General features: G+C 51.4%; 39 protein-coding genes. 31 read left to right on the top strand and 8 right to left on the bottom strand.

Annotated elements, in window-relative coordinates; all coding sequences use genetic code 11:
- Window positions 1-43: 43 nt before the first annotated feature.
- Window positions 44-1,561, top strand: coding sequence for an L-arabinose isomerase (locus tag EA408_07175; protein TVR72292.1), 1,518 nt, complete (start codon window positions 44-46; stop codon window positions 1,559-1,561).
- A 12-nt stretch (window positions 1,562-1,573) separates the two neighbouring features.
- Window positions 1,574-2,266: an L-ribulose-5-phosphate 4-epimerase AraD gene (gene araD / locus EA408_07170; protein ID TVR72291.1), complete on the top strand. Its 693-nt coding sequence runs from the start codon at window positions 1,574-1,576 to the stop codon at window positions 2,264-2,266.
- A 111-nt stretch (window positions 2,267-2,377) separates the two neighbouring features.
- Here the strand turns inward: araD and EA408_07165 are convergent, their stop codons facing one another.
- Window positions 2,378-5,431 carry an alpha-L-rhamnosidase gene (locus EA408_07165; protein ID TVR72290.1) on the bottom strand — a complete coding sequence of 1,018 codons (3,054 nt, stop codon included), beginning with the start codon at window positions 5,429-5,431 and terminating at the stop codon, window positions 2,378-2,380.
- Between the two features lie 231 nt (window positions 5,432-5,662).
- On the opposite strand from EA408_07165, the gene EA408_07160 reads away from it, so the two are divergent.
- On the top strand, window positions 5,663-8,071 hold the full coding sequence (locus EA408_07160; protein TVR72289.1) for a hypothetical protein: 2,409 nt from the start codon (window positions 5,663-5,665) through the stop codon (window positions 8,069-8,071).
- A gap of 25 nt (window positions 8,072-8,096) precedes the next feature.
- Here the strand turns inward: EA408_07160 and EA408_07155 are convergent, their stop codons facing one another.
- Complete coding sequence (locus tag EA408_07155; GenBank protein ID TVR72288.1) at window positions 8,097-10,124, bottom strand: 1,4-alpha-glucan-branching enzyme; 2,028 nt, start codon at window positions 10,122-10,124, stop codon at window positions 8,097-8,099.
- A 138-nt stretch (window positions 10,125-10,262) separates the two neighbouring features.
- Between EA408_07155 and EA408_07150 the strand changes: the two genes are divergently transcribed.
- The 5 genes from EA408_07150 (at window position 10,263) to EA408_07130 (ending at window position 15,848) form a co-directional block, all read left to right on the top strand.
- A complete protein-coding gene (locus EA408_07150) occupies window positions 10,263-11,939 on the top strand; it encodes a ribulokinase (GenBank protein TVR72287.1) in 1,677 nt (558 codons plus the stop codon).
- Window positions 11,779-12,936, top strand: a complete 1,158-nt coding sequence (gene ribF / locus EA408_07145) for a riboflavin biosynthesis protein RibF (GenBank protein ID TVR72286.1) — start codon at window positions 11,779-11,781, stop codon at window positions 12,934-12,936. The genes EA408_07150 and ribF overlap by 161 nt, the downstream gene beginning before the upstream one ends.
- Window positions 12,937-13,112: 176 nt before the next feature.
- Window positions 13,113-14,528, top strand: a complete 1,416-nt coding sequence (locus EA408_07140; GenBank protein ID TVR72285.1) for an adenosylhomocysteinase — start codon at window positions 13,113-13,115, stop codon at window positions 14,526-14,528.
- A 16-nt stretch (window positions 14,529-14,544) separates the two neighbouring features.
- Window positions 14,545-15,459 (top strand): LD-carboxypeptidase, encoded by a 915-nt coding sequence (locus tag EA408_07135; GenBank protein TVR72284.1) that lies wholly within the window; start codon window positions 14,545-14,547, stop codon window positions 15,457-15,459.
- Between the two features lie 26 nt (window positions 15,460-15,485).
- Complete coding sequence (locus EA408_07130; protein ID TVR72283.1) at window positions 15,486-15,848, top strand: endonuclease; 363 nt, start codon at window positions 15,486-15,488, stop codon at window positions 15,846-15,848.
- Window positions 15,849-16,015: 167 nt separating this feature from the next.
- On the opposite strand, the gene EA408_07125 is transcribed toward EA408_07130, so the two are convergent.
- Window positions 16,016-17,215, bottom strand: a complete 1,200-nt coding sequence (locus EA408_07125) for an acyl transferase (protein TVR72282.1) — start codon at window positions 17,213-17,215, stop codon at window positions 16,016-16,018.
- Window positions 17,216-17,303: 88 nt separating this feature from the next.
- Between EA408_07125 and EA408_07120 the strand changes: the two genes are divergently transcribed.
- Window positions 17,304-18,785 carry an HD domain-containing protein gene (locus EA408_07120; GenBank protein ID TVR72281.1) on the top strand — a complete coding sequence of 494 codons (1,482 nt, stop codon included), beginning with the start codon at window positions 17,304-17,306 and terminating at the stop codon, window positions 18,783-18,785.
- 125 nt (window positions 18,786-18,910) lie between these two features.
- Here the strand turns inward: EA408_07120 and EA408_07115 are convergent, their stop codons facing one another.
- Complete coding sequence (locus EA408_07115) at window positions 18,911-20,101, bottom strand: phosphoglycerate kinase (GenBank protein TVR72280.1); 1,191 nt, start codon at window positions 20,099-20,101, stop codon at window positions 18,911-18,913.
- A 218-nt stretch (window positions 20,102-20,319) separates the two neighbouring features.
- Here EA408_07115 and EA408_07110 point away from each other — a divergent pair, with 218 nt between their 5' ends.
- The 11 genes from EA408_07110 (at window position 20,320) to EA408_07060 (ending at window position 31,885) form a co-directional block, all read left to right on the top strand.
- Window positions 20,320-21,447: a DNA polymerase III subunit delta gene (locus EA408_07110; GenBank protein ID TVR72279.1), complete on the top strand. Its 1,128-nt coding sequence runs from the start codon at window positions 20,320-20,322 to the stop codon at window positions 21,445-21,447.
- Between the two features lie 42 nt (window positions 21,448-21,489).
- Window positions 21,490-22,641 (top strand): hypothetical protein, encoded by a 1,152-nt coding sequence (locus tag EA408_07105; protein TVR72278.1) that lies wholly within the window; start codon window positions 21,490-21,492, stop codon window positions 22,639-22,641.
- Window positions 22,634-23,140, top strand: coding sequence for a gliding motility lipoprotein GldH (gene gldH, locus EA408_07100; protein ID TVR72277.1), 507 nt, complete (start codon window positions 22,634-22,636; stop codon window positions 23,138-23,140). Before EA408_07105 ends, gldH begins: the two co-directional genes overlap by 8 nt.
- Before the next feature lie 20 nt (window positions 23,141-23,160).
- Window positions 23,161-23,856 (top strand): tRNA (guanosine(46)-N7)-methyltransferase TrmB, encoded by a 696-nt coding sequence (gene trmB / locus EA408_07095; GenBank protein ID TVR72276.1) that lies wholly within the window; start codon window positions 23,161-23,163, stop codon window positions 23,854-23,856.
- Complete coding sequence (locus EA408_07090) at window positions 23,846-24,181, top strand: MGMT family protein (protein ID TVR72275.1); 336 nt, start codon at window positions 23,846-23,848, stop codon at window positions 24,179-24,181. Before trmB ends, EA408_07090 begins: the two co-directional genes overlap by 11 nt.
- 129 nt (window positions 24,182-24,310) lie before the next feature.
- The gene (locus tag EA408_07085; GenBank protein TVR72274.1) at window positions 24,311-25,405 is read left to right on the top strand and encodes an MRP family ATP-binding protein; all 1,095 of its coding nucleotides are present in this window, start codon (window positions 24,311-24,313) and stop codon (window positions 25,403-25,405) included.
- Window positions 25,406-25,437: 32 nt separating this feature from the next.
- Entirely contained in the window at window positions 25,438-25,674 is a 237-nt protein-coding gene (locus tag EA408_07080) for a NifU family protein (protein TVR72273.1), read from the top strand.
- A 150-nt stretch (window positions 25,675-25,824) separates the two neighbouring features.
- Window positions 25,825-28,485, top strand: coding sequence for a hypothetical protein (locus EA408_07075; protein ID TVR72272.1), 2,661 nt, complete (start codon window positions 25,825-25,827; stop codon window positions 28,483-28,485).
- Between the two features lie 31 nt (window positions 28,486-28,516).
- Complete coding sequence (locus EA408_07070; protein TVR72271.1) at window positions 28,517-30,073, top strand: PglZ domain-containing protein; 1,557 nt, start codon at window positions 28,517-28,519, stop codon at window positions 30,071-30,073.
- A 5-nt stretch (window positions 30,074-30,078) separates the two neighbouring features.
- Window positions 30,079-30,525 carry a tRNA (adenosine(37)-N6)-threonylcarbamoyltransferase complex ATPase subunit type 1 TsaE gene (gene tsaE / locus EA408_07065; protein ID TVR72315.1) on the top strand — a complete coding sequence of 149 codons (447 nt, stop codon included), beginning with the start codon at window positions 30,079-30,081 and terminating at the stop codon, window positions 30,523-30,525.
- 136 nt (window positions 30,526-30,661) lie between these two features.
- On the top strand, window positions 30,662-31,885 hold the full coding sequence (locus tag EA408_07060; GenBank protein TVR72270.1) for an alanine dehydrogenase: 1,224 nt from the start codon (window positions 30,662-30,664) through the stop codon (window positions 31,883-31,885).
- 36 nt (window positions 31,886-31,921) lie between these two features.
- Here EA408_07060 and EA408_07055 read toward each other — a convergent pair whose 3' ends face one another.
- Entirely contained in the window at window positions 31,922-35,362 is a 3,441-nt protein-coding gene (locus EA408_07055) for a hypothetical protein (protein ID TVR72269.1), read from the bottom strand.
- A gap of 282 nt (window positions 35,363-35,644) precedes the next feature.
- On the opposite strand from EA408_07055, the gene EA408_07050 reads away from it, so the two are divergent.
- The gene (locus EA408_07050; protein TVR72268.1) at window positions 35,645-36,544 is read left to right on the top strand and encodes a phosphatase PAP2 family protein; all 900 of its coding nucleotides are present in this window, start codon (window positions 35,645-35,647) and stop codon (window positions 36,542-36,544) included.
- A 14-nt stretch (window positions 36,545-36,558) separates the two neighbouring features.
- Here EA408_07050 and EA408_07045 read toward each other — a convergent pair whose 3' ends face one another.
- Window positions 36,559-37,578 (bottom strand): capsular biosynthesis protein, encoded by a 1,020-nt coding sequence (locus tag EA408_07045; GenBank protein ID TVR72314.1) that lies wholly within the window; start codon window positions 37,576-37,578, stop codon window positions 36,559-36,561.
- Window positions 37,579-37,647: 69 nt separating this feature from the next.
- On the opposite strand from EA408_07045, the gene EA408_07040 reads away from it, so the two are divergent.
- The 5 genes from EA408_07040 (at window position 37,648) to EA408_07020 (ending at window position 48,716) form a co-directional block, all read left to right on the top strand.
- Window positions 37,648-38,496: a glycosyltransferase family 2 protein gene (locus tag EA408_07040; protein ID TVR72267.1), complete on the top strand. Its 849-nt coding sequence runs from the start codon at window positions 37,648-37,650 to the stop codon at window positions 38,494-38,496.
- 13 nt (window positions 38,497-38,509) lie between these two features.
- Window positions 38,510-40,195 (top strand): hypothetical protein, encoded by a 1,686-nt coding sequence (locus EA408_07035; GenBank protein TVR72266.1) that lies wholly within the window; start codon window positions 38,510-38,512, stop codon window positions 40,193-40,195.
- Between the two features lie 89 nt (window positions 40,196-40,284).
- Window positions 40,285-41,862, top strand: a complete 1,578-nt coding sequence (locus tag EA408_07030) for an O-antigen ligase family protein (GenBank protein TVR72265.1) — start codon at window positions 40,285-40,287, stop codon at window positions 41,860-41,862.
- Between the two features lie 269 nt (window positions 41,863-42,131).
- Window positions 42,132-45,440 (top strand): cell envelope biogenesis protein OmpA, encoded by a 3,309-nt coding sequence (locus EA408_07025; GenBank protein TVR72264.1) that lies wholly within the window; start codon window positions 42,132-42,134, stop codon window positions 45,438-45,440.
- Between the two features lie 684 nt (window positions 45,441-46,124).
- Window positions 46,125-48,716, top strand: a complete 2,592-nt coding sequence (locus tag EA408_07020) for an adenosylcobalamin-dependent ribonucleoside-diphosphate reductase (protein ID TVR72313.1) — start codon at window positions 46,125-46,127, stop codon at window positions 48,714-48,716.
- Between the two features lie 133 nt (window positions 48,717-48,849).
- On the opposite strand, the gene kbl is transcribed toward EA408_07020, so the two are convergent.
- The gene (kbl, locus tag EA408_07015) at window positions 48,850-50,040 is read right to left on the bottom strand and encodes a glycine C-acetyltransferase (GenBank protein ID TVR72263.1); all 1,191 of its coding nucleotides are present in this window, start codon (window positions 50,038-50,040) and stop codon (window positions 48,850-48,852) included.
- 297 nt (window positions 50,041-50,337) lie between these two features.
- Between kbl and EA408_07010 the strand changes: the two genes are divergently transcribed.
- From EA408_07010 to amrB, 4 genes are all read left to right on the top strand, one after another.
- The gene (locus tag EA408_07010; protein TVR72312.1) at window positions 50,338-51,300 is read left to right on the top strand and encodes an NAD-dependent epimerase/dehydratase family protein; all 963 of its coding nucleotides are present in this window, start codon (window positions 50,338-50,340) and stop codon (window positions 51,298-51,300) included.
- Between the two features lie 169 nt (window positions 51,301-51,469).
- Window positions 51,470-52,996 carry a glutamate--tRNA ligase gene (locus EA408_07005; GenBank protein ID TVR72311.1) on the top strand — a complete coding sequence of 509 codons (1,527 nt, stop codon included), beginning with the start codon at window positions 51,470-51,472 and terminating at the stop codon, window positions 52,994-52,996.
- 64 nt (window positions 52,997-53,060) lie between these two features.
- Complete coding sequence (gene amrS / locus EA408_07000; GenBank protein ID TVR72310.1) at window positions 53,061-54,071, top strand: AmmeMemoRadiSam system radical SAM enzyme; 1,011 nt, start codon at window positions 53,061-53,063, stop codon at window positions 54,069-54,071.
- 175 nt (window positions 54,072-54,246) lie between these two features.
- Complete coding sequence (gene amrB, locus EA408_06995; protein ID TVR72262.1) at window positions 54,247-55,239, top strand: AmmeMemoRadiSam system protein B; 993 nt, start codon at window positions 54,247-54,249, stop codon at window positions 55,237-55,239.
- Window positions 55,240-55,419: 180 nt separating this feature from the next.
- Here the strand turns inward: amrB and EA408_06990 are convergent, their stop codons facing one another.
- A complete protein-coding gene (locus tag EA408_06990; GenBank protein TVR72261.1) occupies window positions 55,420-57,135 on the bottom strand; it encodes a glutamine--tRNA ligase/YqeY domain fusion protein in 1,716 nt (571 codons plus the stop codon).
- Window positions 57,136-57,378: 243 nt separating this feature from the next.
- Between EA408_06990 and folB the strand changes: the two genes are divergently transcribed.
- The coding region (folB, locus tag EA408_06985; GenBank protein TVR72260.1) for a dihydroneopterin aldolase at window positions 57,379-57,671 on the top strand (293 nt) is incomplete at its 3' end.

Genomic DNA, 57,671 nt, shown 5'->3' with positions numbered 1-57,671 from the left:
AGATTATGAACCCCGGCTCCGGCCGGAATAAAAAATAGTTGTTATGCATAAAAAAGAAGCAAGAACTTTGTGGTTCCTTACCGGGAGCCAGCACCTGTACGGAGATGAGACCCTTAAAAAGGTTGACACGAATTCAATGGAGATCGCTTCGGCCGTGGGGAAGGGCATCGGGCAGCTTACCCCCGGGGAAACGCAACCCCTGGCACAGGTGTTGCCAAAGCCCGTTCTGACAACCTCCGAGGATATACTGGCGGCCTGCCGTGAGGCTAACAGCGATCCTGCATGTATTGGAGTGATATGCTGGATGCACACCTTCTCGCCTGCACAGATGTGGATCGCGGGCCTGCGGGAGCTGACGAAACCCATGCTGCACCTGCACACCCAGCACAACCGCGACATCCCGTGGAAAAACATCGATATGGACTTCATGAACCTGAACCAGTCCGCTCACGGCGACAGGGAGTTCGGGTTTATATGCAGCCGTATGCGTATTGACCGTCACGTGGTGACGGGCCACTGGCAGGACCCTGATGTAATGGATGATATTGGCCAGTGGACCAGGGCAGCGCTGGGCCGAGACGAGTCCCTCTCACTCAAAATAGCGCGTTTTGGCGACAATATGCGCGACGTGGCGGTTACCGAGGGCGACAAGGTAGCGGCCAGGATGCAGATGGGATGGTCAACCAGGGGTTACGGCGTCGGCGAACTTGCCGCAGCTGCCGGGGCTGTGTCCGATAGCGATGTGAAAGCACTTGTTGCCGAATATAAGGACACCTATTCCCTTTCGGGGAAGATAACGAACGATCAGGCTGCAGTACGGCGCCTGGAGGAATCTGCACGGATCGAACGGGGACTCCAGGGATTCCTGGAGGATGGTGGTTTCGGGGCCTTTACTACCACTTTCGAGGATCTTCACGGACTGAGTCAATTGCCTGGACTGGCGGTACAGAGACTGATGGAGAAAGGTTACGGTTTCGGAGCGGAGGGCGACTGGAAAACGGCGGCACTGGTAAGGTGCATGAAGATCATGAGCAGGGGAATGGGAGGAGGGACCTCGTTTATGGAGGACTATACCTACCATCTCGACCCCTCGGGCATGAAGGTGCTGGGTGCACATATGCTGGAGGTGTGTCCGTCGATAGCGTCGGCTAAGCCTTCCCTTGAGCTGCACCCCCTCTCCATTGGAGGCAAGGATGACCCGCCCAGGCTGGTTTTCCCCGTGACAACGGGCAAGGCGCTTAATGCCACTCTCCTTGACATGGGCGACCGTTTCAGGCTGGTGCTGAACACCGTTACCAGCGTCGAATCTCCCGACCTGCCCGAACTGCCGGTTGCCAGGGCGCTATGGGTGCCTGACCCCGACCTGAGGGTGGCGGCAACCGCCTGGATCCTGGCCGGTGGTGCGCATCACACCGGGTTCAGCCTGGCGCTCAGGCCTGTGCATATGGAACATTTTGCCTCGATGTGCGGCATTGAATACCTGCTTATAGATGCGGATACCAGCATAAGGGAGCTTAAAAACGAGCTGAGGTGGAACGAGCTGTACTATAAAATGAAGTGAAACTTTACTGATATGCTTGAAGAGCTGAAAAAAGAGGTTCTGGCAGTCAACTTAGCCTTAAGGGACAGGGGACTTGCAATTATGACCTGGGGCAACGCCAGCGGTATTGACCGTGCAGGGCAGCTTGTGGTCATAAAGCCCAGCGGAGTCCCGTATGATGAAATGGGGCCCGACGATATGGTGGTTGTTGATATGGAGGGCAGAACAGTTGAAGGGAAGTGGAAACCATCTTCCGATACCCTTACTCACCTTGAGCTTTACAGAAAATTTGAGGGTATCGGAGGGGTGGTACATACCCATGCTGAGTGGGCCACAAGCTGGGCACAGGCAGGACGGGGAATACCTGTTTACGGGACCACGCACGCCGACTACTTCTATGGCGAGGTGCCGTGCACACGCCCCCTTTCTGAAAAAGAGACAGCGTCTGATTATGAGCTGAACACGGGACGGGTCATTGTCGAAAGGTTTAAGGACCTAGATCCCCTTGAGATGCCGGGGGTACTGGTGCATGCGCATGCACCCTTTACCTGGGGCAGGGATGCCGGGCAGGCGCTTGAAAGTGCGCTTGTGCTGGAAGAGGTGGCCAAAATGGCCTTCCGCACCGAGGTTCTTGGAAACCGGTACTCCGTGGCCGGTCACCTGCTCGACATCCATTACCTGCGCAAGCATGGCAGCGGCGCCTACTACGGGCAGAAAAAGAAATAACAGGAAGGGAGCCCCCGGGTGGGGCCTGATGCGGGCAACTCCGGCCACCTTTCGCCGCGGTCAGCCCCGTTTGAAAGCCGATGCCTGCAATCGGGGGGCACCCGGCAACCTCTACCTTGAGGCCTGCTCCAGTTCCCTGCCGATCTGCCTGATAATTTCATTAGAGGGCCTCAGGTGAGGAGGCAGGGCCGATGCCGCCTGCTCCAGGGTAAAGCCCATCACCTGGCTGAGCCACGGCGAGCCGGTAAGCTCAGGCAGGTTCCTGTAAAGGATCTCGCGGGAGTATTTTACCGCCAGCAGTTCGCCTATCTTGTTTCCTGTCCGCACTATCGGCTGCATCTCCGGCTCCCGGCTTCCGGCCAGTTGTGCCAGTTCGTCCGATTCGTATGAAAAGGTGTACCGGCCTGATCCCAGCCTGACAATGACGTCGTTACCCGATTGGGACATGCCCAGGATACCGGGATTTGATTCCCCGGCGGCGCTGCCGCCGACATCTTCAAGCCTTGCCGCTGGCAGGGTGAGTGTGGCGCTGGTGTTTGGCGGCACCTCCACATCAATGCTGAACCTGTTGCCGTCAAGCTCCCATGCTGATTCCAGCTTGCCATACATCGTAACTATCATCGCCCTTGCATGGTCCATCCCCCCGCCCGGTATGGGACTGATCTGTGATGTTCTGTAACCTGAGCCGGGATCCGGGCTGATACCTGCGACAGTTTCAAAAAGCCATTCGCCGATCGCACCGTAGGCATAATGGTTAAAGGAGTTCATCCCCTCGCTCTGGAAGGAGCCGTCGGGTTGTATGCCATCCCACCTCTCCCATATGGTGGTGGCATCCATGGTTACAGGATAGAGCCAGGAGGGATAGCTCTCCCTGAGAAGCAGGTTGTATGCAACATCGTGGTGACCGTAACTGCTGAGCACCGGGTTGAGGTGAGGCGTGCCGAGGAAGCCTGTCGTGAGGTGACCCCTGCCCCTTACATCATCAACAAGACGGTTAACGGCCACCGGTATTTTATCTGCAGGCAGCAGGTTATGGGCCAGGGCAAGAAGGTACGAGGTCTGGGTATCTGACATCACCCTGCCTCCCGCGGTGACGTATTCATGAAGGAACGCCTCCCTTATCTTTTCAAACAGGGCGCCGTACTCTTCTGCATCATCATCTTTGCCGAGCACCATGGCCGATCGGCGAAGCAGGTCGGCCGAACGTGCAAAGAACATGGTGGCGATCATGTGGAAATCAGTGTAGGCGCCGGGGTAATGGGCATTGCTGTGGGTGCTGTAAGAGAGCCAGTCGCCGAAGGAGAAATCGACATCCCACAGGTATGGCCTGTCGTTGGTGGCGGCCCGCCTCCTCATGAACTCAACCCAGGCCTTCATGCTTTCATACTGTTTTTCCAGGATTCCCGTGTCGCCAAAGTAGTTGTAAAGTGACCATGGCACTATAAGGGCGGCATCACCCCATCCTGCTGAACCGTAGGCCCCGTCGCCGAGAACGTTGGGCACCACATGGGGAACACTGCCCTGCTCATTCTGGTCGGCTGCCAGGTCGCCCAGCCACTTGGTCAGGAAACCGGCAGTGTTCATGTTTATGTTGGAGGTTGGGGCGAACACCTGGATATCGCCTGTCCACCCCATCCTTTCATCCCTCTGTGGGCAGTCGGTCGGAACCTCGAGGAAATTACCCTTCTGCCCCCACACGATATTGTGCTGCAGCTGGTTGACAAGCGTGTGCGAACTCTGGAAATGGCCTGTCGGCTCCATATCAGAGTGAATAACCACTCCGGTCAGCGCTTCAGGTGTCAGCCGGCCGGGATAACCCTCTATGGCAACATACCTGAAGCCCTGGAAGGTAAAGCGGGGTTCCCATATCTCCTCCCCGCCCCCTTTAAGGACATACGTGTTGGTCTGGTCGGCCGATCTCAGGTTTTCAGTGTAGAAGTTACCTTCGCGGTCCAGTACCTCTGCATGCCTGAGTGTGACCCTGGTCCCTGCCGGGCCATCGACCCGCAGCTTTATCCATCCGATCATGTTCTGGCCCATGTCAGCCACCAGGTCGCCCTCGGGGGTGGTGAAGATATTGATGGGTTTCAGCTCCTGTATCTTTAGCACCGGCGGACCCTGCTGTGCAATGAGCTTCTCCTTGCCGTGGCCGGCAATCCTTACCCCATGCCAGTCCCCGTCATCATAACCGGGCATCGTCCACCCCTCTTTTTCAAGCCGGGCATCGTAGTATTCGCCGTTGTAGATATCCGACCAGAGGATAGGCCCGGTTGATGACCGCCACTCCTCGCCGGTGCCGTAGACCTGTGTTGAACCGTCTGCATAGGTTATCTCTATCCGGGCAAGGAGGGCAAGGGTCTCTCCGTAATAGTTGCGCTGGTCGCCCCACCCTATGAAGCCCCTGAACCATCCGTCGCCAAGGTATACACCCACGGCATTGCTTCCCTGTTGCAGGTGGCCTGTTATATCATAAGTCTGGTACTGCAGCCTGTTGTGGTAACTTGTCCATCCCGGTGAGAAAAGCTCATTTCCGACCCTGCGGCCGTTGATATGCATCTCGTAAACACCGTGTGCGGTGACGTAGGCCCTGGCAGAAACGATCCCGCTACCGGCATCAAATTCAGACCGCAGCATGGGGGCTGGCTGGGAGACTGAAAAGTCCTCTTCAATGTCCGGCTCTATCCAGGATGACTGCCAGTTTTGGGGACTGAGCAGGGCGGTCTCAAAAAAAGCCGTCTCGCTCCACGGCGATACCCTGCCATGGTTATCCCATACCCTTACCCTCCAGTAATAGCGGGTGGCCGGCTCCAGTCCGGGGCCTTTCCACCGGTTATGCACTGAGGTTCCTGCTTCGACCCTGTGGCTGTCCCATACAAGGTCTCCTTCTTCGAGCTTTTCAGGCGACAGGGCCGACTGGATTCGGAAGGCTGTCTGCAGGGTATTCTGCAGATCGCCTGAAATGATCCATGAAAATGCCGGCACGGGTGTGTCAATGCCAACAGGATTTGTGTAATAGTTGGTTTTGAGGTTCCCGGCACTAAGTGGTGCAAGGTCCTGTGCCCTGATAATGGCGGCGGAGGGCATTGCCATGCTGATGATAAGGATCAGGATCATTGCACGGTTGTTCATGGCAGTTTGCATCTTTTTGTGGTTTACGTTTAACAATGCCACACGGCAGTTCGGGTTGATAAAAACCTGCCGGTGGATGGGATACCAGACAAAGCTGATTTGATGATAAATATACCGGGCTGGAGGGATATTTCCAAAAAGAAGTGACTTTTACCTGTTTTTTTATTCCCCGGTAAAACATTTTGCCGTTTGTTCCTGTTCTATTAGAAGATATCAAAACCGGTAAAGCGCATAAATGCCAGTAACAGGTCTTGTGTTGCTTTGAAAATGTTCTCCGTTATGGGAGTCAAGATATTTTGGATGTTTTTCATTACCCTGGCATTTCTGTTCCAGCCTTCGCCGGCGGCAGATGATGATGACCACGGTTCGGTGCTGGCAGCCAACCTTCACTCATATACCGAACACCTGGCCGACCATAAGGTTTTTCTGCACCTTGATAAGTCGGGGTATCAGACGGGACAAACAATATGGTTCAGGGCTTACCTTGTCGATGCGGTAAGCCACCGGCCGGCTGCCGGCATGAACAACATTTTTGTCGAGCTCCTGGGTACCGACGGGAAACCGATGGCCATAAGGCTGCTGCTGGCAAGGGATGGTGTTGCCAAAGGAGATATCAGGCTCTCCAGAAACCTGCCTGAAGGTAATTATGTTCTCAGGGCCTATTCTGCATGGATGAGAAATTCGGGTGAGGATAATTTTTTCACCAGTAACCTCTATATCAGCAATCCGTCATGGGAGAACATGATCCCCCGGATAGATATATTCAGGAACCGGATATTCAACTGGCGACTGGGCCGGCAGGAGAGTTCATATGACGTTGCATTCTTCCCCGAGGGAGGCAACCTGGTGGCAGGAACTGTCAACAGGGTTGCGTTCAGGGCTTTTGATGGACTCGGGAGGGGACATGATGCCAAAGGAGAGATAACAGACGGGTCAGGAAATGTGGTCGCTGTGCTGGAAACCGGTGTGCAGGGGATCGGGGTTTTCAACCTCGAGCCGGTCGCCGGCGGGGAGTACCGGGCCAGGGTGTCGGTTAACGGCGATAGGGCAGATACTTATGAACTGCCACAGCTGCTGGAGGAGGGATATGTCCTGAGGGCAGATCAGGATGAAAAACGGATCAGGCTGCAGGTATTCGCCAATGTAACGGCACAGAACCCCCTTTACTCCCAAGAGCTCATTGTTGTAGGCCATACCAGGGGCAAACCCCGGTACGCGGGCAGCCACCTTCTATCTGAAGGAAGTTTTGAGGTGGAACTTGACAGGGAGCTGTTCCCTTCAGGCATTGCCCATTTTACCATTTTTACAGCAGATCACATTCCGGTTGCAGAAAGACTTCTGTTCGTTGACAGGGGTGACGCACTTCATATTGCTCCCGAGGTGGGCATCTCTTCAGATGGAGACGACAGGTTCATGGAGATGAGCCTGGCCGTGACAGATAAGAACGGTCACCCCGTTGAAGGAGAGTTTTCCCTTTCTGCTGTTTCCGGCAGATCCGGCACAAACGGCAGACAGGCAGGCATCGTTCCTTATCTCCTCTTCAGCTCCGATCTGGAAGGTATGAACGGTGACCCGCTCGTTTATCTTGAGCAGGCGGATGACAGGGCAGATGTAGCTGACATGCTTCTTATGACCTACGGATGGAGAAGGTTTAACTGGGATGATGTTGCCGCCGGTGTGCTGCCTGAGATAAGATATTCCGGGGATCCCGGAATCACTGTGGCAGGAAGGCTAAGGGACCCTTCAAAGGATGAGGTCATCAGCAATTATCCCGTGAGACTCAGGATAAGAAGCGGTCATGACAGCCTTTATGAAGCCGTTACCGACAGGAACGGTTATTTCCTGTTCTCCGGACTGTTCTATAAGGGAGAGGTTGCAGCTGAGCTTTCCAGCCGACGGCTGCCGGGCAACTATCCCCCGGAGTTCGAGCTTACGTTGCAGTCCGCCGGTAAATTCGAGTATCAATTGGGTGTTAATACCCGGAGGCACGAGGTGGTTGCACGGGGCGACAACTGGAGCCGTGACAGAAGCGCCGGGCGATCACCATATGCCCGGGCTCCCGTGAGGAGAACAGCGCCCAGGGTTTACGGGACACCCGACCAGACCATCTATATCGATTACGAAACATTTACTGAAAGGACCCTTTTCGAGGTTCTGAGAAACAGGGCTAGCGGACTCTATTTTGATGGTAACCAGATCATCATCCGCGGTCCGTCAAGCATACAAGGCTCCAATGAGGCAAGGTTCATGCTTGACGGTGCTTTTGTGCACCGGGACGCCTTTTTGAGTATGTACCCCCGCGAGGTTGAGCGTGTCGAGATCTTCAGGGGTACCAGTGCGGCTATCTTTGGTGTAAGGGGCGGTACCGGGGTCATCCTGGCATATACCAGGAGGCCCGGATACAGCGGCCTGGAAGATGTGATGGAGCTGTCAATGCTTGGGTACCACGAAGCCCGTGAATTCTACAGCGACAGAATAACCCTGCCCGGCGTACGCAGCGGCGATGATGTGGAAGCGACCGTCTACTGGGAACCTGAAATTGTAACGGGTGAAAAAGGCAGGGCCGGCCTGCGCCTGCCCTTCAGTGAGGGAGCAGACAGGCTGACATTCACCATTCAGGGTATAGGACGTAACGGATTGCCGGGCTATTCCACCTTTACCCTTGACATTGAATGATCATTATGCACTCCATCTGTCAGGATCAGGCCCGACCCCTGTCATAGATGCTTTTGGCCTTCTGTTTCTCAAAAACCACCGCAGTGCGGCTTGGAATATAGAGGTTCAGGAAGTGGGGCGAATTAACCTTGCCGTTCCATTCCGTTACATACTCAATGTTTTCATCAATGCGTCCGAAACCCCCGAATTCTGCTTTGTCTGTAGTGAGCTTCACCCTGTAGCGGCCCGGTGTCATCTTGATGCCGTATCCCGAAAACGAGGCTGAGGGGTTGAAATTAAACACAAAAAGCAATGACCCGCGGGTGAAGGCCATGACCTGGTCAACTTCATTGTTATGCACAAGATGCTGCTGATAGGTGTACCAGGCCGGATCGCTCCTGATCAGTGAGATCATTTCCCTGTCAAAATCGCCGAGCTGATGGTACCGCAGCCTTTTGTCGCCGGCCAGGCTCCATTGCCTCCTTGCATAGAAATATGACCAGTTATTGCCTTCCCTGGGAAAATCGATCCATTCGGGGTGACCGAACTCGTTACCCATGAAGTTCAGGTAGCCCCCGCCTGCAGTAGCTATGGTGGCAAGCCTGATCATCTTATGCAGGGCCATGCCCCTGTCTATTATAAGGGATTGGGAGGACTTGTCCATGTGATCGTACATCTCTTTGTCCATCAGCCTGAAGGCAATGGTCTTGTCGCCTACAAGCGCCTGATCATGCGATTCGGCGTATGAAACGGTCTTTTCCTCGACCCTTTTTTGCGTAAGCTCGTGCCATATCTCCCCCGTGTTCCATCTTTCATCGGGAAGCTCCTTTATTATCTTTATCCAGTAATCGGGAATTCCCATTGACAGCCGGTAGTCAAACCCTATGCCGCCATTTTCGGCAGGTGCTGCCAGTCCGGGCATTCCGCTCATCTCTTCCGCTATGCATAATGCCCCCGGCTTTACCTGGTGGATAAGCTTGCCGGCAAGGGTCAGGTAGGCAATGGCATCTTCGTCCTGGTTCCCGTCAAAATAGTCATCATAACCGGTAAATCTCCTTTCAAGTCCGTGATCCAGATAGAGCATGCTTGTAACCCCGTCAAAACGGTACCCGTCAAAACCGTACTCATCGATCCAGAACTTGCAGTTGGAAAGCAGGAAATGGGCCACCTCGGGTTTGCCGTAGTTGAAGCACAGTGAATCCCATGCCGCATGTTCCCTTCTTGCCCCTGAATGGAAATATTGCCAGCCGGTACCGTCAAGCTCTGCAAGACCCTCGTTCACATTCTTTACCGCATGGGAATGGACCAGGTCCATGATCACTGCCATTCCCATTCCGTGGGCATCATCGATGAGCCTTCTTAGCTCATCGGGTGTCCCGAAACGGGACGATGCGGCAAAAAAGTTGGATACGTGGTATCCGAAAGAACCGTAGTACGGATGCTCCTGTACGGCCATCAGCTGGATTGTGTTATATCCGGCACGGTGTATGTATGGCAGCACCTGTTCCCTGAACTCATTGAATGTACCGGTTCTCTGCTCCTCAGTCGCCATACCGGTATGGGCTTCATATATCAGCAGGGGGCCCGATGAAAGATCAGGAGCAGTATTAACGGGTTTATAGGGGTCGGGAGGATCCCAGTACTGGGCATTGAATATAAGTGTATCGGGGTCCTGTACAACCCTCCTTGCATATGCCGGTATGCGGCTCCCCCTGCCTCCCTTCCAGCTGACCGAAAGCCTGTAAAGTCCGGTGTGGTTTAAAATGCCGGACTCAAGGCTGAGCTCCCATACACCGTTGTCAGACCTTGAAAATGAATATTCATCGCTCTCACGCCAGTCTGAAAAGCTTCCTGTAAGGAATATCTTCTCAGCGTTTGGCGCCCACTCTCGAAACACCAGTTTGCCGCCTTCCCGGTGAACCCCGAAAAAAAGGTGCCCGTTGGCAAACTCCTTCAGCGGTATCCCGCCGGTAAGCTGCTCTTCCATTAAGGCGGCTTTCCTCTGCCTGGCAACAATCTTTTTTTCCCAGGGCTTAAGCCAGGGGTCTGTTTTTATGATGCCGGGTGTTTCCATTTGTCGCTCCGTTTAATGATCTATTAAGGTAAAAATAGTTAAAATCCGGGACCCCGGCAGAGAGAGTGATAATTTACTTAATGTTTTTTGAATAATAATATTTTGATTGTATATTGAAAACTTAAAAAATCTGAGATTATGGATAAGGAAAAATATGTTATCGGACTTGATTATGGCACCGATTCGGTCAGGGCGCTTGTTGTGAATGTAAATACCGGCGAAGAGGCCGGCACCGGGGTATGGGAATATTCCCGCTGGAAAAAGGGACGGTATTGTGATCCCGCCAGGAACATGTTCAGGCAGCATCCGCTTGATTATATCGAGGGACTTGAAAAATCGGTCAGTCAGGCGTTGTCAGGGTTACCCCGGGAAGTAAGGGATAATATAGCCGGGATAACGGCCGACACCACCGGCTCGACCCCGGTTGCAGTTGATGAGTTTGGCATCCCGCTGGCATTGAAGCCGGGGTATGAAGAGAACCCCAACGCCATGTTCATTTTGTGGAAGGACCATACTGCCGTAAAAGAGGCTGAAGAGATTAACAATCTGGCAAGAAGCTGGGGCGGTCCCGATTATACGAAATACGAAGGCGGTATATACTCCTCTGAGTGGTTCTGGGCCAAAATACTGCATGTGCTGAGACAAGACAGCGAAATAGGCAAAGGGGCATGGTCATGGATAGAGCATTGTGACTGGATACCTGCCCTGCTCACCGGAGTCAGCCAGGTTGCCGGAGTGAAAAGGAGCCGGTGTGCAGCCGGACATAAGGCCATGTGGCACCCTGACTGGGAAGGCCTTCCGGCGGAAGAATTCCTTCAGAAACTGGATCCCCTGCTTAGGGGGCTTCGTGAAAGGCTTTACACAGATACATATACCAGCGATGTGGCGGCAGGCATAATGACCGATGAATGGGCGGAGAGGCTGGGCCTGCCCCGGGGTGTTACGGTAGGGGTTGGCGCCTTTGATGCCCACCTCGGGGCGGTAGGCGGAGAGATCCGGCCCTATTATATGAGCAAGGTGATGGGGACTTCTACCTGTGATATGGTGACGGTGCCTGCCGACGAGTTTGGAGACAGGCTTGTTCCTGGTATTTGCGGCCAGGTTGATGGCTCCATAATACCAGGAATGATAGGGCTGGAGGCGGGACAGTCAGCTTTTGGCGATGTTTATGCCTGGTTCAGGGATCTTCTCATGTGGCCGCTTGAAAATCTGCCTGCGGGTGTTGGGGGACTGCAGGAAGAGGATCTTAAGAAGCTCAGGGAGGAAGTTGCCGCAAATCTTATTGGCCGGCTGGCTGAAGCTGCTGAAAAGGTTGATCCGGAGGAGAGCGGACTGATCGCTGTCGACTGGCTGAACGGCCGCCGCACGCCAGATGCCAGCCAGGTGCTTAAGGGGGCTGTCGGGGGACTCACCCTGGGCAGCGATGCCCCGGCGGTATTCAGGGCCCTTGTTGAAGCTACGGCATTTGGGGCAAGAGCCATTATCGAAAGGTTCGTGAGCGAGGGCGTGAGGATAGACGGAGTGGTGGCACTGGGGGGTGTAGCAAAGAAGTCACCCTTTGTCATGCAGATCGTGACCGATGTGCTTGATATGCCGGTGTCGGTGGTGCAAAGCAATGAGACCTGTGCACTGGGATCTGCCATGGCTGCATCGGTTGCTGCAGGCATGCACGGCTCATTCGTGGAGGCACAGAAGGTTATGGGCGGCGGATTCGAGAAGGAGTATACACCAAGGGCAGGCTTTGCAGAGGTTTATTCAAAATTATACAGGAAATATCTGGATTTCGCCCGAAAAATTGAGAAATTGCACCACTGAACCAAAGCAGAAAGACTTGAAGGTACATAAAGGCGAATTGCCCGGAAGGCTTAACAAACCTGTGATATCAATAGGCGTCTTTGATGGCGTCCACCGTGGGCACGCAGCCATCTTTTCATTACTGAAAAAGCGGGCTGTCGAAACGGGTGGAGAATCAGCAATTGTGACATTCGACCCTCACCCAAGAATAGTTACCGGGGGCAGGGGAGAGAATCCCGGATTTCTTACCACCCTGGATGAAAAGTCCGCCCTGATCGGCAAACACGGCATTGATCATCTGATCGTGATCAACTTCACCAGCGAGTTTTCCAGGATACCTCCGTGCCGTTTTATCAGGGAGTACATGGTGGAGCGGACCGGACTCGCTCACCTTGTTTTTGGGTTTGATCATCATTTCGGGCACAGGCGTGAGGGTAACTATCAGAGCCTGCAAAGCTGTGCCCGCCTGTATGGTTTTTCAGTTGAGCAACTGGGCTCTGTGACCGGGGGAGACCGGCCGGTCAGTTCATCCCTTATAAGGGAGATGCTCTCGGCAGGGAATGTAAGGGAAGCTGCAGGGATGCTTTCCAGGCACTACAGCCTCCGGGGCAGGGTAACAGGAGGCCTGCGGCTGGGAAGGTCGATAGGGTATCCCACCGCCAACATAACTCCGGAGGACCCCGGCAAGATTATACCGGCCGATGGCGTGTATGCTGTTTGTACTGAAATAGGGGGCACAAGCTACCCGGGCATGATGAACATCGGTTTCAGGCCCACACTTTCCCACTCATCCGGGGAGCGAACTCTTGAGGTTCACATCATAGGCTTTGAAGGTGATATATACGACAGCGTGATAGGGATAAGTTTCATCGAACGCCTGCGCGATGAGAAGCGTTTTGGTTCAATCGGACTTCTGACGAAGCAGCTTGAAAAGGACCGGGTAAATACACTCAGGGCAACGGCGAATTGCCGGGATCATGAGCCGGGCGAAAACAGGCAGCCTGATTTGCCACATTGACCGCCCGGGGCTGCCCTTGCCCGTCATGCTGCTCGAGCGCACCCTGCAAGCCGCAAAGTCCCCATAGCCCCTGCAAGCTGCCAAATCGCCTGACCTCCTGCCGCCCGGCAGGGACCGGCTGAGAGCGGATCACCGCCTTTTTTTTATTATCTTTGCAATAAAACAGCACTTAAGTTATGGAAACAATTACCGATGCCCTGCCATACAAGATCAGGGATATAGGCCTTGCAGAATGGGGCAGGAAAGAGATAGATATTGCAGAAAAGGAGATGCCCGGGCTGATGGCTGTCAGGGAGAGATATGCAGATGAAAAGCCGCTTAAGGGCGCCAGGATCACGGGGTCTCTCCATATGACCATCCAGACGGCAGTCCTTATCGAGACACTTGCAGAACTCGGTGCAGAGGTTCGCTGGGCAAGCTGCAACATTTTTTCCACACAGGACCATGCGGCGGCAGCAATGGCAGAGGCCGGCATACCGGTTTTTGCATGGAAGGGTGAGACGCTCCGTGAATACTGGTGGTGTACGGCACAGGCCCTTACCTTTCCGGGCGGCAAGGGGCCCAACATAATTGTTGATGACGGCGGCGATGCCACCCTGCTAATTCATAAGGGATATGAGGCAGAAGAGGATGCGGCTGTGCTTGACAAAGAACCCGAAAGCACTGAAGAGGCTGAGGTGCTCAGTATACTCGCGGAGTACCTGGAGGCTGACCACGGTAAGTGGCACCGGATGGCTAAAGGTATCAGGGGCGTTTCTGAAGAGACAACCACGGGAGTTAACAGGCTTTACAGGATGCATACGGAAGGAACACTCCTGTTCCCTGCCATTAATGTCAATGACTCTGTTACAAAGTCCAAGTTTGACAATCTTTACGGATGCCGTGAGTCGCTGGCCGACGGCATCAAACGTGCCACCGATGTGATGCTTGCCGGCAAGGTCGTTGTCGTGCTTGGATATGGCGATGTGGGCAAGGGCTCTGCAAGATCAATGAGGGCATACGGCGCCAGGGTGATAGTAACCGAAATTGACCCGATATGTGCATTGCAGGCTGCCATGGAGGGCTTTGAGGTTAAGACAGTCGAAGAGGCCCTGGATGAAGGGAATATCTTTGTTACCGCCACCGGCAACAAAGATGTGATCACTGTTGAGCACATGGCCAAGATGAAGGATCAGGCTATAGTCTGCAATATAGGCCACTTTGACAACGAGATACAGGTTGACAAGCTTGAAGCCTATCCGGATATTCAAAAGATAAATATCAAGCCACAGGTCGACAAGTACGTCTTCCCCTGGGGACATGCGATCATATTGCTGGCCGAGGGGCGCCTTGTCAACCTGGGCTGTGCAACCGGGCACCCGTCATTTGTTATGAGCAACTCCTTTACCAACCAGGTGCTTGCACAGATCGACCTCTGGAAGAACAAGTATAAAACAGGGGTGTACAGGCTATCCAAGGAACTTGATGAAGAGGTGGCAAGGCTACACCTGGAGCAGATTGGGGTAAAGCTCACAAAGCTGACAAAGGATCAGGCTGAATATATAGGCGTGCCGGTAGAGGGCCCATATAAATCCGATCATTACCGTTACTGAAAAATCTTTTTGTCCGATGATCACACCACCTGCGCTGAAGAAAGGAGACAGGATCGGCATTGTGACGCCAGCCGGCAGAATTCCCGGCGGCGCCCTGGATAATGCCGTGAAATGTTTCGGCGACTGGGGACTGGAGGTGGTGATGGCATCGGGGGTCTATTCTGTATTCAACCAGTTCGGCGGTTCCGACAAAGTCAGGGTTTCCGGCCTGCAGGCCATGCTCGATGATGAATCGGTCGGTGCGGTTATATGTTCCCGGGGGGGATACGGCTGTGTGAGAATTGTCGATGAGCTGGAGTTCGGCAGCTTCATGAATAAGCCCAAATGGCTTGTCGGATACAGCGATGTTACCGTACTTCACAGCCATATCAACAGAATATGCGGTGTTGAGACGATACACGGCCCCATGGCGGCTGAGCTGGCTCCTGGTAAAAAGAAGCCTGTTTCCGGGCGCTCTATGGAACTACTCAGGGAGGCGCTTTTCGGCACACTGCCTGCCTATTACCTGCCAAACCATAAACTTTCACGAACGGGCAGGGCTACGGGTGTTCTTGCCGGTGGCAATCTGTCTGTTCTCTGCAGCATCATGGGGTCAAATTCGGCTCCGGATACAAGGGGCTGCATTCTCTTTATCGAGGAGGTGGGTGAGTACCTCTACCACCTGGACCGTATGATGATGGCCCTGAAACGAAGCGGTGTTTTTGAATCGGTTGCGGGACTTGTTGTGGGGGGGATGACCGGTATGAACGACAACGAGGTCCCTTTCGGGGAAACAACCGCAGAGATAATTGCACGAACGGTGTCTGAGTATGATTTCCCGGTAATGTTCGGGTTCCCGGCAGGACACCAGCCGGACAACCACCCTCTTATTATGGGCCGCGAGGTCACATTGTCGGTGGAAGAGAGAACAGGCAGCATAACATTCAGGTAACGAACCGGCCGGGCCGGCAGACTGATATGGCTGAGCACAATGAACTGGGTATACGCGGAGAGGATATCGCTGCATCCCACCTTGCCGCCGGCTCTTACTCCATCCTGGAGAAGAACTGGAGGTCGGGCCATCTGGAGGTGGATATCATAGCGCGAAAGGGCAACCAGCTGATCATTGCAGAGGTGAAGACACGTACCCGGGGTTTTCTTGAAACACTTACAGGCACTGTGAACAAACGGAAGCAGAAATTGCTTATAAGGGCTGCCAATAGCTATATCCTGAAGAATGACCTCGATGTTGACGTTCGTTTTGATATCATAACGGTGATCTTTGAAGGTGACCAGTACAGGATCGAACATATGGAGAATGCATTTTCAGCAGTAGGGTGAAGATCCAGGCATCACTTCGTTGTACACGGATGTGGACCGGCAGGTAAAATCAGTATGGAGGGGGCCGGGACCAGCCTTGATGTAATATATAATATCGACTGCTGCCGTGACCGGAAGGTAGATGCCCCCCATGTGCTGACGCACACAAAATAACATGAAAGTCTCAACTATTCGGAAAGCAGGTTGCAACCGCGCAGATCGGCATTGTCAAACCTCCCCAGTATCTCGAACCCGCCCCCCGGATGCATCCTGCCAAGGTCGGCCGTCTCTATGAAAGCACATGAATCGATGTTGGCCAGGTCGATGATGTTAACTCCCCCGCTGCGGCCCTGTTCAAGGCAGGAGAATGGATCATAGGCGTCTCTTATCATGACCTTCATCCATGGAGGGGTGTGGAATATGCCGCCCGATCGTGACCATGCCTGGGAAAGCAGCTCGGTCATGCCGTATTCCGAATGTATATGCTGAAGTCCGCTTCCCCGCCTGATCAGGTCATGCAGCTCCTCCCGGGTGATCTCCTTCCTTTTGCCCTTCATCCCTCCTGTCTCTGCAACAATAGTGTTCCCGAGCCTGAAACCGTACCGGCCGAACAGGTCGAGCAGGGCGAAGCTTACCCCCAAAAGGAATGTTTTGATGCCCCTCTTTTCGTTGGACCGGATGACTGAGGCAAGTGAATCAAGGTCATCCAGGTAAAAGCCGCTTTCGGGCCTGCCGCTCTTCCTGATAAGTCCCCCGGCCATATAAACCAGCGATGAATCACCTCTTTCGAGGTAGGAGGGAAGCAGTGCGAGGAAGCAGTAACCGGCCGGGTCGCCGTAAAAGATCTCAAAGCATCTCAGGTAACTTTTTTCGTAAAGCGCGGTGTCGGCAACGTAATGGGCCGACCTGACAGCAGGAGCGGTACCGCTGCTCGCCACTCTGCTTCCGTCGCCGGTCCTGCTGTTCCCGGAGGTGTTGCCGCTTCCCGGGTTCGCTGAGCCTGTCCCGCTGCTTCCGGATGGAAAACCGGTTTCCGGGTTTGCCGCTCTGCTTCCGTCGCCGGTCCTGCTGTTCCCGGAGGTGTTGCCGCTTCCCGGGTTCGCCGCTCCGCTTCCCCTTCCTGTTCCGCTGCTCCTGAAAACCTTCTCGCCGGGAGCAGTCCCCGTGTAAACTGCATGGGTTTTGAAAAATGAAACAGGCAGGCAGGGGATCCGGCTGATGCGGTCAACCGATGAGGGATCTATGCCCAGGATATCCAGGTAAGTGCGGTACAGCTCGTTGTTACCGCACTGATATGAGAACACCCGCAGGGCCATATCCTCAAACTCACCCTGCGTTCTTATGGCGAAGATCCCTTTTATCAGCTCTTTCCGGATATCACTTTGCATTCAGGCAACCTTATAATGGCAGCAATTGCGCCCGGTTATTATTAACCGGCGCTTTAGACAAGCCGGTATTTTGACAGATCAACTTATAATGATTAATTTTGTGTGCATAAATTTTTCAGGATGCTGTCATCGTTACAAAGATAAACATTCTAACTCCATGGTTAAAGAGACGGAAAGACACCAGGACAAGGAACTGCTTAAAAGGATTGCCAGGCTGGTGAAGCAGAACAAGGATCTTCAAGAGCAGATCAGGCAGCTTGCCGAAAGCAATGACAAGCTCGCAGAGCTTGTTGATAAATATGAACGGAGGCTGGCAAGGCTGAAGGCAGGCGAGGGAGAAGGTGAAGATCCGGATGACCAGTCCGGTATCCTTAAATTCAAGATGGGTACTGTCCTGTTTGCCGATATCCAGGGTTTCGGGCGACTCACCGAGGAGATGGATACACAATCGATGATGGATGAGCTTGATGATCTGTTTTTTCATTTTGACTCGATAGTAAAAAAATATAAGCTGCAAAAGATAAAGACCATAGGTGACTCCTACATGTGTGCCGGGGGTGTGCCGGCCAAGAACAGCACCAACCCGATCGATGTGGTGATGGCAGCGCTGGAGATGACACTCTACCTGGATGAACTGAAGAACAGGTCTGACAAGAACAAGGTCTGGGATATACGTACCGGTGTGCATACCGGCTCTGTAACTGCCATTGCCACCGGCAAGAAAAAGGTGTCATGGGAGCTGAAGGGAGATACTGTCAATATTGCAAGCCGGCTCAGTTCATCATGCGATGTTGGAAAAATAAACATCTCTGCCAATACCTACGAGCTCGTTAAGGAGTTTTTCGCATGCGAGTATAACGGCAAGATCCCTGTAAAGTATCTTGGCGACCTTGAGATGTATTACGTGAGGGGCATAATTCCCGAGATGTCTGTCAATGGTAAGGGCCTTGAGCCGGATCACCGGTTCGACACCAAGTTTAAGCTGATCCAGTTTGTAGACCTGCAGGAGATCATTCTCGACAAGCTTGAAAAAGAGCTGCCGGCGTATCTCTATTACCACAATGTTAAGCACACGATCGACGTGGTTACCGAAGTTGAGCTGATAGGGTGGGCAGAAGGGGTATCAGAGGAGGAAGTGCTTATACTTAAGACGGCTGCCCTCTTTCACGACGCAGGCCACACGGTGGGATATGACAGGCATGAGGAGCTTGGATGCGAACTGGCCAGGCAGTACCTGCCAGGGTATAATTTTTCAGATGAGCAGATTGACAGGGTGTGCGAGCTGATAATGGCGACCCAGATGCCGCCCAGGCCGCGAAACCTTCTTGAAAAGATAATGTGCGATTCCGATCTCGACTATCTTGGGCGAAGTGATTTCATTCCGGTTTCGAATACCCTTTACAAGGAGCTCAGGGAACAGGAAAAGATCGGAACGCTGAATGACTGGAACAAACTGCAGATAAAGTTCATATCGGGTCACCAGTACTTTACCGAAACCGCCCGTAACCTCAGGGAGGTCAACAAGCAGAAACAGATAGAGAGAATTAAGAGCCTGATAGAGGAGGACTAGTTGCCCCGGCCAGGATATATCCTTACAGGGGACAATTGCCATTATCAGCGGGCTGCTCTATTGGTTAAGGCGCCAAAACGGGCCCCTTGTCCGATTATTTTGCGATGGTGGTCTCTGGCGCGGCCCTATCCACTGATGGCCTTGATACCCGGCAGCTCCTTGCCTTCCATGTATTCAAGCATTGCACCGCCACCGGTCGATACGTAACTAACCTTATCGCCCAGATCGTATTTGTTTATCGCTGCCACGGAGTCGCCACCCCCGATGAGGCTGAATGCCCCCCTTGATGTGGCTTCGGCTATTGCCAGGGCAACGCTCCTGGTCCCTGCCTCGAATTTCTCCATCTCGAAAACGCCCATGGGCCCGTTCCAGAGGATGGTCTTCGAATCCCTTATTATATCGGATATCATGTTTATTGATTCTTCGCCAATATCGAGGCCCATCCATCCGTCAGGTACGCTGTCAACGGCTGTCTTCCGGACCGACGCTTCGGCGTCGAACTTGTCAGCCACCACGTTGTCAACGGGCAGGACGAGATTAACATTCTTTTTCTTTGCCTTTTCAAACAGCTCCAGGGCCATGTCCAGCCTGTCCTCTTCAACGATTGACGATCCGATGCTGCCGCCCCGGGCCTTGATGAAGGTGTAGACCATGCCGCCGCCTATCACAAGGTTGTCTACCCTGTCAAGCAGGTTCTCGATTATCAGGATCTTGTCGGATACCTTTGCCCCTCCCATGATGGCTGTAAAGGGTTTCTGTGAATCCTTCAGCACCTTGTCCATGCTTTTCAGCTCATTTTCAATGAGGTATCCGAACATTTTGTTCTCCGGGAAGAATTTTGCAACAATGGCAGTTGATGCATGTGCCCTGTGAGCGGTACCGAATGCATCGTTCACATAGACGTCGGCCAGCGAAGCAAGTTCTGCGGCAAACTCTTCATTACCCTTTTCCTCTTCCTTGTGGAACCGCAGGTTTTCAAGCAGCAATATCTCTCCCGGCTTCAGGTTCTCAGCCAATTCATGCGGTTCATTGCCTATGCAGTCGCCCGCAAACTTCACATTTGCCCCTGACAGTTTCGAAATGTGCTTTACCAGGTGCTTGAGCGAAAACTTCTCCTCATAACCGGTCTTGGGCCTTCCCAGGTGCGACATGAGTATTACCGAGCCACCTGAGGCGAGTATTTTTTTTATCGTTGGTATTGCCGCCCTGATCCGGTTGTCATCGGTTATTTCAAAGTTGCTGTTAAGAGGAACATTGAAATCAACCCTGATAAGGGCTTTCTTCTTTTTAAAGTCAAATGTCTCAATTGTCGTCATTGCTGCTGTTTATTGTTAGTATTCCGGTTTTAACATCAGTAGGTAAAAGGTTTTATAAGCGCCCCGTGTTGATGCCGCCTCTTACGGCACTTTAATTATTTACCTGCCGTGGCGATGGCATGTGCAAAAGTAAAAAACTATTTTTTATTTTAACTTTGTGCAGGGATGTTATTGGAAAATATTTCCCGTAATTTTTTGATCAGATTACCAAAAGTGATATGCTTTTCAGAGATGTTGCCGGATGTCAGGAGCTGAAGGGCAATCTGCTGCAGATTGCCTCGGAGAACTGCGTTCCGCATGCGATCATATTTACGGGCAGGCCGGGAACCGGGAAACTGGGACTGGCGCTCGCGTTCGCCAGGTACCTCAACTGTGAGGCTCCCGGTGCTGATGATGCCTGTAATGAGTGTCGCTCCTGCAGGAAATATGCTAAATTACAGCATCCCGACCTCCATCTGGTCTTCCCCGTGGCGAAACTGAAAAACGGGGAAAAGGACCCGGTGAGCGACACCTATATTTCACGATGGCGTGAGGCGGTGCTGGAGAGCCACTATCTGAGCCTCTATATGTGGATGGAAAAGCTCGGTGTGGAGAACAGCCAGGGGTTTATAAGCATCAGGGAGAGCCAGCAGATAATGAAGAAACTTTCCCTGAAAAGCTTTGAGGCACGGTACAAGGTAATGATAATATGGATGGCCGAGAAGATGAACCCGGCGGCCAGTGGCAAGTTACTCAAGATTCTCGAGGAACCTCCGGCGGGAACGGTGTTCATTATGATTGCCGAGGATACGGGCCGGATACTTCCTACCATTCTTTCACGTACACAAATCTTCAGGGTGCCTCCGATAGATAAGGAGTCGATGGAGAGTCTGATCGGTGAGAAGGGGATCAGTGATCCTGGCATGGCCGGGCGGCTGGCAAGGCTCTCTGAAGGCAGTTACCTTAAACTGCAGGAACTGCTGGAAGAGGGAGATGAAAACAGTTACAATTTTTCAATGTTCGTGAAGTTCATGCGGCTCTGCTTTATACCCGACTTTGCCGGGATCATGCAATGGACCGAGGAGATGGGGGCAAGAGGCAGGGAGAGACAGAAACATTTTCTTGAAACGGCACTCCGGCTTATAAGGGGCAACCTGATGATGAATGTGAATGCCGGTGATATAGACCTTCTTCCTGATGAAGAAAAAGAGTGGTCGCTAAAGTTTTCAAAATTTATCCATCCCGGGAACGTTCATACATTGTACGACGAATTCGGCAGGGCATCACTGCACATCGAGCACAACGGCTACAGCCGCCTTGTTTTGTTCGACCTTGCCATCAAAACAGCCAGGTTGCTGAAAACCTAGTTTTTATTACTTTTGTTGCACAGGTTTAAACCAGTAGTTGTAATGACCGACAATACAATATATTGCAGGGGCTGCTCAGCCATTCTAACGGGACAGGAGACAGGTCAGTACGGCCATTTGTCATGCAAAAGCCTGGATGTGCATGACTGGCTCGACGATCTTCACGATACTCCGGGCGGTAATGATATTGTCGAGGTAAGGTTCAAGAATACAAGAAAGGGGTTTTTCAGGAACGTCAACAAGCTGAAGCTCTGCAAGGGAGATGTTATAGCTGTGGAATCATCGCCCGGCCATGATATAGGCATTGTATCGCTGAGGGGCGAGCTGGTGAGGGAACAGATGAAAAAATACCGTGTCGGGCCTGATGATGAGAGTCTTAAGAAGGTTTACCGTAAGGCCAAGCCAGCCGATATTGATAAGTGGAGAGAGGCTATCGCGCTTGAGATCCCTACCATGCTCAAGGCCCGTGAGATATCGGAGTCACTCAAACTGGATATGAAGATTGGCGATGTGGAGTACCAGGGTGACAAAACCAAGGCAATATTCTACTATATTGCAGAGGAGCGGGTTGATTTCAGGGAGCTTATCAAGGTGCTGGCCGGGGAGTTCAGGGTAAGGATCGAGATGCGGCAGGTGGGGGCGCGTCAGGAGGCCGGAAGGATTGGAGGATTAGGAGCCTGCGGCAGGCAGCTCTGCTGCAGCACATGGCTGACTAACTTCTCATCTGTTACCACCAATGCTGCAAGGGTGCAGGATATCTCTCTTAACCCCCAGAAGCTGGCCGGACAGTGCAGTAAACTGAAGTGCTGTATCAATTATGAAGTTGAGGTTTACAGTGATGCCAAAAAAGAGTTCCCTGACCTTAGCCGGGTCCTTGAGACAAATGAGGGCAGCTATTATTTCCAGAAGGCAGATATTTTTAAGAAGCTCATCTGGTACTCATCAGATCCCGATGCTCCGGTCAACATGGCGTCACTAAGCATAGAGAGGGTAAAGGAGATAATCGTGCTCAACAAAAGCGGTAAGAAACCGGTCAGGCTGATTGAGAATGCCGCAATGACTGAAGACCTGCCTGCCGTGGGAACAGAATATTTTTCAGACGACAGCCTGACGAGGTTTGAAGGTGCTGGCGGCCGCAAGAAAAAGAAGGGCCGCAGGAAAAAGAAAAAGATAAAAAGGCCGAAAAATGAATGACAGTTATACCGACTCCAATTACGGCAGGGTGCCTGCAGGCCTTTTTTTGCTATCAATTGCCTTCATGGTTTTTGCTGCCGGCTGTAACCCGGGCGTTGTTTACGAGGAGAACCGCCGCATTCCCGGCACCGTATGGGACAGGGACAATGTACCTGTGTTCGGGGTAAATATTGACGATACCCTGAGCCTGCACAACCTGCTCATTAATGTGCGGAATACCGGTGAATACCCCAGGAGCAACCTTTTTCTCTTTATCTCGGTTACATCGCCCGGCGGGTCGTCCACCCGCGACACCCTTGAGCTTGTACTGGCCGAGCCATCCGGGAAATGGAAAGGCAGTGGTTTTGGGAGCATCTGGCAGAACAGGTTCTATTACAGGCGGAACGTACGGTTCCCCGAAAGGGGTATTTATGTTTTTGAAATAGAACAGGCAATGAGAATCGCAGATTTGCCGGGAATAACCGATATCGGGCTCAGGGTCGAAAAGGCCGGTATATAAACCTGGATAATCATACTGTTGTGGGAAAGAAGAAGCTGCTGAGATTTGCCGAAATGCGGGATTTTGAGAATGTGGTGCAGGCCGGAGCGGATCAGGTGTACGGCGAAAGGCACCCGCTCTGCGGCAAGTGGGCTGAAGCTTTCTTCCGGCGTAGCGGCCCCCTGGTGCTGGAGCTTGGTTGCGGAAAAGGGGAGTACACTATTGAACTGGCAAAGATGATGCCGGAGAAGAATTTCCTGGGAGTGGACATAAAAGGGGCGAGGATATGGAAAGGGGCCAGGTATGCCCTTGACAACGGCCTTGAAAATGCTGGCTTTTTGAGGACACGTATAGAGATGATCTCCTCTTTTTTTGCACAGGATGAGGTTGATGAAATATGGCTGACCTTTCCTGATCCCCAGGTAAAAAAGGCAAGGAAGAGGCTTACCGCACCCCAGTTCCTTTGCAGATACAGGGGTTTCCTGAAGCCGGGGGGACTTGTACACCTGAAGACAGACAGTGCTGTGCTTTATGAATATACCCTGTCATTGCTGGAGGGTAACCGGCTGGAAATAGATGCTCATACTAACGATCTGTACGGTAACGGTACAGGCGACCCTGTACTTGACATACGCACTTTCTATGAAAAGAAGTTTCTGAAGCACGGCAAGCCTATATGCTATATCAGGTTCAGGATTGACGGAAACAAATCAATAAACGAGCCGGATGACCAGTGATAAAGAGAGCTTTTTTGAAAGGGTATACAGGGTGACATCCCGTATTCCCTTCGGAAGGGTTACCACCTACGGTGCGATAGCGCGCTGCCTGGGCTCGTCAGGTTCGGCGCGCATGGTGGGATGGGCGCTGAATAACTGTCACAGCCGGGAGGATTTCATTCCGGCTCACCGCGTGGTTAACCGCAACGGTTATTTGACAGGGAAATACCATTTCGGGACGCCCACTGCTATGCAGCAACTTCTGGAAAATGAGAACATAAAGGTTGCAGACGACAGGGTGGTCAGGTTCAGTGAACTTTTCTGGGATCCCTGCAACGGGCGCTGATGCAGTCTTTAAAGCGGGCCTTGAGCCGGTCCTGATGCGACAGCTCAGGTTCGCTGCCGTGACCGGTCGGTTTTTTTTTATACATTTGCAGTTGGTTATATTTAGTTTAAATATTGATAATTTTGTCTTATGGTACCGACAAAAGACAAAGTGGTTGAAATACTGAAAAAGATCAACCATCCTGGTGCAGGGAAGGATATTGTGACATTGTCAATGTTAAGGGACCTGTCGGTTGATGAAAAATTCATCAGTTTCAGCCTTGATACCGGCGGCCGGAGAGACCCTTTTGTGAGGGCGGTCAAGATGGCCTGTGAAAAGGCGCTGAGATCGGCTTTTGGTGAGGGACCCGGACTGGAAATAGGGATCATTATGGATGCGCCGAAACAGAAGACACCGCCACCACTGCTGTCGGGCGTCAAAAACGTAATTGCCGTGGCTTCGGGCAAGGGAGGTGTGGGCAAGAGCACCGTTGCTGTCAACCTGGCCGTGGCACTGGCCAAAAAGGGTTACAGGGTCGGGCTCCTGGATGCTGACATATTCGGGCCCTCGGTGCCGAAGATGATGGGAGCGGTGGATTCAAGGCCAAAGGTGAGGAAAGAGGGTGACAGGAGCCTCATTATTCCTGAGATGAAATACGGGGTAAAGTTTCTGTCGGTAGGGTTATTCGTGCCTGCCGATAATGCGCTGATCTGGCGTGGGCCTATGGCTACAGGTGCTTTGAAACAACTTATTGGTGATGCAGAGTGGGGGGATCTGGATTATATGATATTTGACCTTCCTCCCGGAACAAGCGATATTCATCTGACCCTGGTGCAGGAGTTGCCCGTAACAGGCGCGATAATGGTAAGTACGCCCCAGGATGTGGCGCTGGCAGATGTTACCAAGGGAGTGGCAATGTTCAGGAGCAAGGATATCTCGGTTCCGGTACTGGGGCTGGTTGAGAATATGGCATGGTTCACCCCTGCCGAGCTGCCCGGGAACAGGTACTACATATTCGGACGTGACGGTTGCAAAAAACTTGCCGAAAGGCTTGACCTGCCCGTGCTTGGGCAGATACCGATGGTACAGGGTATCTGTGAGGGAGGAGACAGTGGTACACCGGTGGCCCTTGAAAACAACGAGACTGCTGCAGCCTTTGAAAGACTTGCTGCAAAAGTTGTTGAAGTGGTGGATGAAAGAAACAGGACCATGGAACCCACAAAAAAAGTTGAAATAAAGAAGTAGCGATCATTAATAACAGATTTAATACCAATAATATGTCGAAAGAAGAATTGCTCAAGAGAGTAGCAGCCACACTTGATAAGGTGAGACCCTATCTGCAGGCTGACGGAGGTGATATTGAAGTGGTTGAACTAACTGACGATAATGTGCTTAAAGTCCGTCTTACAGGCGCATGCCATGGCTGTCCGTACAGCATGCAGACACTGAAAGCCGGTGTTGAACAGGCAATCAAAAGCGACATACCTGAAATTAAGGAAGTCGTTGCTGCCTGATCGGCCGTTTTTTTTGCCCCTGAAATAATATGCGGGGGTTTTAGCAGTTATTGTATTAGAAAGAAATCAGACAGGTTCGTTACCAGCGGGGAGGGTGCAGTGCAACCGTTCCCGTTTTTATGCGTCAGTTAAAACAAAATAGCTGCATTTATGCAACCAGTTGTGAGATATGCTGCACTCCTTTTTATCATTATGTTCGCGGCATCATGCTCCACGCAGAAGAACACCCTGCTAACGAGAACATATCACCAGGTTACTGCCAAATACAATGCTTTTTTCAATGGCAGGGAGAGTTACAGAACAGGGGTGCGGAACATGGAGCGTGACTTCCGCTATGACTACAACAAGGTTCTGCCGGTATTTCTCTATACGGATCCCGACCTGGCAAGGTCTGCTGCTCCCCATATGGACCGTGCCATCGATAAGGCGTCAAAGGTTATAAACAACAAGAGTATTACCGTCAGGCCCGAAGAGGGAAGGGGTTCTCTTTTTGGGAGAGACGAGGAGTTCTACCAGCTGAATGAATATAACAAATGGGTTAGGCAGAGTTACCTTCTTGCCGGGAAGGCGCATTTCCACAAGCACGATTTTGTGTCAGCCACCCAGGCATTCATGTATGTTATAAGGGAGTATGCCCTGAATGAGGAGCGTCATGAAGCGAGGGTCTGGCTTATGCGTACATATATTGAGAGCCAAAGGTTTAACGAAGCGAGACTGTTGCTCGAACAGATCATTGATGACCCTGAGTTTCCTGCAGACCTTGAAGGAGAACTATATGCAACGGTGGCCGACTACCACCTCAGGCTTGGACAGCCCGCCAGGGCCGCGGAAAATCTGGAAAGGGCCCTTAAGCAGACCCGGGGTAAGTCTACAAGGGTGAGGTACAACTACATTCTTGCACAGCTTTATGAGAGCATTGGGGATAATTCCAGGGCCTCCGACTATTACGCACGCGTTATAGGAATGAACCCCCCGTATGAAATGGTGTTTAACGCACGTCTGGGCCAGGCGGGGGTTGTTGAAACCGGCAGCGGTGAAACAGGGCAGATGATAAATACCCTCGAAAGGATGCTCCGCGATGAAAAGAACAGGGATTTCGAGGATCAGATATATTATGCCCTGGGGAACATCTACCTGAGGGATGGCGATGAGGAGAATGCCATCAGGCATTATAAGCTCGCAGCAACCGCAAGGGGGACCAACCCTTCTCAGAAATCAATCACCTATCTTTCCCTGGCCGACATCTATTTTGAGCACCCTGATTATGTCACAGCCGCAGAATATTACGACTCCGCCCTTATCAATATGGACCGGGACTTTCCCGACATGGAAGCCTTACAGGCGAAAAGCGCTGTTCTCAATGCGCTGGTTGACAACATACTGATCTACCGTCTGGAGGACAGCCTGCAGCTTCTTGCCTCAATGAGCGAGACAGAAAGGAACAGGAAGATTGACGATATCATCGCTATGGCAAGACAGGAGGAGGCTGATGCGCGTGAGCGTGAAAGGCTTGCACAGCAAACACCCCAGTACCGCACTGCCCGCACTGCCCAGTCGGCGCGTTACCAGGCCGAGCGTACAGGCGACGGCAGCTGGTATTTTTACAACCCCTCTGCCGTTACCTTCGGCCAGAATGAGTTTGAGTCGATCTGGGGCGAGCGGAGGCTGGAGGACAACTGGCGCAGGTCCAGCCGGCAGACCATCGCGCCGGCAATGATGGCAGATGCAGGGAGAGACCCTGTTGCTGATGCTGAGGAGGAAGATGAGGATGCACCCGAACAGGGAAGCAGGGAGTTTTACCTCAGAGATATCCCGCTTACGGAGGAGGCCATGATGAACTCGCATTACAGGCTGGAGGAGGCCCTTTACAATATGGGGCTGATCTTCAAGGATGAACTCCGTGATCTGGAAAGGTCAGAGGAAGCCTTTCTTGAGCTTGTACGCAGGTACCCTGAAGGTTACTATGCCCTTCCCGCACTGTATGACCTGTATAATATGAGCATGGATAACAATAATCTCAGTGCGGCCGGCAGGTATGAACAGATGATCGTTGACGGTTATCCCGGAAGCCCTTACGCGGCGATCCTCACAAATCCTGATTATTTCAGGGAGTATGAGGAGAAACTGCAGGCGGCAGAACGGTACTATGAAGAGACATTCTATCTTTTCAGGGACGGATATTTTGAAGAAGTTGCCGATAGAGCTCTTTATGCATCGGCCATGTGGCCCGGGAGTGATCTTATCCCAAGGTTTGAGTACCTGCGAACATTGTCGTACGGGTCAAGAGGTAACATACCTGTGTTCAGGGATATGCTGACCGAGTATATTTCCAGCTATCCCGGTACTGAAATGGCAGAAAACGCGATGCAGTTCATAGCCTATCTTGACGATGACTACGCTGAAGCTGTCCAGTTTGCCGAGGTTGTGACCGAAACCGATATTTACCTGGATGACAAGGAGGACGAACACTATTTTGTGGTTATTGTCGATAACAACCAGGATATCATTAACAGGATGGTGTTCAACATTGTGAATTTCAATGTCGACAACTTTCCAAGATTTGACCTTAACGTAAGCAGTGAGTCTTTTACGAGAAGCTACCATATTCTCAGGGTTGAGGGACTTCCGGATCTGCCGGTTTCGATGGATTATTTCAAGCGCTTCAGGGCATCGGAAGATGTTTATGCCGAAACGGGGCAGACAGATTTTCCGCAGTTTGTCATCTCTGACAATAATTACGGTATCTTCATGAAGGACCGGAATATAGCCTCTTACCTGAACTTCTTTGAAGAGGAGTACCTGGTGAGGTAAAACCCGTGTTTGCAGATAAAAAGACTCTTTAATGAAAAAAATCACGATACTCTGGGCCGATGACGAAATAGACCTGCTTAGGCCCAATATAATTTTTCTTGAGACAAAAGGTTACGAGGTGATCACAGCCACGAACGGCCATGATGCCGTGGAGATGGTAAAGACCCATAATCCCGACCTGGTGTTCCTGGATGAATATATGCCGGGTAAAAGCGGCCTGGAGGCACTCGAAGAGATAAAGGGGGCATTCCCCGCCCTTCCGGTGGTAATGATAACCAAGAGCGAGGAAGAGAATATAATGGAGGAGGCAATCGGGTCGAAGATTTCCGACTACCTCATCAAACCGGTGCATCCGAAGCAGATCCTGCTGGCCATCAAAAAGAATGTTGACACAAGGATGCTTGTTACAAAAAAGATAACCTCCTCCTACCAGTCTGAGTTCGGAAAATTGGGCATGTCAATAAACAGTGCATCTTCTTTCGGCGACTGGGTGGATATCTACCGCAGGATCGTTTACTGGGAGATGGAGCTGGAGGACTCAGCCGATCCCGGAATGAATGAAGTTGTCGCACTCCAGAAGCAGGAGGCCAATAATGAATTTGCCAGGTTCATCAAGTCTGAATACCCGGTGTGGTTTGAAGACGAAAAGAACGGGAGGCCGCTGATGTCACATACCCTGTTCTCTTCAAGGATCAACCCGCTTCTTGACAAGTCCCGCAAAGTTGCGGTGATAGTTATAGATAACCTGAGATACGATCAGTGGAAGGCAATAATGCCTGATATCAGGGAATACTTCCAGGTTGAAAATGAAGAGCTCTATTGCAGTATTTTGCCTACTGCCACCCAATTTGCCAGGAATGCTTTTTTCGGCGGACTTATGCCGTGGGATATAGAAAGGCTTTACCCGCAACTGTGGGTTAATGAGGAAGAGGAGGGCAGCAAGAATCTTCATGAGAAGGCCCTCCTGGGCAACCAGCTGAAAAGGCTGGGCAGGGAGACCGGGTTCTATTATGAAAAGGTGCTGAACAAGACAAGCGGCAAGAAGCTTTCTGAGAACATATCGTCACTTGCAAGCTATCCGCTTACTGTTCTTGTTTACAATTTCGTTGATATGCTGTCTCATGCCCGTACAGAGATGGAGGTTATCAAGGAGCTGGCCGATGATGATTCTGCATACAGGTCGCTCACCAGGTCATGGTTCAGACATTCCTATCTTCTCGACCTGCTCAGGGAGCTTAGCCGGCAGCGGGTAAAGGTTTTTCTGACCTCCGACCACGGTTCGGTGAAAGTGGAAAACCCGGTGAAGGTGGTAGGCGACCGTAATACCACGACCAATTTGCGTTACAAGCAGGGTAAAAATCTCGATTATGATCCCCGGCAGGTGCTCGAGGTACGTAACCCTTCGAAGATCCGTCTTCCACGCAATAATGTCAGTTCAGCCTATATCTTTGCCACAGGGCGGGATTTCTTTGTATATCCGAACAATTACAACTATTATGCGAATTACTACAGGAACACTTTCCAGCATGGGGGGATATCGCTCGAGGAGATGCTGGTGCCGTTTATTTCACTTGATCCGCGGGAATGAAGAAAATGGTTTTTTCAGTTGAATTTGACCTGAACAGTATTGACGAAGCCGCAGCCGGACTAAAGGAGGCTTTCCCGGGTGCCCGGATATTTGCATTCTATGGTGAGATGGGATCAGGGAAGACCACCTTCATAAAGGCTCTTTGCAGGATACTGGGCGTTGAGCAGACCGTTACCAGTCCAACTTTCGCACTTGTAAATGAATATCGCGACGGCAGCGGCAATGTCAGCTGCTACCACTTCGATTTTTACCGTATTGAAAACCTGGAGGAGGTGCTTGACATGGGTTATGAAGAATACTTTTTCGGGAACGATACCTGCCTGATAGAGTGGCCTGAAAAGATCGGGGGACTGTTGCCTCCGGGTACTGTCAGGCTTGAGCTGGAGGTGCTTGATGACGGAAGAAGAAGGCTGCGGGAGACTCTGTTTGCAGCCACCGGCAAAAAGATTTGAAACTGTCAGCCATTTTCCTTAACTTGCTTAACTCTTAAAATGGTTCAATGCCCCGACCCTTTGGGCCGGAAACAACAAATACCTTGCGATACTCCGGGGCATAGCCCCGGGGCAGGGTTTACTCAAAATACAACGAATGCAGCACCAGAAATTCTCCCACTCCTGGGCCCTTGGCAAGGGTAGCCTGATGCCCCAGGAAGAGGTCCTGGAAACAGGAAGAAAACGCAAACAGCTCGCAATAGGAATTCCAAAGGAGACACAGGAGGATGAGAGCCGGACGGCCCTTACGCCTGAAGCAGTTGAGATTCTTACCGGCAACGGCCACCAGGTGCTTATTGAGAAAGGCGCAGCTGCTGCCGCAAATTACTCCGATACCGATTACAGTGAACGGGGGGGATTTATCGTGGAAGAACGCGCAGGTATTTTCTCACGCTGTGATGTGATCCTGAAGGTTGCCCCTCCCGTTAATGATGAGATTGAGCAGATGAAAGGAGGCCAGGTTCTGATCTCATCACTCCGTCATATGATGCAGGAGAGGGATTACTTTCAAAGGCTCATGAAAAAAAAGGTTACCGCCATAGCTTTCGAGTATCTCCGCAACAACGACGACACCTTTCCGGTTATCCGTTCGATGAGCGAGATCGCAGGGGGAGCATCAATACTCATCGCTGCCGAATACCTTTCCAACCAGAACAAGGGGAAGGGGGTTATGCTTGGCGGAATAACCGGTATTACTCCGACCGAGGTGGTTATCCTGGGTGCGGGAACAGCTGCCGAATCAGCCGCCAGGGCTGCAACCGGACTTGGTGCCTTTGTGAAGGTGTTTGACCACTCGGTTGACAGGCTGCGCCGGTTGCAGGACATTCTCGGACAGAGGCTCTACACATCCATCTATCACCCCCGGGTTGTTGCAAAAGCCCTCAGAAGCGCCGATGTGGTGATCGGCGCCATACACCTTGGCACCGAGGGGCCGCGGTTTTTTATTACCGGTGAGATGGTGAGCGAGATGAAGAAGGGTGCGGTGATTGTCGACCTCAGCATTGACCAGGGCGGATGTATTGAGACCTCGGAGTGCAGGACACATAAATCGCCTGTATTTGTCAAGCACGGCGTTATACATTACTGTGTGCCCAATATACCCTCAAGGGTTGCCAGAACGGCCACCATAGCCCTGAGCAACATCTTTGCACCGCTGCTGCTTTCCATCGGGGAGTCGGGAGGCATAAAGCAATCACTGCTGGAGAGTCCCGGACTCAGGAAAGGGGTCTATATTTATAACGGACTGCTTACAAACTCACTGATAGGTAATTTGTTTGACATACCGAGCAAGGACATTGACCTGCTGATGGCCGCTTTCTGACCCGGGCTATATCTTCGCACCGGAACCTGCGGCATATCAGAAATAGGCCCTTACCTGCATACCCCCGGTATGGATGAAGTTGCTTCCTGAAGAGGTCCTTCCGTTGTATGTGAGGCTAAGCTGCATATTGCCGGCAATGGTCTGCTGCCACTGTACATTCAGCACAAGGTTGTTTCCCGGCCTTAGTCCCCCCAACATTTCCCATGCAAGTGGAGTGTTCACCCTGCCGTCGAATTCAATATAATAGTAATCAGCGCCTGCTGTGATGCTGCCCCTTGACGGCACGGTGTAGCTTAAGCCTGCACCCAGTTTTTTATGCTCCGCCGTTTCATTGCCAGGGCTGTTGTTCTGCTTCCGGTGTTCAATATTGAGCGAGGCCTGGAACAGGTGGCCGGGCTGTACCGATATGCCTGCCCTTGCCGATGTTGCTTCTATTTCGAAATCCCTTCCGGGGAAAAATTCGGAAACGTATATCCTGGTACCGGACTCAATCCTGCCCGTGTAAGTGACCATGGGAGAATGCTCGTAACGGCCGTGCAGGGCGTCTGACCGGTCGCTTCTTGACTCCAGTCCGTTCACCAGCAGGTTGCGCGACCTGTTATCCTGGTGAAGGTACTCGAGGGCAAACCTCCGGTCGCGCGACCGGAAAGAAAGGTTGTTCCTGAACGATGAGGATAGATTTAGCAGGTTGCTGTCGGCCAGTCCGGCATGAAAGGGGGAGGTACCAATGAGTCCGCTACCTGATGTTTTATAACCGGTCTGGTAGGCAGCATTGCTGGAAAACAGCGAAACAATTCTCCTGACCCCGTTTGCATCCTGCCATGACGGCGGGGCACCCAGGCGAAGTGTCTGGCTGAACTGGCCGCTTCGTATGCGCACAAAATCGTCGGTCGGCACCATAACCCTGATGTAATTTGCCTGGTCGGGAAAAGCGGCCGGTTCGAACTCGTCGAGCTCCTTTATGCCGTTCTCATTGTAGTCGGTCCATGTATGAGTGCCCTGGCCCCTTGCAACCTCTATGAACATGTAATCTTTCTTCATCTCCAGTCCCGATCCCGTTTCATAGAAGAGGTTACCCCTTATCGCACCTTCCAGTCCCGTCAGGTCTGCTTCGAGCCTGCCATTGAGCGAGTTTTCGGGCTTGCTTTTAACCGGGGTCGTTGGCGCAGGCAGGTCGTCACTGAATTTATCGCTGTCCACTTCAAGTGTGCGATAGTTTATTCCGGCCGACAACCTGTTGCCTGCAGCCGGCAGAGCCACAAAACCTGCCGACACCTCCCTCGCCAGTGAAAAGTGTTCCATCCGGCCATCTGCCGGCAGCCTGTCATCCCTTTCCCGGTAGGCTGTGCGGAAATGGAACGTTGCGGTATCGTGGTTCTTCAGGAAGACTTCACGCTGGTGAAAGTTAAAGCTTGACGGCAAGAGTGTGTCTTCGCCCTTCTCTTCTCTCCTGTTGTCCTCACCTTCGCTGCGGATACCAACTATAAGACGCCAGACGGGCCTGGCCAGCTCAGTCTCGTGCCTCATGAAGCCTGTCGCGTCGGCGGTTGTGGCCGTGTTGAGGTAGCTCAGCCTCATATTGCCTTCAAAACCGGCAGCCATGGCAAATGCATCAAGGGAATTGCGCCACCCGGCATAGAGTCCGGGCAGCGACAGGTGCTCTCCACGATAGCGCGCATAGCTGATGTTGCCCGAGTAATCTGCGTGCCAGCCCACCTTATGCTCGTCAGCCGCACCACGGAGGCCGATCAGGTTCCAGTCCCTTTCATATTCCGGGGGCTTGTATCTTTCAGTAGTACTGAAACTGCTTCCGGCAAATTCGTAGTCAATACCTCCTGCCAGGGAACGGCCCTCATCCCTGAGAGGCACGGCCCTGTCAATGGCGGTCCGGAAGGCCATCCCGGTATTGTCTTCATTGTCAAGCTGAGAAAAAGTGTTCATGTCGTTATTGCTCACGGCGAGTTCGAAGGATGCACCGGTATTGCCGGTCAGCCGGTGCGATCCTCCAATGCTGACCACCTGTTGTTTCATGGGAGCGACAAGCAGGGTTACCGGTTCGTGGGTACCCGAAGGAACACCGTTTACCGGGGCTGTCCATTCAAATACCCTGCCGTTGGCAGCGCTCCTGACCTGCCTGTAATTGCCCCTGTTCTCGCCTACACGGGAGAAGCCGGGCCTGTAAAATGCCCTCTCCGGGTCGACAGAGTGCCGGTAGATGGTGTACATTACCCCGTTTACAATTGTATCGGTCTTTTCGTAAAGGACCACATCGTTCCTGAACTCCACACTGTCGACCCTGGGGATCCATGCCCTGTGCAGGCTGTCGCCCACCGATGCAAGCAGCTTAGTCTCTTCTTCTGAAAGTTCCTGCAGCAGGGGCTGGTTCTTTGCATCATGCTCGGAGTAGATGTTGATGAAGTAATTCCCGTTTCCTGTTTGCAGGGCGGTACTGTTTGAAAGCATGTACCTGGAATAGTTCCTGTCGGAGTATTCGAACTCGACAATAATGCGCCTGTCTTTGGTTATGGGCATGTTCGAGGTAAATGTTATTTCTGCCAGGTTGTAGTCTATCACGTAGTGCCCGTCGATACCTCTTGTCAGCAGGCGGCCGTCAACAAACACCCTTTCGCTCCCTGCCAGTACGATGATGAAGAGTTCATTATTGTTGCCGGTAAGCTTGTAGGGGCCCTGGTTGCCTTCCGATCCGGTAAAACTGTTACGGGCATAACGTCCCCTGGCAATTGCCGCCGTGGCAGAGTTGCTTATCTCTGTAAAGGGTCCGCTACCCGGTTCAGTGACCGACGAGAACTGCAATCCCTGTGCTTTTCTCTCAAGCGGCAGGAAGATGCCCCCGCCCCCGCTAACCGCGAAATCACCTGCGGTAAGGGCCAGGTTGTCGTTGTAAAGCTGTATGAAGACCCTGTCAAATTCATGGATCTGCATTGAATAACCCTCCGGCTGCAGGGGAATGTTCTGGTCGGAGATGCTGGCGACTATGTTGAGGTTGTCGTCAAGTTTGCCGGATAGCTGCAGGTTGAGGTTCGAATTGACTATCACATCCTGGTTGTTGCCGAAACTGACTCCCCTGGAGATGCTGCCGCTGCGTGTCAGGCTCTCCTCCCTCCACAGATCAGCGGGGATGGATGGGGGACTGTAACGATGGAGGCGGGAGAACTCATCGTCGCGACCTGCAGGAATTATCATGGCGGTATCTTTTCTGCTTGCTGTCATGGCCGGGTCAAGTGTAAAAACACGGTACCTGGCCGCAAGGATTTTTCCCCGGTAAGGGAAGCCTTCATCAAAAACAAGCCTGGAGTTCAGGGGATCGGCAGTGTAGAGGGTGTCGCTGACCGGTTGTCCGTGCTCCGCAGCCAGCTCAATCGTGCCGGGGACGATCCTGGCCGTATCGAGTATGACAGTATCGCTGTCCGCTCTAAACACCCTCTCCCGCAGGCCCGACAGCTCCTGGGCGCACATACCTGCCGGCAGGAAGAGGATCAGTATTTTGATAAATAGATTTTTCAAAGAGGCGCAGCTTGGTATTCTGTTCGTGCACTATTTGACTGTATTAAACTTTTCGGCTCTGTATCACACGGCTTGTGGCAGTAGAAATAACGAAAATAATAACAAATAGGTACATGTTTTACCGGTCACCTTTGAATTATTGAATTTCGGGGACTAACTTTGCCCGGAGCCTGCAGCTTAACCTGGTGATGCAAATAATAGACGATCCCGGGAATTTGACAAAAGCACTGGTCTATGCGAAATTATCTGACAATTCTATTTTTTGGGCTCACTGTCACATTCTTTAACGCCTATGGGAAAGATCCAGGTGCCGGGGTACTATTGCGACAGATCAATATACCAGGGACTCTTCTGCATGACAGTATGATAATTGAAAGCGGACTGAGCCTCTTTGAAGAAGGCGCCGGAGAAATATCAACTGACAGTTTGCAGTTAAGAAGGTATTTTGCCAATTTTCTGTTAATTCCATACAATGCCGGACTGGAGATCATCAGATCAGACGAGGAGGGTTTGTCAAGAAACATTTTTGTTCTGTGTGTTCTGGCAACCACACTGGCTATGGACCAGTCCATCAGGGATCTTGTGCAGGAGAGAATATATGCCGGAGAACATTTTGCAATAAGTTTTCTCAATGACGCAGGCAACAGGAAGTACTTTTTCCCTGTATTTGCCGGAGTCTATGGAATAAGCATCGTTTCGGGGGACAGGTATTTTCATGACACCATGCTGCTTTCTTTCCAATCCCTGGTGGTAAGTCTTGGCTTTTCCGAACTTTCAAAAATCACTGTTTCAAGACGCCGTCCCTACAACAGTCCGCGTGATCCGTTCAGAAGGGATAAAGGGCACGAATCTTTCGTTTCGGGTCATGCGGTTGGTATATGGTCAGTTATGACTGTGTTTGCAGGCAGGTATCCCAAATTAAGTTACGGGGCCTATGGATTTGCAACTGCCGTCTCATTAGCCAGGTTATACAGGGATGCACACTGGACATCTGACATTGTAATGGGGTCTCTTATTGGTTACGGGATCGGGAGCCTGACTTTAAAGCTTGCGTATTCGCCTGATAATAATCTGACCTTAACACCCTTTACAAATGGTAAGGTGCAGGGAGCTTCCCTGAGAATGAATTTCTGACGGGCCGCAGCGAATTAAACCTTATTCAGTTGCAGGAGAGTCTCCATCCAGGAAAACAGTTTCTTTTGATCCTCTTTTCTGCACATCTCCAGGCTTTGAACACACAGAAATTTTATGCGGGGGTTATTTTCGCAAAATCTGATCTTTTTGTCAATATAGTTTTTTGGGCGATTAAGCGGCTGGAGGTAAGCCAGATCGGGACTGGTGATCTGCTCATTGCCATCAAGAAGCTCCAAATGACCGGACAATGCCGCAAAGATGAATTGTTTGTGATTTCGGAACCGGTATGCAATATTTTTCTCCAGCAATTCCTTTTTGCCGGAAAAAAATTTTTCAACCCTCCTGCGGTCGATCGCATGGGGTGTATGACTGTATACGAAATACCTGTACTTCATTCCGAGAATTGAAGCAGAAAGCCACTGGCCCAGATGAAAGGAAGGCCTGGGCTGATAATCCGGATTGTTCAGGAAGCACTTATTTACAGTCTTCCTGATAAAATCCCAGAAGAACCATGGTAAGGGTATTGGCAACCATTTTCCGCGCAAAACAGGCCTGTTATCGATGAACCAGTCTTCAGGCCGTATCTTCCTGACTAAAAAGGTGTCATCATTGAAATAGACAAAATTGTCGGAAAGGCCCGGAATCCTCCATAACATGCACTCTATCGACCTGGAGTTGAAAGTCGGCAAATATTCTTCAAAATCCCTGAATATTTCAGAATGGTCAACGATCCTGATGGAACCTCTCCTTTCGGGGAACCATGTCCTGATATCTTCATCGAGGTTGGGGTCCTGCCCGTCGGTGACGATAAAGATGTTTCTTACAAAAGGTGCGAAAGTAAGGATGGATAAGACACAATACCTGATTTCATTTACAGAGGCAAAGCGTGTGAGATTGGTGCCCGGATCATTCCGGTGGTCCTGCCCCTGTAAAAAAGGCTCCATTTTTTCAATTAGCCTGTGATCATTTCCATCAACCCAGGTAATAACAACATCAACAGGGAGGTTTTTTCCGGAACTGGCGCTTGCCGGCATTTTTTATTTTTAAAAGTATGGCTTTTTTTGCTTATTTTACCAATTTCGCCGTGAATTAATTTGCCACGTATGACAAGCTGCAACCAGAAAAAGATCGGAGTGATATCCATGGCACGGAACGATCGTTTTTTTGTCGATAAATGGATTGATTATTACGGACTGCAGTTTGGCCCGGAAAACCTGTTTTTGATACTGGACGGACATGATCAGCCTTTACCTGAACGGCATGGAAGCATAAATGTGCTGAGACTGCCCCACCGTAAATTCAGCAGGGCGCAGGGAGACCGTAACCGTGCAAGGCTGGTCTCACACCTTGCCAGGGCATTGTTTCACAGGTATGATATCATAATTGCCCATGATATTGATGAATTCCTGGTTGTTGACCCCAATCAGGATCAAACACTTGCTGCATACCTTCAGCGGCCGTTACGATCAGCCTCCCTCTCGGCCCTGGGGTTGGATGTGGGGCAGCATACCGGACTTGAACCGCCGATTGACCCTGAACGGCCTTTTCTGGAACAGAGAAGCTATGCACATGTATCGGCCAGGTACACCAAACCCGTTGTAGCTGCTATTCCGCTTACATGGGGCTCGGGATTTCACCGCGTCAAAGGGAGGAACTTCCATATCGATCCGAATTTGTTCCTGTTTCATTTTGGCATGGTTGATCATAATATCTCCATGAACAAAACCGGTGACCAGTCGCTTCTGAAAGCCGGCTGGTCAGGGCATCTTGACAGAAGGAACCAGCTCTTCGACCTGATCTCAAAAAAGACTGCCATTGATGGTGATGAGTTCTTCAGGACTGCGAGAAGGAGGCAGAGCCTTTTCCGGCCATTTTTTGCACTAAACAAACCGGGGATGTTAAGCGAAAAACCGGTCATTAAGATTCCTGAGAGGTTCAGGACAGTGCTGTAGTAATTTACCGTTTATGCCCCGGATGCATGCTGCGGCTTATGGCATACTGGCTGTTGCCCTTGTCAATGTTGCAGGAATGCCCGGATATGCCCTGTGTGTCGAAGAAAACTGTGAAGTATTTCACCGGCTTGAGATTATATTAAATGTTTTAGTAATTTTATCGTTCCTTATGATTCGTTTGCAGATAATTTCTTTAGTGGTTACAATTTTTGGTTGTTGCAGTCTCACTGCTCAAAGCCTGCGTGAAAGGATTAACAATGAGATCAGTGTTTTCTCAACTGTTGGCACTGAAAGGAATCAGGCTTTCTGGCTCACCCATAATCGTTTTGGGATGTTTGATGATGCCAGCGCCAATGCCCTGACAATGCTTTCCAGCGAACTGCGGGCCAGAGATGAAAAGATATTTGATATCGGAGGCGGCATTGATCTGGTGGCCAGGGCCTCGGAAGGATCGGCGATCTATCTGCACCAGGCATATGTTGAGGCCAAAGCCGGGTTTCTGTACTTCAGCGCCGGGCGGATGGTATCAACCCACGGCATCACTTTCGGTGAATTATCATCCGGCTCAATGGGAATAAGCCGTAACGCCATGCCTGTACCCAGGGTTTCGGCATACGTCCCCGATTTCCGGGAAGTGCCCTACTCTTTCGGGTGGCTGGAGTTCAAGGGGCACTTTGCCCATGGCTGGCTGGAGAAGGAAAGGTTTGCCAGTAACGCCTATTTCCATGACAAATCAGCTTATCTGCAAACCGGCGGCAATTCCGGGTTGAAATTGTATCTCGGACTTGTACATATGGCTATATGGGGAGGGGAATCGGAGAGACATGGCCCTCTTCCATCAGGTTTTTCTGATTTTATCAAGGTTGCTTTGGCAAAAGGTGGTGATGAAGATGCACCGACAGGTGACCAGTTAAACGCCCTGGGTTTTCATACCGGAGTATGGGACTGGGGTTTGAGGGCCGACATTGGCGAAACAGATCTGCATATCTACTACCAGCATATATTTACGGACCATTCGGGCCAGACCTATAAGAATAAGGCTGACGGGCTTTGGGGCCTGGGCATAAACAATCCGTTTTCCGGCAGTTATGTAACAGGCATTCTTTATGAGCTGTTATATACAAAACACCAGTCCGGTCCGGGCCTCCCGGACCCCGGTCCCCGCGACCACCCGCCATTCTGCGAAGAACCAAACTGTGGATTTCCCTACGGGGGGCGCGACAACTACTACAATAACGGTGTTTATCGCTCCGGGCACTCTTACCACGGGATGTCTTTCGGAACCCCGTTCTTTTTGACAGATTATCAGCTGAATAAGGCAGATCCCGGTGCCAGGACATACAGTTCGCAGTTTTTTGTCAGTAACAGGAATATTGCACACCATTTTGGCATTAACGGAAAAATTTCCGGGAATTTATCATACAGGCTGTTAACGTCGTATGTTCAGTATTTTGGCACCTATCAGGGATTAAACCTTGGTCAGACATGGGGTTATTACGATCCGGACAATGATCCTGAGGACTATTTTTTTAATCCTGCCCGGGAGCAATGGTATTTCATGCTCGAAACAAAGTGGGTGCCCGGGAGAACAGATAATCTGGAGTTTTCAGTTGCTTTAGCTGCCGATAAGGGAGACCTGTTCAATAGTATCGGTATTATGGCAGGAGCATCATGGAGCATCGGAGCAAGATGGTATTAAACCTGTACATTTACCGGTAGCAATATGCAGTATGTTGTCATATTACTCCTATACAGGCCTTGCGTAAATAATTCCCGGACTCAGGTCGTATGATTGAACGAGTTAACATATCAAGAAGATCAGTGCATTTTTGGATCTGCTATCTTGGCTTTTGCCTGCTTGTTATATCCCTGCCTGCTTCCCGCTTCATGTTAACCATCAGTCTGATGCTGCTTGCCGTGAACTGGCTGGCAGAGCCTGACTTAAGGGAGAGGATCAAGAAATACTTATCCAGTAAGCCCGCCATCGCTTTTACCCTGATATTTGGATTAAATGCTATTGGATTGCTGTGGTCGAAGGATCCCGGTTATGCAATTAACAATGATCTCCTGGTTAGATTGCCGTTACTTTTCATGCCCGCAATTATTGTGACATCACCAATGCCCGATATAAAACAAATCAGGTTACTCCTGATACTTTTTATTTCTTCGGTTGTAACTGTTTCATTTATCGGATTATCGGTAAGGATCTTTCAATCACCTGTTGATTTCCGGGATGCCTCTCCATTTGTGCCGGCCATATATTATAGCATGATGCTTCTTCTGGCCGCTTTTCAATTACCCTTGTTAATAAAACAGATCAGCGGCAACAGGATCTTGTATTTTATCTGCCTGGCCATTTCCGGCTGGTTGATCTTCTTCCTGTTTTATCTCAGGTCGTTGTCGGGGCTGGCATCTTTATCGGGTGTTTTATTATTCCTGCTGGTACTTATTATAAAGAGCCGCAGGAGTTTATTTCTGAAAATATCGGTTACATCTGTTGTTGTACTTCTTTCCGGTTTGGCACTATGGTTATCAGCAAGTATGTATAAACTGGCTCATCTTGAGGCTGAAAGAGATTTTCATGCATTACAGGAATACACTTTACAGGGGAACCGGTACTTCCATGATACTGCAAACATACTGAGAGAAAATGGTCATCTGGTCTATATCTACATAGCAGACGATGAGTTGGAAGATCTGTGGAATGAGAGAAGCGAACTGGAATATTACGGACATGATTTATCCAATAACTATTTGAGGCACACATTGTACAGATACATGTCGTCAAAAGGGCTCAGGAAAGACAAGCAGGGGTTCGTTAAACTTACAGACAGTGACATCCGGGCTGTTGAAAAAGGGACAACCAATCACCTGTACCTCAAATGGCCGGGAATGTTTATCAGGGTCCATCAAATGATGATGGGCGTCTATATTTATAAAAAGACCTCATATACAGACCCTGCCTGGAGCGTCCTGACCGAGAGGGTTGATCTCTGGAGGGCTTCGTGGCAGGCATTTCTTAAACACCCTTTACTGGGTTGGGGTACCGGAAGTGTATTGCACGCCGTGGAATATGGTCTGGAAAAAAATGATTCTGCGTTAACAGGGAAAAATATGAAACCCCATAATCAGTATATATACATTTTGCTCAACATGGGGTTGGCCGGGCTGGTCGTTACTATATTGTTGTATTCATTTATTATTAAAGAAACCGGAGTTTACAGAATATTTATATACAATGTGTTTTTAATAGTCTGTGTCATTAATTTCCTTGCCAACAACTCCCTGGAAAGCCAGGTCGGCCATAGTTTCTTTGTGTTTTTCACACTCTTTTACTGTTTTTATTATCCCCGTTATCATTGTTGATAAAATGATGATATCTTGAATAATGTTCAACTTCAGTTGTTCTTCAATATTTCTTTTCTTTGTAATGCCCGGCGGGATTATAGGCGGCTATACTGATAAGCGCCTGGGTATTATGGTTTAAGCAGCAGGGCGTCCCGGCATCAGACAGTTTAACAATTATTTAATATTATCCGGCACGGTATTTTGTCACCGTAGGTTAATTTTGTAATCTCTTTACAGAAATTCGTCAATATCCGTATAAATTATTTATTAACCCTTAAATCTTAACTATGAGAATAATGAGAAAACTGGCTGTTATGCTTGCATTTGCAGGTATTGCAGCCGCTTCCTTTTCGCAGGGTGTGACTACTGCGGCAATGAACGGCCGGGTTCTGGACGCCCAGGGGCAGCCGCTTCCCGGCGCCACAATAATGGCGGTTCATAACCCGACGGGTACAACCTACGGAACAACAACCAGGCTTGACGGCGGGTTTAACCTGGCCAACGTGCAGACAGGCGGTCCGTACACGCTGTCCGTAAGCTTTATCGGGTACCGGACCGAGGAGCTCACCGGCATCAGGCTCAGTCTTGGTGAGGACAGGAACTTTGCCTTCACACTTGTGGAAGATCATGTTGCACTTGAGGAGGTCCTTGTTACAGCAATGACCGACAGGACATTCAACTCGGGACGCTCGGGTACTGCCACCAACATCGATGCAGAAGCCATTGAGTCGGTGCCGACCATCTCAAGGAGCATCAACGACCTTACCCGCCTGACCCCGCAGAGCAGCGGTACCAGCTTTGCAGGCAGGGACAACAGGTTCAACAACTATACCATTGACGGTATAATATACAATAATAACTTCGGACTGGGTACGGCACAGTTTGCCGGCGCAAATCCCCTGAGCCTTGAGGCCATCGAAGAGGTCCAGGTCAACCTGGCTCCCTATGACGTTCGTCAGGGAGGCTTCTCGGGCGCAAACGTTAACGCCATTACCAGGAGGGGCGGTAACCAGTACAGGGGTTCTGTCTACACCTATTACAATGACGAAAGTTATCTTGGCACTCAGATCGGCGATATTGAACTGACAGCAGCCGAGGCATTTACCCGCATACTGGGTGCGTCGGTAAGCGGCCCGATCATAAGGGACAGGCTGTTTTTCTTTGTAAGCGTCGAGCAGGAGGCCGCTTCCAATCCCGGACTGCAGAAAGTGGCTGCTCGTCCCGGACTTGAGCCTGACGGACTCACCGTTTCAAGGGTCCCTGCCAGTGAGCTCGATTTTGTGCGTGAACAGATGAAGAACCTTTATGATTACAACACCGGCCCCTATGAAGGATATGATTTCGGTAACGAAGGCCTTCGTTTGAATGCCCGTATCGACTTCAACATTAACCGCAACAACAACCTGATGGTCAGGTTCAACCGCTATGAGGCTTTCAGGGACATTACCGTTAACGGAAACAGCCTCCGGTATAACCCCTCTGCACTCAGATACCGTAATACCAACAGATTTGGAATCGAGGCGATGAACTTCCGTAACAGCCACTACACGGTTGACAATAATGTTACCTCGATTGTAGGAGAGCTTAATACAATAATAAGCGCCAATATGGCAAACAACTTCAGGATAGGATTCAATATGGTTGAGGATCCCATCAGAAATGTCCCGGGAGGGCAGGTCTTCCCGTTCATAGAGGTGCTGGAGTTTGATGGCGATACACCGCTTTATTACATGACCATGGGTAATGAGCTGTTTACGGTTGGAAACCAGTTGGCAAACAATGTTTTCAATGTTACCAACAACTTTTCATATTACGCAGGAAGGCACAATTTCACCTTCGGGATGAATTTCGAGTACATGACCTTTGCTAATGCATTTAACCCCGTCCTGAACGGCCTTTACCGGTTTAACTCATATGAAAACTTTGTTGATGCTATAATCAACCAGGACCCCACTGTAAGGCCTGATCTTTTCCTGCAGGGGTATTCCTTCAAGGGGCCGGACGACATTCCTCTTGACGAGACCGCATTCGGACAGTTCGGCATCTATGCGCAGGACAGGTTTGAGGTCAACGACAGGCTTAACCTGACATTCGGCCTCAGGATCGATTTCCCGTTCTATCCGATCGACCTGCCCAGCAATCCCAACCTGGATGCCATGAACCTTACATTCACCAATCCAAGAACGGACGAGACGATAGTGCCTGACGTGAGCGTTCTGCCCCCGGCTCTTCCGCTGTGGTCGCCCCGTTTCGGGTTCAACTACGACGTGTTTGGCGACAGGAGCCTGCAGGTTCGCGGTGGCACAGGCATGTTCAGCGGTCGCGTACCGTTCGTTTGGATATCCAACCAGGTTAACAACAACGGGGTTACAAGAGGCGGATACGGGTTGACAGCCGACCAGTGGGGCGTTGGCGACAACCCCCAGTGGCAGGGTTTCCAGCCCGACGTGACCTACTACCGTCCCGATCCGGCCACCCTTGAAGCACAGGTCTCCAGGAACCTTGCCATCACCGACGAGAACTTCAAGCTTCCCCAGGTATGGCGTACAAACCTTGCGGCCGATATTGCCCTGCCGTATGAGCTGGTTGCAACAGTTGAGGGTATCTACTCACTTGACATAAACAGTCCACTTGCAGCCAATATTAACACAACTGCACCTACCGGCCGGTTGAACAATCCCTATCCCTACCCATACTGGGAAAGTTCAGATGCTTACTATGACAACAATGCGTTTACCGATGTTATACTTCTTACAAATATCAATGAAGGGTATTATGCATCGATAACCGGCGAGCTGTCGCGCAGTTTTGGTGAGTACGGCAATGCACGGGTAGCATACACCAGGAGTGTCTCCAAGGATTACGGACTGATTGGGGGCTCACAGGCGGCGTCACTATGGCCGGATGTTGTTGTGGATGACAGGAACAATCCTGAGATAGGGTTCTCCAGGTTTGACCAGCCAAACAGGCTTATCGCCCATTTTTCTCTGAATACCAGGGCCCTTGGCAACAGGCTCAACACCAATGTGTCGATCATCTATGACGGAGGCGAGAGGGGCCGCTACAGCTACACCTACTCGGGCAGGTTCAACGATGGTGCGGCACGCCTTATGTATATACCCAACTCGTTGCAGGACTCATACCTGGTCGACAGGGTTGAGGGCGGCGTGGTTACCCAGACCGCAGCACAGCAGTGGGCAATTCTTGATGAATTCATCAGCCAGGATCCCTACCTGAGCGCCAACCGGGGCAGCGTTGCAGAGCGTAACGGCGCCAAATTCCCCTGGCAGCACCGTTTCGACCTGCGCGTAGCCCAGGATTTCATGCTGCAGGCAGGCGCGAACAGGTATAAGCTCCAGGCATACCTCGACGTGCTGAACTTCGGCAACCTGATCAACTCCGAATGGGGTGTGGGAGAAACCAACGTGCAGAACAACCTGATGAACTTCCAGGGTGTTGATGCCAGCGGCAACGGTATTTTCACCATCAATACCATCCCTGGCACAGATGAATTCCCGACTACCACATACAGACCAATATATGCCCTGAGCCAGACATGGTCGGCTCAGATAGGATTGCGTCTTTCGTTCAACTAAAAGATAACGGACAGGTAAAAGTCCGTTACTCCAAAAGAGAGCCGGCTCCCCAGGGGGCCGGCTCTCTTTTGCAGGGTTGCCCACACCGACCGGCCCTGCAAATAAACACGTTCCCGATCCGTCATCCTGAAAGCTGCCTGGGTTATTTCCCCGGCCAGGTCCCTGGCCCGTCATCCGGCTCCCTCTGGTCAAGTCCCCTATCCTTGCCCCGGTTCCCCCTGGTCAAGTACCCGGACACCCCCCCTGGCCCGTCATCCGGCTCCCTCTGGCCAAGCTTCCGGCCAGATCCCTGTCCCGCCAACCTGTCGCCCACATGAGAATGGTTGTTATATTACCTGTTTTAGTCCCCTGTTCGCACCTTTTATCCATGAATTTCATTGGCAGTGACGGCATTTATTGAAATCCTTTTAAATAACAACAGGCGTTTATCATTGCCAGCGGTTGTTTTGTCCAACCCGCTCATACATTCATAAAAATAGTGTTACCCTGATGGCCCATGTATCATTTTTTTGACAACATGCCTCTGTTTCAGAGGCCAGCGAAATTCGTTAATAACCAGCAGGTATTTGTTAATAAATTGGAAAGGGGAATTGGCAATAAAGTAAGAGGCAATATTTAATTTTGGTAGCCCGTGCCAGTGTCATCTGGTTTTTTCAATATAATCACATTAAAATCTTCCAATATATGCAGGCCAAGGATACTTCAGTTCAGAAAAAGACCGGCGTTGCCCCGGCACCGGCAAAGGAAAAGGATGCTGTTCAGCCGGGCAGCTACACATATGATGAGGCTTTCAAACACTCACTTGAATATTTCAAAGGAGATGAGCTCGCAGCACGGGTATGGGTGAACAAGTATTCGCTGAAGGATTCTCACGGTAACCTCTATGAACTGACCCCTGACGATATGCATCGCAGGCTTGCCCGGGAGATCGCCAGGATCGAGAAGAAATACCCGAATCCCATGACCGAGGAGGACATATATCAGCTTATGAAGGATTTCAGGTACATTGTGCCCCAGGGCGGGCCTATGACGGGCATTGGCAACGATTTTCAGATAGCTTCCCTTTCGAACTGCTTTGTGATAGGCAGCGATTCAGGGGCCGACTCCTATGGCGGGATAATGAAAGTTGACCAGGAACAGGTGCAGCTTATGAAAAGACGGGGAGGGGTTGGTCATGACCTTTCACATGTCAGGCCCTCGGGAAGCCCGGTACTTAATTCGGCGCTTACATCCACCGGTGTAGTGCCTTTTATGGAAAGGTATTCCAACTCTACCAGGGAGGTAGCCCAGGACGGACGAAGGGGCGCTCTTATGCTTACCATTTCAATAAAGCATCCTGATGCCGAAAAATTCATCGACGCCAAGCTGAAGGCCGGAAAGGTGACCGGCGCAAATGTCTCGGTCAAGATTGATGATGAGTTTATGAAGGCTGTAACGGAGAATAAGCCATATATTCAGCAGTTTCCCGTTCACTCCGACAATCCTGTGATAAGGAAGGAGATAGATGCAGGCAAGCTATGGAAAAAGATTGTTCACAATGCCTGGAAGTCCGCCGAGCCCGGCATTCTTTTCTGGGATACAGTTACCCGCGAATCGGTGCCCGATTCCTATGCAGATATGGGGTACCGGACTGTCTCGACAAATCCCTGCGGGGAGATACCCCTTTGTCCCTATGACAGTTGCCGGCTGCTTGCCGTGAACCTTTACAGCTATGTGGATGAGCCTTTCACAGAGAATGCCAAATTTGACTTCGACAAGTTCAGGGTCCATATAGGATACGCCCAACGCATAATGGATGATATAATCGACCTGGAGCTCGAAAAGATTGACAAGATACTCGACAAGATAGTCAGGGATCCCGAAGATGACGAGATAAAGCGCGTTGAACGCAAGCTCTGGGAGAACATCAAGATCAAGGCCGGGGAAGGAAGACGGACCGGAGTAGGCATAACTGCAGAGGGAGATATGCTTGCCGCACTCGGACTGACCTACGGCACTGAAAATGCAACAGACTTTTCAACCGAGATACACAAGACGGTTGCACTGGAGGCATACAGGTCGTCGGTGAACATGGCAAGGGAGAGAGGGCCGTTCACCATATACGATGCCCAGCGTGAAAAAAGCAATCCCTTCATAAACCGGCTAAAGGCAGAGGATGAGCAGTTGCACCGCGACATGGTGAGATACGGCAGGAGGAACATTGCCCTGCTCACTATTGCGCCCACCGGTACCACAAGCCTTATGACCCAGACCACTTCAGGTATTGAGCCGGTGTTTATGCCTGTTTACAAGCGCCGCAGGAAGGTGAATCCCAACGACCAAAATGTGACGGTAACCTTTGAGGATGAGGTTGGTGATTCGTGGGAGGAGTACAATGTGTTCCATCACAAGTTTATCACCTGGCTGGAGGTCAATGGTTATGACGTTGAAAAGGTAAAGGAGTATGATGATGAGGAGATAGATAAAGTCGTCGAGAAGTCACCTTATTACAAGGCTACATCAAACGATGTGGACTGGCTCAGTAAGGTAAGGATGCAGGGCGCCATACAGAAATGGGTTGACCACTCAATCAGTGTGACAATTAACCTCCCGGCCAAAGCCAGGGAGGACCTTGTTGGCAAGCTTTATGTTACTGCATGGGAAAGCGGGTGCAAGGGAGCAACCGTTTACCGCGACGGCTCACGTTCGGGTGTGCTCCTGTCGGGGAAAAAAGAGAAGGAGGGCACAGTGCCGAAAAAAAGGCCCGAAGTGCTTGAAGCCGATGTGGTCAGGTTCATGAACAGCGATGAGAAGTGGATCGCTTTCGTCGGTAAGCTTGACGGAAAGCCGTATGAGATCTTTACGGGTAAGGAGGACGGCGATGTGCTGCCTATTCCCAAAACCGTGAACAAAGGTTTCATTATTAAGGTCAGGCAACCTGACAGCACCAAGAGATACGATTTCAGGTATGTCGACAGGTACGGGTACGGGACAACATTCGAAGGGCTCTCAAGGACTTTTGACACCGAATTCTGGAACTATGCCAGGCTGATATCAGGGGTGCTGCGTCACGGCATGCCTATACCCGATGTGGTAAACCTGGTATCGTCGCTGAGGCTGGACAGCGAGAATATAAACACATGGAAGAACGGCGTTGAACGCACACTGCGAAAGTACATACCCGACGGTACTAAGCCAAAAAAGGGAACAATATGTCCGGCCTGCAATTCTGAAAACCTTATGTTCCAGGAGGGATGCCTTACATGCAAGGATTGCGGCAACTCCAAATGCGGTTAGGGAGCGCGGGCAAACGCGCCGCAGTTTTACAACTTAGCTTTAAGTGTGTACAAATAACGGATCCCGGCTCATAGATAAGCCGGGATCCGTTTATGGTGATGGAGCTATCCGCAACGCCGGTATCATCGGCGGTTCAACTGATCACCCCGAGCTCACGTCCGATCCTGGTAAATGCATCAACGCACTTGTCAAGATGCCCGGTCTCATGGGCAGCGGAGACCTGCACCCTGATCCTTGCCTGCTCTTTGGGAACAACAGGATAGTAGAACCCGATCACGTATATCCCTTCATCAAGCAGCTTTGCGGCAAAATCCTGTGACAGTTTTGCATCGTACAGCATTACTGCAATGATGGCCGATTGTGTTGGCTTGATGTCAAAACCTGCAGCCTTCATCCTGTCCATGAAGTATTTTGTATTCCTGTGCAGCTTGTTCTGGAGCTCATGCGTCTCTGCCATCATATCGAACATTTTGATCCCCGCATTCACCACTGAAGGAGGCAGTGAGTTTGAGAAGAGATAGGGCCTTGACCGTTGTCGCAGTATCTCGATAATTTCCTTCCTGCCCGTTGTAAAGCCACCAATGGCACCGCCGAATGCCTTGCCGAGAGTACCTGTAATGATATCAACCTTTCCCCGTATATCGAAAAGCTCGGTAACGCCTCTGCCTGTCTCGCCAACCACACCTGCAGAGTGACATTCGTCAACCATTACCAGTGCATCGTATTTCTCTGCCAGCTCCACTATCCTGTCCATTGGTGCAACATTGCCGTCCATGGAGAATACTCCGTCGGTGACGATAATCCGAAAACGCTGGCTTTGCGCCTCTTTAAGCTTTTCTTCAAGGTCTGCCATATCGGCGTTATTGTAGCGGTACCGTTGTGCCTTGCAAAGTCTGACACCATCAATGATCGATGCATGATTAAGCGAATCTGATATGATTGCATCCTCATGGGTCAGAAGCGGCTCAAAAACACCACCGTTTGCGTCAAAGCAGGCGGCATATAGAATGGTGTCTTCAGTCCCGAAAAACCCGGCAATCTTTTCTTCCAGGGTCTTGTGGAGGTCCTGGGTACCGCAGATAAACCTTACCGAAGACATGCCGAAACCCCTAGAATCCATGCCTTCCCTGGCCGCCCTGATCAATTCGGGATGGTTTGATAGTCCGAGATAATTATTGGCACAGAAGTTAAGCACCTTCTTACCGCCCTCGACCGTGATCTCAGCATCCTGAGCTGATACAATGATTCTCTCCTTTTTAAAGAGTCCGGCAGACTCGATGCTCTCCAGTTCTTTCTCGAGATGTTCCTTTATTTTTCCGTACATAATTGTTTTTTATTGGTGATACACAAAGATAGATTTTTTCGGACTCATATCGCATCTTACCTTTTATGTTGAAAAGCAGTGCATGGAACCGGCGGCAGAAAGGCCTGCGGCGTGTGGCCCCGGCATCTCTTTATGTTGAAAAACCGGGCATGTAAGCGGCGGCAGAATGGCCAGTGGCATGTGGCCCCGGCATCTCTTTATGTTGAAAAACAGTGCGCACAAATGAAAAAAATCAAGGATATTGACAATGATTTTGTATTTATTTGTAGTATAACAAATCATAAAATACCTGAACAGATGAGTAAAATACTGGTAATAGGCTCGGCCGGACAGATAGGCTCGGAACTGACACTGCTGTTGCGCGACATGTATGGCGGTTCAAACGTAGTAGCAGGAATACGCAAGACAAAACCTTCGGATAAGCTTTCTGAAACAGGACCCTGCGAGGTGGTAGATGCGCTCGACACTGAAGGGCTTGCTTCAGTGGTAAATAAATACAGGATTGATACGATAATTAACATGGCTGCCATACTATCAGCCACCGGTGAGAATAATCCGATGCTGGCCTGGGACGTCAATATGAACGGCCTTATCAATGTACTGGAGATTGCCCGGGAGCTCAAGATGAAGCAGGTGCTCGTTCCAAGCTCGATAGCTGTCTTCGGACCATCAACTCCCGCTGACAACACACCGCAGGAGACGGTACTGAAGCCCACTACCATGTATGGTGTTACAAAAGTGGCCGGCGAATTGCTTGGAGATTATTATGTAAAGCGTTACGGTCTTGATGTCAGGGGTCTCCGTTACCCCGGTATCATCAGCCACGAAACACTGCCCGGCGGGGGAACCACCGATTATGCCGTGGCAATCTATTATGAAGCTGTAAAGAACAACAGGTACACCTGCTTTGTCAAAGAGGATACACGACTGCCGATGATGTACATGCCCGACTGTCTCAAGGCGACCATAGACCTTATGCAGGCCGATTTCAGCAAGCTCAGGCACCACTGCGACTTCAACGTTGGCGCGATGAGCTTCAGTGCGGGTGAACTGGCCGCTTCGGTCAAAAAACAGATGCCCGGTTTCGAGATCAGCTATGAGCCCGACAGCCGGCAGGATATTGCAGATTCCTGGCCAAATTCGGTCGACGATTCGGCAGCCCGCGAGGAGTGGGGATGGCAGCCTGAATATGACCTTGATGCCATGACCGCGGATATGCTGCGCGCCATAAAGGAGAAGCATGATAAAGGCTTGATCTGAAACCGTTAAGCAGACCTGCATAATCGATATCCGGGGCCTCCGCTATTTTTTGTATTTTTACATCTTAAGTGTAACTGAACCCTCATGTTGATACTTCGGGGCTATGTCCCGGAGCGGTTCATTATAAAAAAGGAATCCCATGGCTGATACCGGAGCAGCGAAAGCTGACATAACAGGCACCGTAAGAGTGCGTTTTGCACCAAGTCCCACCGGCCCCCTTCATATAGGCGGTGTGCGGACGGCGCTATTCAATTACCTTTTTGCCCGCCGGCACAATGGCACCTTCATTTTGAGGATAGAAGACACCGATCAGCAGCGCTACGTTGACGGAGCAGAGAGCTATATAGTCGATGCCCTGAGGTGGTGCGGCATGGAGCCTGACGAGGGAGTGCCTGCAGGAGGGCCCCATGCACCTTACAGGCAGAGCGAGCGAAAGGATATCTACGGCAGCTATGCAATGGGGCTTGTAAAGAGCGGAAATGCCTACATCGCTTTCGACACGCCCGAAGAGCTTGATCATCTTCGACAGGAAAAGGAGAAGAACGGAGAGGTTTTCCAGTATGACCATACGGTGAGGAACACTCTCAGAAACTCACTGGTGCTTCCGCCCGGGAAGGTGCAGGAGCTAAAAGACAAAGGAGTGCCCTGGGTCGTCAGGTTTTTGATGCCGGAGAACCGGGAAGTGGTCATCAGTGACATCATCAGGGGCGAAGTGCGGGTAAACACAAGCACACTTGACGACAAGGTACTATTTAAGGCAGACGGCATGCCGACATACCATCTTGCCAACGTGGCCGACGACTACCTGATGGAGATAACCCATGTGATCAGGGGTGAGGAGTGGCTGCCGTCATTGCCGCTGCACGTGCTGCTTTATGAAGCCTTCGGATGGGCAGAGAGAATGCCTCAGTTTGCCCACCTGCCGCTCCTGCTTAAGCCCGGGGGCAAGGGCAAGCTGAGCAAGAGGGATGGCGACCGGCTCGGCTTCCCTGTGTTCCCGCTGCGCTGGAAGGATCCCGTTACCGGGGAAGTGTCCGAAGGTTACCGGGAGGCAGGTTATTTCCCTGAGGCATTTGTCAACCTCCTGGCCCTGCTCGGATGGAATTCGGGGACTGAACAGGAGATTTTCACCATGGAGGAGATGATTAGCCAGTTCTCCCTGGAGAAGGTCCATAAGGCAGGCGCCCGCTTCGACCCTGAAAAAGCCCGTTGGTTCAACCACCAGTACCTGCAGAATGCCGGTCCCGGCAGGGTGGCCGGAGAATTCATGAAAATATTGCAGGAAAAAGGCCATTCGCCCGACCCTGAACGTACCGGACAGATATGCAGCCTGGTGCGTGAGAGGGCTGACTTTGTACATGAGATATGGGATCAGGCATCATTTTTCTTTGAGAGGCCTGCCGTGTATGATGAGAAGCTGGTGAAGAAAAAGTGGAAGGAGGATACACCCATGCTGCTCCGTAAGGTATCTGATCTGCTCAGTGAGGTCGAGCCGTTTGATGCCGGGAGTATCTCGGCAACGGTCAAGGGATACCTGGAAAAGGAGGGTATAGGCATGGGTAACGTGATGATCCCGGCACGTCTTGCGCTCGTGGGCGAGGGCAAGGGCCCTGACCTGTTCATGATAATGGAACTGCTGGGCCGTGATGAAACAATTGAACGGATCGGGCTTGCTGTCGAAGCGCTATCAGCCTGAGTACCGTGATACCGGATGACGTTTGCAATACCTGGCCACTGAGTTCAGGTATAACAGGATAATCATGCTGGAGGCACGCTATTACAAAACCGGTGCCGGCAACAAGGTGACATGCCTGCTATGCCCGCATTCCTGTTCGATGGAAGAGGGCGCCGGCGGTAAATGCAGGGTACGGATCAACAATGGCGGCCGGCTGCTGACGGCTGCCTACGGCTATCCCGTATCCATGGCTGCAGATCCCATTGAGAAAAAGCCCCTCTACCATTTCTTCCCCGGAAGGGATATTCTCTCGATCGGGACGGCGGGGTGCAATTTCAATTGCATCTTCTGCCAGAACCATACAATTTCCCAGGCCTCTGTTGACGACATACCCCGGCTGGAGTATACCGCTCCGTTGCAGGTAGCGGAAAGAGCCCGGAAACTGCCCGGGAATGTCGGTATTGCCTTTACGTACAATGAGCCGGTGGTGTGGTACGAGTATATGTATGATATTGCTGTAAAGGCAAGGGAGCGGGGACTGAAGAACGTTGTTGTGAGCAACGGTTATATCAACAGCCGGCCCCTCGGCGAACTGCTGGAAGTTACAGATGCCTTCAATATTGACCTTAAATCGTTCAGCGATGTTTTTTACAGGAAGGTGGCGGGCGGATCCCTTGCACCGGTTAAGTCAGCCCTGCAAGCAATAAGAAAGAGGGGCCTGCACCTTGAGATCACCCACCTTGTTGTTACCGGCCTGAATGATGATGAGAAAATGTTCCGGGAAATGACACGATGGATAGCAGGTGAGCTGGGAACCGATACCGTGCTTCATATCTCCAGGTATTTCCCCTCATGGCGCTGTGATGCCCCGGCAACCCCGCTGACCGTGATGGAGAAGTTTTACGGGATCGCTGCCGGGGCCCTTGATTATGTTTACACCGGGAACATGCCGGCTTTGCAGGGAAGCTCCGATACAAGGTGTGCAGGCTGCGGCACGGTAGTGATCAGGCGTAGCGGGTACAGTACCGATGCTGCCGGGATCGATCCAAATGGGAATTGCCGGAAATGCGGGACAAAGGTCGTTGTTGCCGGGTAACGGGCCCCGGCTCGCAGGCCCCGGCCGGCAGGTCCTGGTTGACGGGCCCGGACTCAGGGGTTTCGGCCGATCTGCCCCGGCCGATCTGCCCCGGCTGACCAACTCCGGTCGGCAGGCCCCGGCCGACCAACTCCGGTTGGCAGGCCCCGTGTGACCAACTCCGGCCGGCAGGCTGATGCAGAATGTCCGGGCCGGCATTATACCCGGATCAACCGGCATGATGCCAGAGTGCGACAGACCCGGTGGCTGTTGTCAGTTGGGAATGATTTCGCTAACTTGCACTGACGGTACCGGTTTTAACAAGACAATACCATTACCCTCAATGGCCGCAGATAAAACAAATACAAGGCCTCCCGGTGTTGCCGGCATGTTCTACCCCTCAGGCAGGGATGAGGTTGGCAGGCTGCTTGACCTTTTTCTGAAAGAGGAGGAGCCGGATATTGACAAAAACCCGGTGCCCGGAGCAGTGCTGGGCGGCATAGTGCCACATGCCGGTATTGAATATTGCGGCAGGCAGGCTGTCCATTTCTTTGAAACGGCACGGAACAATCTTTTCATTGCCGAAACGGTTGTCATTGTGAATCCTAATCATTACGGACTGGGCCCGCCCATATCGGTTGATGACCACCAGTACTGGGAGGTGCCGAACGGGACGGCAGAGACTGACCTGGAGCTTGCCGCAGAGATGAAGCTGCCCTTCTCAAAGGCCGCCCAGCGCAGGGAGCACTCTGCCGAGGTGATAGTGCCATACATAAAGCATTTTTTTCCCGGTAAGACAAGGATTGTCTGCCTGAATATGCTTGACCAGGACCATGATGCCGCGGTTGAGGCTGCCGGAAGGATCCATACCGCCGTAAGGAGGACCGGGAGGAGAGTGCTGCTGATAGCCTCTTCCGATTTTTCCCATTTTGTGTCGCGTTCTGAAGCAAGGGATAAGGACGACATATTACTGAAGGCAATTCTAAACAAAGACAGCAGTGGGGTATTTGAGAAAGCTGCCAGGCATGATCTTTCCGTTTGCGGGTGCGGCCCCATAATGACGCTGATGGAATACTCGGATATTGTTGAACCTGATTACAAGGTGAGAGTACTGAGCAGGGGCGACTCCGGCCCGGCCGGAGACACCTCGGGTGTGGTAAGCTATGTCTCGGTGCTGTTTTACATATAGCAGGTTTGATTACTTTCCGCAGCCGGCGCGGTCACGTAGCCGGCGCGGTCACGTAGCCGGCGCAGTCACGCAGCCAGTTCCATCCTGCAGCAGACATCATCCGGCAGCATGCACCATCCTGCAGTCAATGCTGCACGGCAGCCGGCAAGGTAAGGCATATCGGGGGAGCCCCGGCACTTTTTACCGTGGTGCACCCTTATGGCCTATCCTCGCCCAGGCATCGCGCAGGGTAACCGTACGGTTAAAGATCATCCTGCCGGGCGCAGAGCCGGGATCGACGCAGAAATAGCCCAGCCGCTCGAACTGGAACTTATCGAGGGCGCCGGCACCTTCAAATCCCGATGAGATGTATCCTTTGGTAACCTTGAGCGATTCAGGGTTGAGGTTTGATTTGAAATCCTGCCCCTCTTCAGCATCGTCAGGGTTCTCTTTCATGAAAAGCCTGTCGAACAGCCTCACCTCCACCTCCTGTGCATGTGGCCGCGAAACCCAGTGTATGGTGCTTTTTACCTTGCGGTTGGCATCGGGCATGCCGCTTCTGGTCAGCGGGTCATAGGTGCAATGCAGTTCGCTTATTTCGCCGGCATCGTTTTTCACAACCTTTTCGCACTTTATTATATAGGCGTATTTAAGCCTCACCTCCCTGCCCGGTCCCAGCCTGAAAAACTTTTTCGGCGGGTCCTCCATGAAATCATCCCTTTCGATCAGTATCTCGCGCGAGAAGGGGACCTTCCTTTTGCCCAGCTCCGGCATCTCGGGGTTAATCACGGCCTCCACCTCTTCTGTTTCCCCTTCGGGGTAATTGGTAATAATAATCTTAAGGGGGTTTAGGACCGCCATTACGCGGGTTGCCTTTTTGTTCAGGTCCTCGCGCACGCTATGCTCCAGCAGCGCCACATCAATAACGTTGTCGCGCTTGGCAACCCCTATGCGGTCGGCAAAGTACCTGATCGACCCCGGGGTATAGCCCCTCCGGCGCAGCCCGCTTATTGTCGGCATCCGCGGGTCATCCCAGCCCGATACATGCCCCTCTTTCACCAGTTGCAGCAGCTTGCGCTTGCTCATGATCGTATAGCTGAGGTTGAGCCTGGCGAATTCAATCTGACGGCTCGGGAAGATCTCCAGCTCCTGGATGAACCAGTCATACAGAGGCCTGTGAACCTCAAATTCAAGCGTGCAGATGGAATGCGTGATGCCCTCGATGGAGTCGCTCTGCCCGTGTGCGTAGTCGTAGGTTGGGTAGATGCACCATCTGTTTCCCGTTCTGTGATGCGGCGCATGAATGATCCTGTAAAGGACCGGGTCGCGCATGTGCATGTTGGGCGATGCCATGTCGATCTTTGCCCTGAGCACCTTTTCACCGTTTGCAAACTCTCCTGCACGCATGCGCCTGAAGAGATCAAGGTTCTCTTCAGCACTGCGGCTCCTGTAAGGGCTATCAGTACCCGGCCTGGTCGGCCCTCCCCGTTGCACGCTTATCTCGGCGGCACTGAGGTCGCAGACGTACGCCTTACCCTTCATCACAAGCTTCTCTGCCCATTCATACAGTTGCTCGAAATAGTCGGAGGCGTAGTACAGCCGGTCTTCCCAGTCGTAACCCAGCCACCTTACATCCTCCATGATGGAGTCAACATATTCAACTTCCTCCGTAAGGGGATTGGTATCGTCAAACCGCAGGTTATAGTATCCGTTATACTTTTCGGCGAGCCCGTAATTGAGGCAGATTGACTTGGCGTGCCCGATATGCAGGTAACCGTTAGGCTCGGGCGGGAACCGGGTGTGTACCCTTCCTTCGTTCTTGCCGTTGCGTATATCCTCTTCAATTATCTGCTCTATGAAATTGAGGGAGCGTCCTTCCTCTTTTTTCCCCTTATCGGGGAAACTGTTCTGTGCCATTCTTCATATTTTTAGTGCACCAGTCCCGGTTCTCTCCTGTCAGCCAAACCGGCGACAGCTGGTATTCCCGTCACAGCTTGCCAGAGAAGGTTGCGGCCGTTGTGCCGGGGTTCCTGTTTTGTCGCGATCAGAGGTTACAAAAGTAAAAGTAATTAATAAATACTGCAGGCGGCCGGCGGCTTTTTTTTCATACCCGGCATATTTACGGAAGGAATTGCTATTTTTGGCGCAAAACTCTGAGGAATGGGAATTATCAGGATAGAGAACATGGAATTCCATGCTTACCACGGATGTTACCGGGAAGAGAGAATGACAGGCAACAGGTTCCTGGTTGACCTTGAAATATCGACCCGCCTCGATAGTGCTGCCGCAACAGATGATCTGGCCGACACCCTTGACTACCAGCTCGCGTATGAAAAAGTGAAGGAGCAGATGGAAATACCCGGACACCTGCTTGAAAATGTGGCAGGGCGTATCCTTGACAGCCTCTATGCCAGTGTGACCGGTATAGCAAAAGCGACCGTAAAGGTCTCAAA

The sequence above is a fragment of the Marinilabiliales bacterium genome (genome assembly GCA_007695015.1).
Classification (GTDB): Bacteria; Bacteroidota; Bacteroidia; order Bacteroidales; family PUMT01; genus PXAP01.
This window is presented reverse-complemented; position numbering and strand designations above follow the sequence as displayed.

Excerpts from the sequence above, each read along its gene's own strand:
- EA408_07175 (TVR72292.1), top strand. The coding sequence starts at position 44 with ATGCATAAAAAAGAAGCAAGAACTTTGTGGTTCCTTACCGGGAGCCAG.
- araD (TVR72291.1), top strand. The coding sequence starts at position 1,574 with ATGCTTGAAGAGCTGAAAAAAGAGGTTCTGGCAGTCAACTTAGCCTTA.
- EA408_07160 (TVR72289.1), top strand. The coding sequence starts at position 5,663 with ATGTTCTCCGTTATGGGAGTCAAGATATTTTGGATGTTTTTCATTACC.
- EA408_07155 (TVR72288.1), bottom strand. The coding sequence starts at position 10,124 with ATGGAAACACCCGGCATCATAAAAACAGACCCCTGGCTTAAGCCCTGG.
- EA408_07150 (TVR72287.1), top strand. The coding sequence starts at position 10,263 with ATGGATAAGGAAAAATATGTTATCGGACTTGATTATGGCACCGATTCG.
- EA408_07140 (TVR72285.1), top strand. The coding sequence starts at position 13,113 with ATGGAAACAATTACCGATGCCCTGCCATACAAGATCAGGGATATAGGC.
- EA408_07135 (TVR72284.1), top strand. The coding sequence starts at position 14,545 with ATGATCACACCACCTGCGCTGAAGAAAGGAGACAGGATCGGCATTGTG.
- EA408_07130 (TVR72283.1), top strand. The coding sequence starts at position 15,486 with ATGGCTGAGCACAATGAACTGGGTATACGCGGAGAGGATATCGCTGCA.
- EA408_07125 (TVR72282.1), bottom strand. The coding sequence starts at position 17,215 with ATGCAAAGTGATATCCGGAAAGAGCTGATAAAAGGGATCTTCGCCATA.
- EA408_07120 (TVR72281.1), top strand. The coding sequence starts at position 17,304 with ATGATTAATTTTGTGTGCATAAATTTTTCAGGATGCTGTCATCGTTAC.
- EA408_07115 (TVR72280.1), bottom strand. The coding sequence starts at position 20,101 with ATGACGACAATTGAGACATTTGACTTTAAAAAGAAGAAAGCCCTTATC.
- EA408_07110 (TVR72279.1), top strand. The coding sequence starts at position 20,320 with ATGCTTTTCAGAGATGTTGCCGGATGTCAGGAGCTGAAGGGCAATCTG.
- EA408_07105 (TVR72278.1), top strand. The coding sequence starts at position 21,490 with ATGACCGACAATACAATATATTGCAGGGGCTGCTCAGCCATTCTAACG.
- gldH (TVR72277.1), top strand. The coding sequence starts at position 22,634 with ATGAATGACAGTTATACCGACTCCAATTACGGCAGGGTGCCTGCAGGC.
- EA408_07090 (TVR72275.1), top strand. The coding sequence starts at position 23,846 with ATGACCAGTGATAAAGAGAGCTTTTTTGAAAGGGTATACAGGGTGACA.
- EA408_07085 (TVR72274.1), top strand. The coding sequence starts at position 24,311 with ATGGTACCGACAAAAGACAAAGTGGTTGAAATACTGAAAAAGATCAAC.
- EA408_07080 (TVR72273.1), top strand. The coding sequence starts at position 25,438 with ATGTCGAAAGAAGAATTGCTCAAGAGAGTAGCAGCCACACTTGATAAG.
- EA408_07075 (TVR72272.1), top strand. The coding sequence starts at position 25,825 with ATGCAACCAGTTGTGAGATATGCTGCACTCCTTTTTATCATTATGTTC.
- EA408_07070 (TVR72271.1), top strand. The coding sequence starts at position 28,517 with ATGAAAAAAATCACGATACTCTGGGCCGATGACGAAATAGACCTGCTT.
- tsaE (TVR72315.1), top strand. The coding sequence starts at position 30,079 with ATGGTTTTTTCAGTTGAATTTGACCTGAACAGTATTGACGAAGCCGCA.
- EA408_07060 (TVR72270.1), top strand. The coding sequence starts at position 30,662 with ATGCAGCACCAGAAATTCTCCCACTCCTGGGCCCTTGGCAAGGGTAGC.
- EA408_07055 (TVR72269.1), bottom strand. The coding sequence starts at position 35,362 with ATGTGCGCCCAGGAGCTGTCGGGCCTGCGGGAGAGGGTGTTTAGAGCG.
- EA408_07050 (TVR72268.1), top strand. The coding sequence starts at position 35,645 with ATGCGAAATTATCTGACAATTCTATTTTTTGGGCTCACTGTCACATTC.
- EA408_07045 (TVR72314.1), bottom strand. The coding sequence starts at position 37,578 with ATGCCGGCAAGCGCCAGTTCCGGAAAAAACCTCCCTGTTGATGTTGTT.
- EA408_07040 (TVR72267.1), top strand. The coding sequence starts at position 37,648 with ATGACAAGCTGCAACCAGAAAAAGATCGGAGTGATATCCATGGCACGG.
- EA408_07035 (TVR72266.1), top strand. The coding sequence starts at position 38,510 with ATGCCCCGGATGCATGCTGCGGCTTATGGCATACTGGCTGTTGCCCTT.
- EA408_07030 (TVR72265.1), top strand. The coding sequence starts at position 40,285 with ATGATTGAACGAGTTAACATATCAAGAAGATCAGTGCATTTTTGGATC.
- EA408_07025 (TVR72264.1), top strand. The coding sequence starts at position 42,132 with ATGAGAATAATGAGAAAACTGGCTGTTATGCTTGCATTTGCAGGTATT.
- EA408_07020 (TVR72313.1), top strand. The coding sequence starts at position 46,125 with ATGCAGGCCAAGGATACTTCAGTTCAGAAAAAGACCGGCGTTGCCCCG.
- kbl (TVR72263.1), bottom strand. The coding sequence starts at position 50,040 with ATGTACGGAAAAATAAAGGAACATCTCGAGAAAGAACTGGAGAGCATC.
- EA408_07010 (TVR72312.1), top strand. The coding sequence starts at position 50,338 with ATGAGTAAAATACTGGTAATAGGCTCGGCCGGACAGATAGGCTCGGAA.
- amrS (TVR72310.1), top strand. The coding sequence starts at position 53,061 with ATGCTGGAGGCACGCTATTACAAAACCGGTGCCGGCAACAAGGTGACA.
- amrB (TVR72262.1), top strand. The coding sequence starts at position 54,247 with ATGCAGAATGTCCGGGCCGGCATTATACCCGGATCAACCGGCATGATG.
- EA408_06990 (TVR72261.1), bottom strand. The coding sequence starts at position 57,135 with ATGGCACAGAACAGTTTCCCCGATAAGGGGAAAAAAGAGGAAGGACGC.